We start from the raw sequence: 56772 nt of genomic DNA on the forward strand, positions 1-56772 counted from the left end.
CGGCGCCGTAGTAATCATACCCTGCCCATTGCTCGTCCATGCCCTGTGCGTCAAGCAGGACCACCGTCCCCTCGCCCCGGGCCCTCTCGAAAAGCCGGGCGTAGGCCAAGGTCGGAAGCCCCCCGTAAGGCCCGTCGGCATGGCTCTGAACCGAGAGCGCCAAAGCCGGCACGTCCCCGGGCGACAGGGGACAGGCGATCAAGGAATGCCTGGTGCGCGCCAGCATCTTCTCGACCCAGGAGAGTTCGTCGTAACTCGGGTCTCCCGTGACGAAGGTGAAGGCCTTGACCGCGCCGCCGCCCCCTTGGGCCTCATGGACCAAGGCCAGGAGGAGCGCGGAGTCCAAGCCCGCGCTCAAGTTGACCCCGACCGGGACATCCGAGCGAAAGCGGAGCTTCACGCTCTCCTTCAACAGCCCCCAGTATTCTTCCCGCACCTCCTCCTCGGGCCTTTGGTCGAGCTCCGGCCCCAGACGCTCGGCGATGTCATACCAGCGGAAAATCCTGAGCCGCCCATCCTTCCAAGCGAGGCTTGAGCCGGGAGCCAGCGCTAGGATCCCGTCCCAGAAGGTGCGCTCGCCGTGATCGTAAAGCCCGCCCTTGAGGTACGCGGCCCAGGAGGCTTCGTCGGGCCTCTTGGGCGCCCCGGCCGCGTGGAGGGCCTTGATTTCGCTCGCGGCCAGAAGCTCGCCCCCGGCGCCCAAATGGTAATAAAGAGGCTTGACCCCGAAGCGGTCCCGGGCCGCGAACAGCGACTTTTCGCGGCTGTCCCAGATGAGGAAGGCGAACATCCCGATGAAGCGGTCAAGGCAGGCCGGACCCCAGCGCTCGTAAGCGGCCAAGACCACCTCGGTGTCGCTGCGGCTGCGGTAGGGGTAGCTCGAAAGCTCCCGGCGCAGCTCCAGGTAATTGTAGACCTCCCCGTTGAATGCGATTTGGTAGCGGCCGTCGGCGCTCGAGAGCGGCTGGCGGGCGCAGTCCGAGAGATCGATGACGGCCAGCCTCCCGTGCCCCAGCGCGGCCAGGCCCGCCTCGTCTTGGAACACGCCCTCGGCGTCGGGTCCTCGGTGGGCTTGGGCGCGGACCATGGCCCGGACCCTGTCAAGGCCGGCCGCCGGCCCGAAAATCCCCGAGATCGAGCACATCAGCCCAGCAGCTCCTCGGCCCTGCGCCAGTCATCCAGGTCGTCAAGGTTGACGGACTCCCGCGCCTCCACGGGATAGCCGACCAGGCGCTTGCCGAAAAGAGAATGCCCCTGCATCAGGACGTCGCGCCGCGTCACGTAGACCGAGCCCTCGCGGTGGAAGGCCGGGGGCAGGTCCTGCCGACGCGGGATGGGGGCTTCCTCGCCAGTGGACAGGCGCAGGAGGCCGCTTGCGTCTTGGAAATAGACCCAATGGGGGTTGTGCTCGTGGGGCACGGGAAGGACCGTGATCACGGCGTCGGCCTCGGAACGCGAGAGGGTCTCCACGCAGGCGTCTATGGTCCCGGCCCGCCTTAGGGGATTGGTGGGCTGAAGAAGGCACACCGCGTCGTAGCGCTCCCCCGCGGCCTCGACGAAGGCCACCGCGTGCCGGACCACGGCCAGCATGGGAGTCTCATCCGCGGCCAATTCGGCCGGCCTCGTGAAGGGCACTTCCAGGCCGCAGTCCCGGCAGAGGCCGGCGATCTCGGCGTCGTCGGTGCTGACGATCACGCGGCTGAGAGTCCGCGCCGCCAGCGCCGGACCGGCGGTGTGCGCGACTAGGGGCCTTCCGGCCAAAAGGCGGGCGTTCTTGCGGGGAATCCCCTTCGAGCCTCCCCGGGCGGGAACCACTCCCAGGACTTTCATCAATACGTAAGCCTTTTCTCGATGGTGAGCGGCAACTCGGCCAGGAAGCGGGCAATCCGCTCCCCAGCCTTGCCGTCCCCGTACAGCGGATTGGGAGGACAGCGGCCGTTCTTGATCTGGGCGCCTACGGCTTGGCCGATCTCCCGGCGGTCATAGCCCACCTCGACGACGTTGCTTCCCCTTTCCCGACCCTGCTGGCGGGAGCCGATGTCGACCACGGGGACCCCGAGATAGGAGCTTTCCCGGATGCCCACGCTCGAGTTTCCGACCAGACAGCTGCAGTGGTAAATAAGGCGCAGGAAATCCTGGGGGGCCATGTTCTTGAAGAAATGGATGTTCTCCGGGCGCTCGTTCTCGCGGAAGGAGCGGATCGCGTTGGAGGTCCCATCGGAGCCCGCATCCACGTTGGGCCAGAACCATAGCACCGGCATGCCGCAGCCCCGGGCGGCGTGGAGGGTCTCCTCGACGTGACCGCGGGCCAGGGCGTACTCCGTGGTAACGGGATGCTGGAGCACGACGAGGTAGCCCTTGGACAGGTCCCCCTTTTGCCCGACACCCCCGTATTTGGAGAAAGGATCGAAACCAAGCCCGTCGGAGGGCAATATCTCCGCCGCCAGATCCACCGAGGGGCAGCCGGTCACGAAAACGGATTCGGGCCTTTCGCCCATGCGCCGCACGCGCTCCGCCGCCATTTCCGTCGCCACGAAATGAAGGTCCGCGAGCTTGGTCACGGAGTGGCGCACCTTCTCGTCTATGGACCCGCTCACCTCGCCTCCCTGGACGTGGGCCACCGGTATGTTCATGTAGGAGGCGGCCACGGCCGTGGCCAAGGTCTCGTAGCGGTCGGCGATGGTCACGACCACGTCGGGAGAGAGGTTGTTGAACACCGTGCCCAATTCCAGGATGCCGAGGCCCGTGGTCTTGGCCATGGCTGCCAGGTTCTGCCCCTCCAGGACCATGTAGACCTTGGAGGCGATCGCAAAGCCGTCGCTTTCGATATAGCGCACGGCCGTGCCGTAGCGGTCCAGGAGGGCCGAGGCCGCCACGACGAGCTGGAGCTCGAGATCCGGGCGGGCTTGGATGGCCTTGAGCGCGGTCTTGATGCGGCTGTAGCTGGGCCGGGCCGTCACCACGACGCAGACCTTGCGCTTGCGGCTCACGCGAGGTCCCCGCGCTTGAGGAGCGCGTCGGCGGGCACGTCTTTCTTGAGGCGCCGGCCCAGCAGCCTCTCAAGCTCGGCGGCCGGTATCCCGGTCCCTGGTTTTTTCAAGGCCAGGTGCTCCCGCCGGAGGACCGCGCCCCGAGAGAGGCGTACCCGGGCCGCCACGCTTTTGGTAAACAACGGGCGAAGCCCCGCCGTTTTGCGGCTGAGCTCGTTCTTGGAGGCGCCCGATGCGTTCATAGCCTCGATGAAGCGCACCCCCTTGACAAGCTGGGACAGCTCTTGCGGAGTCAAGGATGCCGGGATGTCGGGGCCGAACATGTCGCGGCTTAAAGCCACGTGCACCTCCAGGGCCGAGCAGCCGAGCGCGGCCGCGGCGAGCCCCGGATAAACGGTGCCGGAGTGGTCGGATAGCCCCGCCTCGCAGCGGTAGCGCCGGCGGAAAAACTCGATGAGGCGCAGGCCCACGCTCTCGGGAGGGCAGGGGTAGAGGGAGGAGCACTGCATGAGGACCAGAGGAACTTTCGCCGCCTGGACTCTTTTGACCGCTTTGTCTATCTCCGCGAGCGCGCTCATCCCCGTGGAGGCCAGAACGGGCTTCTTGGATGCCAAAAGACGGTCTAAAAGCGGGGCGTTGGAAAGCTCCCCCGAGGCCACCTTCCAGGCCGGAACCCCGACGCGAAGGAGGAGCTCGGCGGCTTCCAGGGAAAAGGGGGAGCTCAAGAACAGGAGGTCCTTGTCGCGGGCGTGGCGCGCAAGCCCCCGCCACTGCTCCTCGCTGAATTCCATGCGCTTCCAGTAGTCGTAGCGGCTCTTGTCCTGAAAGCTGAAGCGCGCCCGCCAAGGTTCGGCGGGGGTGCTCTCCGCGGCGGCGATATGGGTCTGGAATTTGACCGCGTCGGCCCCGGCCGAGGCCACTGCGTCTATGAAGGCGTGGGCCATGCCGAGGCTGCCGTCATGGCTCTGGGCCACCTCGCCGATGATCAGGCAGTGCTCCCGAGAGAAGCGCCTGCCGCCTACCTTAAACACAGCGTAAGTATAGGGTGGGCCTCATCATAAGTCAAGCGCCGTCACCGGGGCCTCAGCATCACGGAAAGGCTCGAGGTACAGAGGTCTTCCGGAGCGTAGGCCCGAAACCCGCCGGAGAGGGGAAAGCCCGACGCCAAAACCTCGCGGGCCTGCTCGTCCACCTCGGTCCGCGCCTCGATGACCTGGAAAGAGAGCTCATCGAACAATCTCAGGTAGTCGCTGGCCCTCATGCGGTTGCAGTAGGCGAACTGGTTTCCGGCCAGGCGGGCCCATTCGGCCTCCTCGAAGCGCAGGAAATTGATCTTGCTGATGGACTTGTCCGTGTGTTGGAAGTGATCGGTCGGATCTATGCAATGGATGGCAGCGCCCCCCTCGGCCAGGACCCGGCGAGCCTCAAAGAATAGGGAGCGCAGGGCCGCGGGAGAGATGTGCTCGAGGACGGAGAGGGAAACGTGATAATCCAGGCTTTTGTCGGGGGCGGACAGGCGGGCGGCGTCGACGGGGGCCGCGTATTCTATTCCTGCCTCCTGAAGAAAGGCGGGAGGCTGGCCCCATAGCCGGGAGAGCAAGTCCATGCGGTCCTTCACCATGGCTGGATCGGCCGCCGATGCGCACAGGGGCTCCAGGGACTCCCTGTTTTGAACGATCCTTCCCAAGGCGCGGCGCGTGAGTTCCCAGTTAAGCCTGGGATGAGCATCCACGGTCAAAACCGCCCTCGCCCCCATGATGAAAAATCCGACCGGCATGGTCGGCTTGTGCCCGGTGCCGCACTCGAGGAAGGAGCGCCCCTCGATCGCCAGGCCCCGGGCCCGCATCCAGCGCGCCATCTCCACGGTCCTCAAAAATTGAGGGATCGGATCGGCGTCTAAGCGTCCGAAGCCCCTTTGCAGGGCCTCGTAGAGCGAGGGCCCCAAAGGCAGGGCGTCGCAAAGCCTCATGGCCAGGGCCTTAAGGCGCCAGTTCATGCCCCGCTTGACCTCCCGGTTCGAGAGGTTATACGATGAATGGCCGCGCCATGAACAAACGAATCGCCGACTGCCGTATCCATGAGACCGCCATGGTCATGGACTTCGTGAACCTCTACTCCTGCGAGATCGGCCCGGAGGCCTTCATCGGGCCATTCGTCGAGATCCAGAAAGAGGCCAAGGTCGGGGAGAAGAGCCGCATCAGCTCCCATAGCTTTGTCTGCCAGGGCGTGACCATAGGGAAGAACTGCTTCATCGGCCACGGGGTAATGTTCACCAACGACAAGTACGACTCCCCCTTTCCCAATCAAGGCGACGCCGTCCTGAGGCCCACCCGGGTGGGAGACCACGTGCGCATAGGCTCCAACGCCACCATCCTGCCCGTCTCCATCGGGGACCGCGCCGTCATCGGGGCCGGCGCGGTGGTCACCAAGGACGTGCCCGCCGGAGCCGTCGTGGCCGGCAATCCCGCCCGTCAAATCCGCGAGATCGCCTGATCAAGATCCTCGACTAGGTCCCGGGCGTCCTCGATGCCCACCGACAATCGGATGAGGCCGTCGGAGAGCCCCGAGCGCAGCCTCTCCTCCCGCGGGATGGAGCCGTGGGTCATGCTCGGGGGATGCCCGATCAAGGACTCGACCCCTCCCAGGCTCTCGGCCAAAGAGAAGACCTCGGTAAGGGAGGCCATGCGCATGGATTCCTCCAAGCCGGCCACAAGCTCGAAGGAGATCATGCCGCCGAAGCCCCTCATCTGGGCCTTGGCCAGCTCATGCCCGGGGTGGCCGGCCAGCCCCGGGTAGTGGACCCGGGCCACCTTCGGGTGACGGCTCAAGAACTCCGCCACCTCCTGGGCGTTGCGGCAATGCTTCTCCATGCGCAGGGGCAAGGTCTTGGTGCCGCGAAGGACCAAAAAGCAGTCCATGGGCCCGGGCACCGCCCCGACGGCGTTTTGGAGAAACTTGAGCCTCTCGAAAAGCTCCGGATCGTTGGTCGCGATCGCCCCCCCCACCACGTCGGAATGCCCGCCCAGATACTTCGTGGTGGAATGGACCGCCAAATCGGCCCCGAGCTCCAGGGGCCTCTGGAGAGCAGGAGTGGCGAAGGTGTTGTCTATGGCCACGCGGGCGCCCTTGCGGCGCGCGAGCCCGCAGACCGCGGCGATGTCGGTGATCTTGAGCATGGGATTGGAGGGGGTCTCGATCCATATCCAGCGGGTTTCCGGCCGGATCGCTCCCACCAGGGCCTTCAGGTCGGTCGCGTCCGCGAAGCTGAAGCGTATCCCAAAGCGCTCGAACACCTTGGTGAAGACCCGGTAGGTCCCCCCGTAGAGATCGTGGCAGGAGACCACGTGGTCTCCCGAGCTCAAGAGCTCCATCACCGTGGAGATGGCCGCCATCCCCGATGAAAAGCACAGACCGAAGCGCGCCCCCTCCAAGGCCGCGAGGTTGGCCTCCAGGGCCAGGCGCGTGGGGTTGACCGTGCGCGCGTAATCGAAGCCCTTGTGCTTGCCCGGGGCTTCCTGGGCATAGGTCGAGGTAAGGTACACCGGAGTCATCACGGCACCCGTGGTCGGATCGGGCCGCTGCCCGGCGTGGACCGCCTCGGTCGCGAAGCGATGCTTTTTGGCCGTTGAGCTCACCCTACGATTGCCTTCTCTTCTCGAGCTTGGCGGCCCGCGACTCCGCCTTGCCGCTGGCCTTGGTGCCCGGGAACTTCGAGGAAACCTCGCGGTACACCTCTATGGCCTTGTCCACGTCGTTCAAGTCCCCCTCGTATATCTCGGCCACGGAGTAGAGCTCCTGGGAGGCCTCGCGGTCGGCGGCGAAATCCTCGGCGATCTTGCGCCGGAGCTCGATCTCCATGTTGTAGTCCTTGAGGTCCTTGCGCGCGATGGCCGCCGCGCTCTGCAGGGCCTGGACGCCCTCGTGGGCGCGGAACTGCTCGGCCACGCGCTTGTAGGTCTCGATGGCCTCCAAGGGCCGCCCCAGCCTGTCGCGCTGCAGGCGCGCCATGTCCTGGAACGCCTTTAAGGCCCCCGGGGTCTTGGGGAAGAGCTTGACGATCCTTTGCTCCACCTCGACCGCGAGCTCGTACTGCCGGAGCTTCTCGCTGAAAAGCTGGGCCGTCTGCTCGAGAGCCGGCAGGACGTCGCCGCTCCCGGGGTACTTATCCACCAGCTCCTGGTAGGCCTCGATGGCTTTTTTGTAGTCCCGCAGGCGCTCCGCGTAGAGGCTGCCCATGGCGAACTGAGCCTTGGAGCGGTAGGGGCTGTCCTGATAAACCGACAAAAGCTTGCGGTAGGACAGGAGAGCCGCCGCGTACTTGGCGCTCCTCTCCTGGAGCTGGGCCAGGCTCCACTGCAGCTTGTCTAGCCCCGGATAGTCCTGGAAGCGCATCTGAAAGCGGCGGATCTCCAGGGCCGTGGGCTCGTACAGGGAGTCCTCCATCGAAGTGGAAAGCTTCTCCAGGAGCAGGGCCAGGCGCTCCGCCGCGGACTCGGCCTCGGGAGTCCTCACGAGCTCCCCGGCGGCAGGCTTGAGTTTGCGGTTGAGCCTCTTTTCGGCCAGGTCGAGAAAGGCGGATTTGGCCTGCAGGGACATCTTGGAGCCCGGATACTCGTGCAAGAGCTTCAGGAGGTCCACCATGGCGGGCTTGTAGTCGCCCTTCTTTTGGCGAAGGCTGGCCAGGATGAACAAGGCATCGGCCCGGTTCGGGCTGTCGGGGTGCTGCTCCACGAACACGTCCAGGTCCTCGATGGCCGCGTCGATGACCTCGACGCGCTCCTCGTCGGCGGTCTCCCGCAAAAACTTCCATTCGGCCTCGGCGTTGCGAACCATGGAAGAACCAACGGCGGGAAGCGCCGCGGCCGCCGCCGGAGCGGCGGCGGTCGAGGCCTGAGCTTCGGCGGGAGCCGACTCTTGAGCGTATAAATTAAAGCCGCCGCACAGGGCCAAGGCAAGAATCGCTGTTTTAGTCATATTTCTCTCCTTGAGAGCCGCCATTGCCGGCGAAGCGGGACACGGCGTTGAGGATATCGTACTTGGTAATGATATCATAGCGCCCTTTTGCGGCTTGAACGATGACCGCCGGTCTTTCTGGGCCGATGAGCTCCAGGATAGCTTCGACGCGGGCCTGGGGGCCGATGACGGGCAGGGGCTGGGCCATGACCTCGCGCACGATCATTTTCTTGATCTCACGCCCCTTGAGCATGAGGCTCAAGATGTCGTCCTCGAAAACGGAGCCCACCATCTTTGCGCCCTCGAACACGGGAAGCTGGGAAATGTCCTGCTTGCGCATGCGCCGCAGGGCCTCGAGCAAGGTGTCCCGGGGCTTCCCCATGACCAAGGAGCGCCTGGCTCCGCGCCGGTGCTTGGCGGCGAGAACGTCGCTGGCGTGGATGTGTATCTCTGCCTCGAAGTATTGGTGCTCGCGCATCCATTCCTCGTTGTATATCTTCGAGAGATAGCGCATTCCCGTGTCCGGCAGGAGGATGACCATAAGTTCCGAGGCGGAAAGCTTCTCCGCGTACTTGAGGCCCGCCCAGAGCGCGGCTCCGCTGGATCCCCCGCAGAAAAGCCCCTCGAGGCGGGCCATCCTGCGCGTGGCCAGGAAGCAGTCCCGATCCGTGACCTGCAGGACGTCGTCGAGGATTTTAAGATCCATGGTGGAGGAAAATATGTCCTCGCCGATGCCCTCGACCACGTACGGCCGGGCCTCCCCCACGCGGTTGTAATGGAACTTCTCGTAATAGAGGGATCCGACGGGGTCCGCCCCGATGATCTTGATCTTGGGATTCTTCTCTTTTAAGAATTTCCCCGTCCCGGAAATGGTCCCCCCCGTGCCCATGCCGGCCACGAAATGGGTCACCTTACCCTCGCTGTCCTGCCAAATCTCGGGGCCGGTGGCCAGGTAATGGGCCCGGGGATTCTGGGGATTCTCGTATTGGTTGGGGTAGAAGGCGTTGGGTATCTCCTTGGAGAGCTTGGCCGCCACAGAATAATAGCTGCGCGGATCCTCCGGAGCCACCACCGTGGGGCAGACGATGACCTCGGCCCCCAAGGCCTTGAGGAAATTGATCTTTTCTCGGGACTGCTTGTCCGTGATGGTGAAGATCAGTTTGTAGCCGCGCAGCGCCGCTACCAAAGCGAGCCCGATGCCGGTGTTCCCGGAAGTCCCTTCGATAATGGTGCCTCCGGGCTTAAGCAGCCCCCGCTTCTCGGCGTCGTCGATCATGGTGACCGCGATGCGGTCCTTGACCGAACCGCCTGGATTGAAGAATTCCGCCTTGACATAGACCTTGGGCTTGAGCCCGTGCGTGATGCGGTTTAAGCGGATGAGCGGGGTATTGCCGATGGCGTCTAGGATGTTTTCGTAGCGCATTTTTTTCTCCAGTGATTTGGTGACAGTTACCGAACTTCTAGAAGTTCGGTAACTGTCACCAAATCACCTCTCTTCTGCCGCTCAAGGCATGATGCAAGGTGCGTTCGTCTATATAATCCAAATCGCCTCCCATGGGCACGCCATGAGCGATGCGGCTCATCTTCACGGTGGGATGCGCCCTGAGCAGCTCCGCGATGTACAAGGCCGTGGCCTCGCCTTCCGTATCGGGGTCTGTGGCCAAAATGACCTCACTTGCCTGGGGGGCGCGGCGTCCCAAGCGCTCCAGCAATTCCTTGATGCGCAGGCGCTCCGGCCCTACGCCGTCCAAAGGGGAAAGGGAGCCGTGCAGAACATGGTATAAACCCGAATAACCGCGCGAGCGCTCGATGGCGGCCACGTCCTGGGGCTCCTCGACCACGCAGATGAGGCTCGAATCCCGGCTGGAATCAGAGCAAGTCCGGCAAAGCTCGGCCTCGGCCAGATCATAGCATTCCCGGCAGTAGCGGATAGAGGACTTGGCCTGTCTCAGGGCCGAGATCAAGGTCTCTACCTCCACCTCGGGCGCGCGCAAAAGGAATAAAGCCATGCGCTCGGCCTGCTTGGGCCCGATGCCGGGCAGGCGCTTAAGGCTCGTGATCAGGCGCTGGAAGCTCTTCATTGGGGCTTTTTGACGACGCGAACCTTCCCGCCCAGGATTTCCTGGGCCTTCTGGAGGGGGCCCGCCGCGGGGGCGGCCTGAGCCTCGGTGACGTCTTTCCAAACTTGGCCTGGCGGAGCTGCCGGCTCCGGAGCTCCGGAAGACAGGTTCCCATCCACAACCTCGCTTAGCCCGGCTGTGGACTTGCCTCCCAGTTCAAACTCCAAACGCACGGGATGCCCCAAGATTGTGGCCAATTTGTCCACAATCATGGTCATGCTCCTTTTGGCCTGGTCCAAATCAAAAGAGCGGTCAAAGAAGATTTTGCAGCTCTGCCCCGCGCAGACCAAGCGGGCCTTGCCTAGGGTGGCGGCCAAGGCGGCCTTCTCCTGCATGAGGGCCTCGAGGACTTGCGGCCAAGCATCCTCGGCGGCATGGCGTATCGCGGCCTGGGTCGCGGCCGCAACTCGAGCCTGAGCAGGCGCGGGCTGGGACGGCAGCTCGACCGGGGGGGCCTTAAACGAGGCCCCCCCGGATGACAGCCTGCGCTCCAAGCCCTCCAAGCGCTCCACCCATTGGGAGAGATCCATGGCCGCGTCCAGGCAGCTGAACAGACCCACCTCCAAGGCCAAGCGAGGGGAATCCGACAGCCGCAGCTCCTCCAAAATCCGGTTCACGCGCCTGAGAAGGAAGGCCAGGGCCTCGGCGCTCAAGGCTTGGGCATCCTCCCTCAAGAGAGGGGCCGGCTCCATGGGGATCCCGCGCTTCTCCAAATGGACTTCCTGCAGGGCCCCGCGCAGGTCCCGCAGCAGTTGGGCCGGCTCGAGCCCTTCCTCATAAATCTGGCTCAGGCACTGGCCCAAGGCCTGTGCGTTCTTTTGGAACAGGGCTCGAGCCAGGCCCGCCAGCATCTCCTCGGGAATAAAGCCGAACATCTCGCGCACCATGACCTTGCTGATGCGCCCTTCCTGCGCGCAATGGCATTGGTCGAGCAGGCTCACGGCGTCGCGCAGAGACCCTTCCGCGCTGCGGGCCAAAAGCCCCAGGGCCTCCGGCTCGATGTCTATCTTCTCGCTCTTGGCCAGGGCGCCCAAGTGGACGGACAAGACCTCGGAGGGGACCGGTCGGAAGCGGAACCGCTGACAGCGGGAAACGATGGTGCCCGGAACCTTCGCCGACTCCGTCGTGGCCAGGATGAACACCACGTGGGAGGGGGGCTCCTCGAGCGTCTTCAAAAGCGCGTTGAAGGCCGCCCCAGAGAGCATGTGCGCCTCGTCTATGATGAAGATCTTGAAGCGGTCTCGGCTGGGCGCCAGGCCCACGGTGTCTAGAATGACTTGGCGGACATGATCCACTCCGGTATGCGAGGCCGCGTCCATCTCCAAGACGTCGAGGCAGCTCGAAAGGGCGATTTCCCGGCAGGGGTCGCAGGTCCCGCACGGCTCGGGCGTGGGCCCCTTGGCGCAGTTGAGGGCCTTGGCGAGGATCCGGGCCATGGTGGTCTTGCCCACGCCCCGCGGGCCCGTGAAGAGATATGCGTGGGCCCAGCGCTTGGAGGCCAGGGAGTTCCTGATCGTTTGGGAAACGGCCGGCTGTCCGAGGACTTGCTCGAATCCCTGGGGGCGGTATTTGCGGGCTAAGACCAAATAGGACGGATTCTTCATGGAACGGACCGGCTACAGGATATCACTAGCCGCTCGAACTGTCAAATTGCATCGGCGATGATGGCCGCGACCTTCTCGCAGAGCTGGGCCACCGAGAACTCTCCCTCGACGCGCCGGCGGTTGGCCTGGCCGAGCGTGGCGCGCAGCTCCGGATCTCGGACCAATTCGAGGATCCTATCGGCCAGGGCACGAGCGTCGCCTATGGGAGCCAGATATTTGAAATTCTCCGGCCCCACCGCCTCGCGGATGCCCCAGGCGTCGCTTCCCGCGACCGCCAGCCCTGCGGCCATGGCCTCCAGAATGCCGTTGGGCACGCCCTCCCAATCCTCGTACTTGTTGGTGAGCACCGCCAGGTCCGAGGCCGCGAGAAGGCCGGGCACGTCCGTGACCTGGCCCAGGAACTTGGCATGACCCCGCAGGCCCAAGTCGAAAGCCAAGGCCTTGGCGGCCAGATGGGTTTTCGAAAAGGCCCCGGCCAGGGCCAGCACGGCCTGCCGGCCCTCCTTGCCCAGCTCGTCAACCACGACTCGCCAAGCTCTCAGGAGCGTCGCGTGGTCCTTGCCGCCGTAAAAGTTGGCGATCATGCAGGCGACGAAGCACTCCTTTCCCGCCCCCAAGCGCTCGCGCCATTGGGCGCGGCCCTCCCGGGGCGGCGCGAGCTCGATGCCGTTGCGTACGACGCTGACCTTCTCCGGGGCCACTCCCAGGCCCTTCGATAAGAACTCGGCGGCGTGGCTGGAATTGGAGATGAAGCGCGGGGTCCAGCGCAGGGCCACGGGCTCGAGCCGCGGCCTTTGCCCCTGGTGGGCCCCGTTGCGTTGGTTCCAAATGAAAAGCCGCGCCCCGCTCCAGCGCCAGGCCAGGCCGCAAGCCACGTTGCTTTCGAGGAGATAGGCGAAGATGATGTCCGTCTTGGCCCACCGGATTCGCCAAGCCAGCTTCACGGCGGCCGACAGATAGGAAAAGGTCTGCAGGTACGGCTGGCGGGTGAGCCCTAAATTCACGAAGCGCCAGGGGATGCCCTGCTCCCGGGCCGAGCGAACGGCAAGCCCCTCCTGCAGAATCGGAGGGGACCAGAACTCGACTTGCGCCCCGTAATCCGAGGCCAGGCGCCGGCCCAGGAGCAAAGCCTGCCTCTCCGCCCCCCCGAGCTCCCCGTGGGCCATGACGAACACTATCTTCTTGCCGCGCAAGTCTGCGCTCATGGCACCCTCTTGCGATCGCTGTCAAGCCACGCGTCCAGGAAAAATAGGGCCCAGAGCATGGGGCTCAAATCGTGGGGAGCCCCGTGGCTTGAGATCACGGCCGAGACGGTCTTGGGCTCGAGGTACTCGTAAATCCCCGAGCGCCCAGCCGCGAGCCGCGCCTCGAGCTCCGCGCGCAGAGCCCCGCCGGGCAGAAACCAGCGCGCCACCGGGGCCGTGAAGCCTTGTTTGGGGCGATTGATGAAGGAGTCCGGGAAGTGCCGCGCCAGCGCCCTCTTGAGCGGGAGCTTGCCCTCCCACGCGCCATCGGCGTTCCGGGTCATGACGAACTCGGGGGGGATGGCCGCGGCGAACTCAACAACCCGCAAATCAATCAGGGGGGTGCGCACTTCCAATCCGTGGATCATGCTCGCGACGTCCACCTTGGCCAAGATGTCGTTGGGAAGATAGGTCCGGTAGTCGAGGTAGCGGGCCCGGCTGATCGGGGGATAGCCGCGCGAGCGCTCAAAGGCAGCCTCGAAGGCGTCCCCCGGGCCGCCCGCCGCCCAACGATGTTCGGGCCTCCACAGGTTGCGCCGGACATGGGCGGGCAGGCATGATACCCTCTGCCGCCAACTCTCCAAGGTGGCCGGCCTCTCCTCGGCGTCGGGAGCGTAAACCGAGGAGAGCATTTTCTCGGCCATGGGCCGCAAAAGCCTTTTCCAAAGGGGTCGGCGGGGCTTGTCGGGGTAAACCCATCTCATCCAAGACTTGTAGCTGGGATACCCTCCCAAGGCCTCGTCGCCGCCGTCCCCGGAAAGCACCATGGGGACAAATTGCCGGGCCAGGCGCGAGACGTAAAAGGTCGGAATGGCCGAGCTGTCGGCGAAAGGCTCCCCGTAATGCTCGATGAGCCTGGGCAGGACGCTCAAGGAGTCGGGCTTGACCACTTCCACGTGGTGCTCGGTCTTCCAGCGCCGGGAGGCCTCTTGCGCGTAGGCGAGCTCGTCGCACTCCGACTCCTCAAAACCAATGGAGAAGGTGTGCACCGGTGCCGCAAGCTCCCGGGCCATGAGCCCTACCACGAAAGAGGAGTCGAGGCCCCCCGATAGGAAGGCCCCGAAAGGCACGTCCGAGACCAGGTGAGCCTTCACCGAATCGCGCGCCGCGGCCTCCAGGCCCTCGGCCCATTCATCCAAGGAAAGACCGGAGCGGGGCTTGAACTCCAAGGACCAGTACTCCCTCGGCCCCAAGCTCGAGCCGTCGAAGCCGACGGTCAAGCGATGCGCCGGGGGAAGCTTGGCCACCCCCCGGTAAATGGTCCGCGGGGCCGGAATGTAGCCCACCGACAAATACTGATCCAAGGCCTCGAGGTCGAGCTCCCTTGGAAAATCCTCGAGCAGCCTCAGGGCCTGCAGTTCCGAGGCGAAGGCCAGGCGGCCTTTGTTGATTGTGTAATAGAGGGGCTTGATGCCGAAATGGTCGCGGGCGAGGAAAACCGTCTTGCGCCGCCAATCCGCCAGGGCAAAGGCGAACATGCCCCTAAAACGCTCGACGCAGGCCTCCCCCCATTGCTCCCAGCCGTGCACGATAACCTCGGTGTCGGACTGGGTCCTGAAAACGTGACCTCGGACCTCGAGCTCCGCTCGGAGCTCCTTGAAGTTGTATATCTCTCCGTTGAACGTCACGCCCACCTGGCCGTCCTCGTTGAACATGGGCTGCCTGCCCGTCTCGAGGTCGATGATGGAAAGGCGCCTGTGCCCGAGCCCCACCGGTCCACGCCTCTCCAGGCCCTGCCCGTCCGGGCCGCGGTGGGCCAGGCGCTTGACCATGGGCAGGAGAACCCCCTCGCCCACGGGCCTGCCGTCAAAGTTGATGATGCCGGCTATCCCGCACATATCTGGCGTCACTCCTCTCGGTGCCTGGCACCGCTGTAGCAGGAAATATCTCCGCCATAGGCGGACAGCTCTCTCTCCATCCCGCGGAACTTGAAGCGGTACCATCCGGCCAAAAAATCGTCGAACAATTTCCCCAGCCGCTCCCCGGCGCGGCCCCAGCGCGATATCGCGGCCCGGATTCTTTTGCGCCTCGGACGGGGGAACAGCCCGAGGGAGTCCCGATAGTCCCGGATCACCATGGCGCGGTAATCCCTCTCCCAGCGGGCGACGTGGCCCTCGGGAAAGCGCTCCTTGAACTCCGGGGAGCGCATGAGCCAGGCGGCCCGGGCCCCGATGTCGAGCAAATGCCTGGGATCGCGGCGCGCCGAATGAGCGAGGCTTCCAGGGAGGAGCCTCCAATGCATGAGCACCTGGGGGATATAGCAAGCTCCGTGCTTCAAGGCGATGGCCCTCATCGCGAAGGTGTCCGACCAAGAGCCGAGCTCCGGTCTAAATCCCCCGACCTCGAGCAGGGCCTCGCGCTTGAACACCGCGGCGCAGGCGAGTGAATGGGTGGCGAGCTCTACGTCCAGGCATTCCTTTAAGAATGTCTGGGGATCAGCGAAAATTTCCTGCTGCCAGAGGCGCACCCCCAGTTCGCCCCCTTCGATGATCTTGCCGTTAGGATCCATGGCCTGATATTTCCCGAACACGATCCCGGCCTGCGGATGCCTCGCCGCGGACGCCATCGCCCTCTCGAAAAGGCCGGGGGCGATCCGGTCGTCGCAGGCCGGGCCGTATATGTAGTCCCCCCGAGCCATCTCCAAAAGCCTGTTGCCGTTGACGGTGGTCCCTTGATTGCGCGGGTTCTGGATGAATCGGATCAGCGGATTTCTCGCGGCGAATTCCCGTATGATCCGCGCGCTGTCGTCCTTGGAGGCGTCGTCGATGATGATGATTTCAAGAGGCTGGAAGGATTGCTCCAGCACCGCCCGCAAGGCCTCCGGCAAGTAGCGGGAATGGTTGAAATTGGACATGAGCACCGAGAGAGTCAAAGGCATGTTCAAGCTCTTAGGCTCGCCAGGAACCGAGCGATCTCGGCAGGGCTCGATGAGTCCGGCCCCCAGGAGGCGAACTCCGTTCCCTCCTTGACGTAGGGCCCCTCGAGCACCTCGGTGTAGACGGCTGAATCGGAAAGGGGCTCTATGACGTGCCAATAGTCGCTTAAGAACCGGCAGACGCAGGGCTTGCCGCTGGCGGGGTCCCCCAGCTCGGTTTTCGAGAGCAGCCTTCCGTCCTCGTCAAAAATCGCCCACAAGAGCTCTCCTTCGATCACTTGGTAGAATTTGCTTTTCCCCTTCTGCCGGTGGGGGCCCACGTAGGAGCCCCGAGCCACGGCGATGATCATCACTTGGACCTTGTCGTCGTGGCTTTTATGCAGGCAAAAACGGGCCCGCTTGAGAGCCTCCCGGCCGGCCTCCTGCTTGAGCCGGGACAATTCCTCCGGGGTCACGGCCGCGAATTCGCGGTTGAAGTAGATCGCTTTCGACATGGCTTAGGGCCTTAGTCCGCTCCCTCGAAAAAACGGTCTATCAAGCCGCAGACTCGCGACACATCCGATCGGCTCAATTTTTCATGGGCGGGAAGGCAGAGAAGCCGGCCCGCCAGGCGCTTGGCGTTTGGAAATTCGCCTTTGGCTCCTCTCCGATAGGCCGGCTGCTCTGGCATCAAGTAGGGATCGCGGACCCTGGCCTCGACCCCGCGCGCCTCCAGGAAGGCCTTGAGCCTGTCGCGCTCCGGCGTCCGGATGGTGTAGGTATAATAGCAGTCTTGCTCTTTGGAAGACTGCCTGGGAGTGCCTACCTTGCCTTTCAGTCTCTCATCATACCAGGCCGCGATTTTCCTGCGCTTGGCGATGATCGCGTCCACGTCCCCGAGACGGGCCAGGAGGAGCGCCGCCTGCAAAGTATCCAGGCGTCCGTTGAGGCTGGGCTCCAGGCAAGTCTCGCGGTTGACCATGCCGTTGTAGCGCAGGACCCCCAGGCGCTCAGCTATATCGGCGCGGTCCGTGAGCACTATTCCGGCCTCCCCGCAGGCCGCGAAGACCTTCATGGGATTTAAGCTAAAGCAAGCCGCGTCCCCGAAAGACCCTGCGGGGCGGCCCCCTCGGCGGGCCCCGAAGGCCTGTGAGGCGTCCTCTATGAGCGCGAGCCCCCTGGCCCTGGCGATGCGAGAGAGATCCTCCATGGCGCAGATCTTCCCCGTGTAATGAACCGGCATGAGGACCTTGGTCCTGGGGGTGATCAACCGCTCCGCGCTGGAGGGTGAGATGTTGAGATCATCCCCGATGTCCGCGAAAACGGGGCGGGCTCCGGCCATGGCCACCGCGTTGGCCGTGGCGATCCAGGAAAGGGCGGGAATGATCACCTCGTCGCCGGGGCCGACCCCGAAGGTCTTGAGGGTGAAGAGCAGGGCGTCGGTTCCGGATGAGACCCCGACCGCGAATTTGCGGCCGCAGCGGGCCGCCACGCGCTTTTCCAGCTCCGCGACCTCCGGTCCCAGCAGGAAAACGCCGTGCCGGAACACCCGGGAAACGGCCTCCAGGAGCCGTTTGCGGGCGCGAGGGTCCTGAATCCTTAAATCCATGAAGCGGATGGTCTTGCGCGGCATGGCTAAAGCTTAACCCTGTCCAAATCGCCGTCTCCCTTGGTGATGTACCACCGGCCAAAATCCGCGTCTCTTGCATTGCGGTGAGGCGGGGCGTCGATAGCGGAGACGATTTCATCGGCCCGATGAAGGGGACGGAACAAGTAAGGAATGGGCCTCCCCCGAAAAGAATCCCTTCCCATGAAGCCCAAGTCCTCCAATCGCCCTCCGACCTCCCCTGAAAAGCAAAAAAAATCCAGGATCACGGCATTCTCCCGGCGGCCATCCTCAAGGATAGCCGACAAAGCGTTTTTTCGCCACTCATCCCAGGCCCACCACTCCAGGATACGGATCGCGCTTTCCCGGCGCCCCGTGATCGTCTCGACGCGGTAGACGGCGAACTGCCCGCCCGCTCCGCGAAGCATTCGGTAGGAATGCCTAGGGATGTCCGCGTACCTCCAGTTGAGGAAACGCCCGGTCCGTCTCACCCAGCCGTCCACGGTTTTGAAGCCCCGAGGCAAGAACTCCTCTTCATCGGCGAAGCGCCCGACCCGATCCACCAATCCCCCGGACGCCGACAGGGAGCCCAAGCGCCGGGCGCTCTCCCTCAAGGCTCGTTTGTCCGCGCCGTCGCGGATTTCGAAAAGCTCGGCGGCCTTCTCGGCGTCCAAGACCCCGACCCAGCGTGGGAAGCAGTCCAGGATCGGTATTTTTAAAGCCTCGTAGATCCGCGCGGCCTCTTGGGTGATCCCCAGCATGAAGCGGCAGTCGTGACCCTCCATGACCTTGGATAGAAGGCCCAAAGCCGCGCCGTCTCGGTTCAGGCTGTGCCAATTCATGAGCCAACAGCCCCCATGGACCACGCCGCCGTGGCGCACCTCGAGGGGAACGTAGCCCAGGAAGCTCGAGATGTCCCCGTTCTTCCTCTGGACCCATAGGGTGTAGTCCCCCTCCGCGTTGAAGGGCGAGTTCCGAAATTGCCACTCGAAGTAGTCCCGCTCCTGCAGCCGGGGATTGTGGGCGTAGATCCCCTTGAACAATTCCATCAGGGGGGCGACGTCCCCCTCCCGGCACCTTTCAATGCTCAAGCCTAACCCCGCCCCAGCGCCTTGTACACCGAGACCTCGGTGGTGCCGTATTTCTGAAGGAAGACGACGCCGGGAAACAGCGCTCTCATCTTGTCGAGAGTGGCCTGGGGCATGGCCTCCCCGAGCCCGCCTTCTGCATGAGCTTGTCCGCCTCCCAGAAAAACAGGAACGTCCCGACCACGTTCGTGGCCAGGATTTTCTGGGCCGAGCTCACCGGCGTCAGGACGACATGGTTCATGGACGCGATCCTTAATCAAAGGTGACGAACGAATGATCCCCGCTGTATCCGCATTGCTTGAAAATCCACTCCCATTCGCGGGGAGTGTGAAAGGCCCTGCAAGTCAACTGCCAATAAAGCAGGTTGGCCTTCTGCCTTTCATTCTCGTAGGTTTCCACCACGATGTATTTCTTGTCCTTGCCGACTCTTTCGATCTCCTTGAGGGCCTTGCAGAGCGCGTAATTATACAGGTTATGCAGCGTATTGATGGACAGAACGAGGTCGAAGGATGCGTCCTCGTAGGGTAGTTGGGCCGCGTCGCCCTGGCGCAGGAAGGGCTTGACCTCCTCCTTGGCGTGTTCGATGGCATACGGGGAAACGTCGAGGCCGGCCACCTCCACCCCCGGCGCGGCCTGAGTTAATTCGTAGAGGAGGAAGGCCTTGCCGCAGCCGACGTCCAGGATCCTGTCCCCGCGCTTGAGCCCGTAATGCCGGGCCATCTGCGCTGCAACCGCCCTCCATCGCCCATCGTAGCGGAATCCCCCGTAACCGTAGCGCCGGTCCCCGTCCCAATACTCGTAACCGTAGCGCAGGGCCACCTCGGCGCACTCGGCCTTGTCGCAGGACGTGGCGCGCTCCAGGTAATTGCGCTTGGTCGCCGTATGAATCTTGCCGATGAAATCGATGAGAGCCATCATTCCCCCTTTAGGGCCTTAATCCCACGGCATTCGATCCTTCCTCGAAACGTAGAGGGACCCCTCTTTATATGAATCCGGCATGTCGTCCCGGCGCTTAACGGGCCGCCAATTGGTCTTTTGAGAGAACATATTGACGCGCAGCCGGCTCAAATGCCCGAAAACGGCGCCCGCGTTGGCGGGGCTTTGAACCTCCATGAGGACGTCCGTATTGGCCCAATGCTCCTCCTGGGTCGACAGAATCAGCTCTTTCTCATGCCCCTCCACGTCCATTTTGACGAGATCATGCGACAGCATCAGAGGAAGAAAAGCCTCCAGGCGCACGGCAAAGCGCTCAAGCTCTCCGTAAGGCTTCTCTTTGGAGCCCGCGATATGGCTGCTCGTCGTGTTTCCAAGGACTCGAATGAATTCTCCCGTTCCCTCCCTCGCGGAAACGGCCGCTTGGATGGGCTTGACGCGGCCGCAGGAGTTAAGCCCGAGATTGCGGCGCAACAACTCGAAATGCGCCGGGTCCGGCTCGTAAGCCGAAACCGCGTAGCCGCATTTGTCCATAATGATGGAATGCAGGCCGATATTGGCCCCGAGATCGAGCGCCCTTTTATACCGGCCGCGATTGACCCAGTAGAAGCTGAAGAGAACCCATTCGTCCAGCCCCATGATGTCGACCGAGTCAATGGCTCCCATGCGGCAATAGGGGAGGATCAGGCTGCCAAGGGGAGGCAAAGCCACGGCCTCCCCTTGGGGCCGGGAGAACAGCCTGCGCGCCTCCCGGCGAGCCCATTTCTCCAAAAGGCCGTAAATTCGGCTGTCCTTGGCGTGATGCCGGTGAATCTCGGGCAAGGCCTCCAGAAGACTCCCCAGCAGGGGCTCAGGGTTTATGCTCATGGCCTCCTCCGCGGGACGCAAGCATTCTTGCGGCCAAGGCTTGCGCGACGGTTTGCGCCAAGAGGCGGTTTCCCGCGGCGGTCATATGAGCGTCCAGCAAGAAGTACAGCGGTTCCTTGGTTATTTTCGCCTCCTCTCTAAAACGGCTCAAAGGATCGATGCAGAATAAGCCGTTTTCCCTGCAAAAATCCAGGACGAGATCCGTGACGACCCGGGAGCTCAGCAGTTTCCGATCCATGGCCAGGCCCAGCCGCTCGAAGGAGGCAATTCCCCTTGGATCCGCCTGCATGTATTGGGGGATGACCAGGATCATGAGCTCCGCCCCATTGCGGGCGGCGGCTTTCTTGGTCTCAAGAAGGATTTCCCGGCAAAGCTCCCATTCGCCTTGCATGGCCCGGCGGGTCTCGGGCCTCAAGAAATGGGCGTCCAAAAAACCGTAGGGGGCAAAAATGGCCTCCATCAATCTCCAGGGGTTGACGGTCCAGTGAAGCCCCTTCTCGATCCAGCCGCTCCGCTTGAGAGCCTCGTATCTTCTCAAGGCGTCTTGGGGGTCGTCCGATTCCTTTATGGCTCGGGCCATGGCCTCGGAACGCAGAGGATTGGCCTCCTCGGACAAGAAAGAGGCCGGCTCCTTGCTTGCCCGCCGGAGCCTCTCGCTCATCGGCTGCAGGAGTCGGCGGCTGACGAACCGGGCCAGGAAAAACCGGTGCAGGAAGTGGTGCTCCTTTTCGCGCCAGTAAGCCTTGGCTATGGTGCGCCGCGCCAGCTCCTGGGTTTGCCGGGCGTCGCGCGCCTGGACTCGGCCTGAAATCGGGCAGTCGTTTCCCGGCAGGAATCCCAGGAGCACGATGTCGGGGTTGAGGCTGCCCGCGTGCCACACATGCCGCAGATAGTCTTCCGGAGAAGCCCCCGGCTTGCCCAAGTTCACGATCTCGACATTGGACAAGCCGTATTTTTTTCCTAGAAGGTCCTGCGCCGCGCTCGGCCAGACCCGCTCCCTCTCGACTCCCCAGCCGAAGGTGGTCGAATCCCCCACGGCCGCGACGCGGATCTTCCCGGGATGGGCGGGATCCACGTAGCCCGGCTCGCGCAAGCCCTGGGCATTGGTCCTAAACCACATATCAAATTCCTCGGTCCGCAGCCTCATCTTGGCGTTCCTGGCGTTGAGCTCCCAGGAGTCCTCCGGCTCCCAATGACACCTGGAGCCTGCAATTTCAATAAGGCCCAAAGACAAAACCAGGCTTGCGGCGAACAGAGCCAACTCCCTAGTTTTATTCATTCCTTATGCCGGTAATCCCAGGGCTCGCCTTGGAGCAGACTCCAATGGCTCTCCACCCACCGCACGACCTCGGATACTCCCTCGCCCAAGCCGATCTCGGGAGCCCAGCCGAGCTCCCGGCGGGCCAAGGATGAGTCTATGACGTAGGCCGCGTCCTGCCCCGGCCGCTCCGGGGCAATCTGCGTGGACTCCTCGAAGGAGCGACCCAGGCGCTCGCAGATCTTGCGAACCACGTCTCGCACGGCCACCCCTGAATCCGGGGAGAGATGATAGAGTTGGCCCGTCCGGCCTCTCTCCAAAACGGCCAACTCCCCGCGGGAAACGTCCCGGATGTGGATGTAGGACTTGACCGCAGCTCCCCCCCCGTGAAGCTGGATTTTGCGCCCGGACTTTACGAAGAGCACGGAACGCGGGATGATCTTGAACAATTGCTGGCGTGCCCCGTAGACGTTGGTCGCCCGCACCGAGAGCAGCGGAAAGGAGAACTCCCGGGCGTAGACCTTGAGGAGGAGGTCGGCCGCGGCCTTGGAGGCCGCGTAGGGGGTGCTGGGATTAAGAGGGGCATCCTCCGTCACCCGGCCCCGGCAGGTGCCGTACACCTCCGGCGAGGAGATGTGGACGTAGCGCTTGAGGTACGCCTGGCGGCGCAGATGGTTGACGAGCCTGGCCAGGCTCACGGTGTTGGTGGCAAACCAATGCTCCGGGTGCTCCCAGCTCGGGCCTACCTCGCTCTGGGCCGCGAAATTGACGATGGCCTCGGGCCGGAAGGAGTCAAGCGCCTCTAAAAGGGCCGGCATGTCGCGATTCATGTCGAGCCGGCGGTAGCGGTAGCAAGACAAATCCGCCCGCCCCTTGTAGCGCAGAAAGAAATCCGGCCGCTCCGGAGAGCGGCTGATTCCCAGGACCTCGCGGCCCGGCTCATCGAGGAGGAGATCCACGAAGTCCTGTCCCGAGAAGGAATTGGCCCCCAGCACCGCTATACGCTTCATGCCTTGGCGGCCCCCTCGAGGGCGAGCCGCGCCTTGTCGAGCTGTTCCGCCTTGCGCTCGGCCTCGGCGGCCGCGCCCAAGGCGAAGCGCCGCCTGCGCCCCGCCTGCGGCAGGAAATCGTTGAGGAGGATTCCAACCCATTTGAGGCGGTAGACGCCGGCCAGCCGCTCGAAGCGCTTAAGCTGGAGTCCCGGGTGGGCCGTCAAGGCCGCGACGCGCTCCGAAAAAATCGGCAGGAGCTCCGGAGCCGCCGGAACGGCCGGCTGGCAGAAGAAATCGCAGACTAGTTTGGCGGGATCGTCCCAGCCCGCGTATTCGAAGTCGAAGAAGCGCATCCGCCCCTCGGCCGAAAGCAGAGCGTTGTGGAAGCCGAAATCCGAGGGCGACAAAATCCTGTCCTCCCGGGCCAAGGGCTCGTCCAAGCCGCGGTCGTCCGAGAGGGATTCGGCTTCGGCCCGGCGCCGCTCCTCCTGCCAGCGGGGCCAGATCTCCCCCTGGACGAAAGCCAGGCACCGGCCGTCCAGTTCGCCGGAAGGCGCTAAGCGCCGCAGGCGCTCGAGCCGGCCCTCCACCGCGTCCAAGTGCGCGCGCAAGGTAAAGCACGCCTCCGCCGCCTCGGGCAGATCCAAGTCCTCGCTCCGGTCCCGGTTCAAATCCTCCAGAAAGGCCAGGGCCTCCTCCACCGCCGCCTCCTGGGGCTCCCCGGCCTTAAGCTTGCAGCCCTCGATCCATTCGTAGAGGCCGAGCCCTCGCTCGGAGTCGCAAGCCAAAGGCTTGGGCGCGCGGCGCGCGCCCCGGGACCAGGCGTAGCGGCAAAAGGCGAACTCGGCCCCCAAGCGGTCCCGCCCCTCGGGACCGTCCCTGAAGTAGGCCTTCAAAAGCGCGCTCCCGCCGCAAGCCCGGAGACGGAATACCTGATTGTTGGCTCCTCCCAGCAACGGAGAAAGGGAGAGGAGCTCTCCTAGACCGGCTTCTACCGACAAATAAGCAGGACTCTCTGCTTCGGCGGGCGCAAGCAGGCGCCCGCCGATTTCCGCCCAGGAGCGCGCCGTCCAAAAACTTCCCGCGACGCACTCCTCGCCGGGATCGAAGAGTATTTTCCGCGTTCCCGCGGGGAACTCGGGCTCGGCCAAAAACTCGGGCAGGTCGTCCACAAAGACGTCGCAGGCGAGCCGGCTGATGCGCTCGAGCTTCTCCAACTTGGAAGGCTCGAAATAGACCCGGCTCGACTCGATCCCCCCGCGCTCTGGATTGAGAAAGCCCTTGGCTTTGAGCCACGCGAGGGCCGCGGCGACCAGGTCGCAGGCCTCTCCCCTGGAGGGCTGCCGCGTCTTATGGCTGATAATGAAGAGCTCCAGGCCCCGCTCGCGACAGAGCTTGAAGAACTCGAGCGTCCCGGGAAAAGGAGCGACTTCTCCCATGCGCTTGCCATAGACCAGGCCCTGCAGCTTGGTCCACGAAGGCTCCCGCCCCGCCCGGCGCAGGTAGTCCCGGACGGAGTTTTTGCTCGCGGGCAGGCTTTGCGGAATCAAGCCCTTCTCCAGGGCGGCTTGGTGAAAGACCCCGTCGTAGCAAGCCAAGGTATTGTCAAAATCGACGCCGACCCTCACGCGCTTGCCCGCATCTCGATGAGCGGGCGGGCCGCCCGCCCCTGGCGCAAATCCTGGAAGGCCAGGCCCACCTCTTCCAGGGAATAGGCCCGGCCGAGCAAGGGCGAGAGATCGGCCCGGCCGCCGGCCCAAAGCCGGGCGTAGCGCGGGTAGTCCCGGTCCGGGAAATTGTCGCCGCCCCAGGTGCCCAGGAGCCGCTTGCCCAAGTTGAGCTCCCGCGGGTCCAAGGACAGCGTCTCGCCGTGCCTGGCATTCCCAACCACCACGGCCGCGCCGCCCTGGGGCCTGACCGCGGCCAAGGCGTTCTGCATGGCCTCGGGTCGGCCCGTAGCCTCGACCGCGAAATCCGCGCCCTTCGGGAAAATCTTGCGCAAGGCCTCAAGAACCGGCTCCTTTGCGGCGTCCACGGTCTGGTCGGCCCCCATCTTCTTGGCCAGCTCGAGCTTGGCCGGCACGATGTCCACGGCCACGATCGGAGCGCAGCCGAGGATCCTGGCCGCGGCCACGGCGCAGAGACCCACCCCACCGGCCCCGAACACGACCAAGCTCTGTCCCGGCTGGGGGCGGGCCGCGTTGAACACCGCCCCAAAGCCCGTGGGGATCGCGCAGCCGAGCAAGGCCGCCTCGCGCAGGGAAATCTCCGCGCCCAGGGGGGTCAAACGGTTCTCGCTGATGATGGCATGGCGCATGAAAGTGGCGATGGGGCCGGCGTTGACCTTGCGGCTTCCCCATAGGTGCACCGAGCCCGGAGCGTCCCTGCCCTGCCCCTTCACCCAGGAGAGGATGACGCTCTCCGAGGGCTTGACCTTGGACACGCCCGGCCCGGCCTCCAGCACCACCCCGCTTCCCTCGTGCCCGAGGCAATGCGGCAGGTACGAATCTTGGCCGCGCCAACCCTCGGCCTCCAAAAGCTGGGTGTGGCAGACCCCGCTGTAGCGGACCTCGACCAAAACCTGCCCGGGCTTTAGGGGCGCTAACTCGAGCTCGGCCTGCTCCAGAGGCCGCCCCAGTTCCACCAGGACCGCGGCGGAGGTCTTCATGGCCGCGCCGCCTGCTCGCGGCGGGCCTCTTCGATGCGCCGAGAGACGGCCTCCGGCGTCAACCCGAAGAACTCCCTCGCATGCTCCTGTTCCCCGACTTCGTGGAGAAACTCATCGGGGGTGCCCAGGCGCAAAAGGCGCGCGCCGACATGCGGATGGTCGGCCAGCCACTCCGCCACGGCCCCTCCAAGGCCTCCTATGACGCTGTGCTCCTCCAAGGTCGCCACGAACATTCTCTTGGAGAAGGCCGCGCGCAGCAATTCCTCGTCCAAGGGCTTGACCGTGTGGAGACTCACGACTCTGATGGAAATTCCCTTGGTGCCGAGGATCTCCGCCGACGCAAGGGCCAGCGGCAAAGTATTGCCCGTGCTCAGAAGGCAAACGTCCTTTCCTTCCTTTAAAAGGATCCCTTTCCCTATTTCGAAACGAGGAGGGCTTTGATGCACGACGGGCTCGCCCTTCTTTCCGATGCGGATGTAGGCGGGACCCGAGAGCCCCAAGGCCGCGCGCAGGGCCAGGCGCGTTTCCACCGCGTCCCCGGGGCAGAGCACCGTCATGTTGGGCAGGGCCCGCAGGAAGGCGATGTCCTCGCAGGAGTGATGCGTGGCTCCCAAGGAGGCGTAGGAGAGCCCGCCGCCCACGCCCACCACCACGACCGGGACATTGTGGTAGCAGAGATCCACCCGAATCTGCTCAAGGCACCGGGTCGTGACGAAGGGGGTGATGGTGTAGGCCACGGGCTTGAGCCCGTTCATGGCCAGTCCCGCGGCCACCCCGATCATGTTGGCCTCGGCCACCCCGCAGTTGAAGAAGCGCTCGCGGCAGTGCGCCTTGAAATTGTCGAAGAGCCGGTTGCCGATGTCCCCGGATAGAAGCACCACGCGAGGATCTTCTTCGGCAAGTGTTAGGAGCTCGGCCGCGAAAGCGTTCCTCATGCCAGGCCCAACTCCTTCAAGGCCTCTTTGAGCTGGGCCCGGGAGGGAGACTGATAGTGCCAATTGTTGTCGTCCTCCATGAAAGAGACCCCCTTGCCCTTCACCGTATGCGCGATAATCGCCGTGGGCTTGCCGGGCTCGGGGAGACGCGACAGGGACCGGACCAAAGCGCCGACGTCATGGCCGTCCGCCTCGGACGCGCTCCAGCCGAAGCTTTCCCATTTCTGCCTCAATGGCTTCAAGGCCATGACGGCCTCGCTGCGGTCGGTAGCCTGCCACTTGTTGTAGTCCACCACCACCGTCACGTTCCCAAGGCCCCGCCCCGCGGCGAACATCGCCGCCTCCCAGACCGAGCCCTCGTTGCATTCCCCGTCGCTCATCACCACGAAGACTCGGTACGAACGGCCAAGTATCCGCGCGGCCAGGGCCATCCCCGCGCCCAGGGGCAGGCCGTGCCCCAAGGAACCGGTCGCGGCCTCCAGGCCCGGCACGCAGCCCGGGCTCGGCTGCTCGGGAAGGCCGCTGCCCGGCTGGTTGTAGCGCTCCAGCCTCTCCACCGGGAAAAAGCCCCTGTAGGCCAACACCGCGTAAAGGCTTGAAATCGCGTGTCCCTTGCTCAAGATCAAGCGGTCCCGGTCCGGGCTCCGCGGGTCCTTGGGATCGATGCGCAGTATCCCCCAATAGGCCGCCACCAAAATGTCCACGCATGACAGAGACGAGGCCAAATGCGCGGTCCCGGCCCTGCAGGACATCTCGATGACTTTGCCCCGCACGCGGCGCGCCGCCGCCTCCAGCTCGCGAACGTCCGAAGCGTTCTCAATCATTTAAGCCGGAGGCTCTGAATGGTCTTGATGTTGGAATAGCGAATGTCGGTGAGCGGATTCGGGATCTTGCCCGCGGCATAGGCGGCCGAGAGATCGCGGATCGCATCCTCGATGGATCTCTTCGGGAGGAATCCGAGCTCGCGCCCGATCTTTTCCGAGGAGATGTGATAGGAGCGGTGGTCGTCGGTGGGCACGGTCTCTATCTCCACGTCCGGGCCGACCACCCGACGCACCATCTCGGCGATCTGGCGCACCTTGTGATTATGGTAGCCCGCGTTGTAGATCTTTCCGTCCACCGCCTCGTCCGGCCACTCCAGGGAGCGTACATAGAGATCTGCCATGTCCTCTATGTGGATATTTGGCCTCATCTGCTCACCGCCGAAGACCTTCATCCGGCGCTTGTTGACCGCGTCGTTGGTGAGGATGTTGACCGTCAAATCCAGGCGCAGGCGCGGGGAATAGCCGCACACCGTGGCCGGCCGCAGGATCAACGCCGTAAAGCCCGGCCTCCTTTCCTTCAAAAGGACGTCCTCGCACAAGGCCTTGTACTTTGAGTAGTCGGTGAGGGGCTCCAAAGGCAGCTCCTCGGTCACGTTCTGCTCCTCCTTGACTCCATAAACGCTGGAGGAGGATGCGTAAATGAAGCGCCGGACCCCCGCGCCCCGCGAGGCCTGCACCAAGGGCGGGAAGGCGTCGTAATTGATGGAGCGTCCCAGGGATGGGTTCAGCTCGAAACTGGGATCGTTGGAGATGCAGGCCAGATGTATCACCGCGTCGCAGCCGGCGAGGGATTTCTCAAGGAGCTTCCCATCCCGCAAATCCCCCTTGATTTGGACAAGCCGGGGATTCGCGCCGCATCCGTCGAAGACGCTTTCCCCGAAGATATAGAGGTCGAGCACTTTCACCTCGTAGCCCTTGGCCAGGAGCTTGGGCACCAGCACCGCTCCCACGTAGCCCGCCCCGCCCGTCACCAGCACTGTTTTTATAGCCATATCATTTCATCAAGGATTCGATGTTCTTGAACAGAGCCACGGGCTCGATGGCCGAGCGGTTTCCCACCGTGGCCACGGCCTGGGCTCCGACCGCGTTGCCGATGAACCCCACGACCTCGAGGGGCGCCTTTTGCGCCACGCACGGGGCCGTAACCGACAGGAATGCGTCCCCGGCCCCCATGCGGTCCACGACCTGGCCCGCCAGGGCCGGCACTTCGAAAAATCCGGCCTTCTTGTCGTAGGCCAGGCATCCGAACTTGCCGCGGGTCGCTATGATCCGGTCGCATTTGATGCCCTTGATGGCCTCGAGCACGATCTTCCTCAGGTCTCCCCTGCGGTCGCGGGCCTCGAGGCGGAACTCCTTCTCGGCCATGGCGATGTAATCGGCGCGGGGGTAGCGGCCGATGGTCTGGTAGCCCAGGTTATCGGCGTTGGTCTGGGCGTTGACCGCGAGGAACTTCGACTTGTCGCAGATGATCTTCACCGCCTTATCGGAGAGCATGCCGTGCCCGAAATCCACCACGATCACCACGTCGTAACGGGGGATCTCGGCCTTGAGCACCCGGCAAAGCTCCTTGTCTTCCTCGGGGTCCAAGGCGTTGCTGTTCATCTCGTAGACCTCGATGAGCTTGGTGAAGAAGTATTGCTCTATGTAGCGGCGCTTGACTATGGTCGGGGAGTTCTTCCGCCTCAAAAAATGCCTGCGGATCTTGGCGTTGAGATTGTCGACTATAAAATCCTCCTGGGAGTCCCGGTCGCCGAGGAAGGTGACCAGGCCCGTCTGGGCGCAGAAATTGGCGGCGTGGTTTCCCACGGCCAGTATCCCGCCGTTGAACTTCTCGGCCGTCAAGTGCCTGACCGCGAGCATGGGCTCCTTGGAGGATTTCCCGATGGCCTCGCAGTAGCGGTAGTCGTCTATGATGGCCTCGCCGATCGCCAGGACCTTGAGCTTGCCGGCCCCCTTGAGATAGCCCAGCACCTCGTCCGAGACGTAGCGGCTCGCAAATCCCGCCAGGTACTCGCTCACTTCCTTGGTGAAAACCGGAAGGTAGCGCTTGATGAGGTGCGAGGCGCTGAAGGTGATGTCTTGCGTGAAGGCGATTTTGCCCCCGACGGACTTGATCGCCTCCTCCTCCATGGTAATTCCTTTGGTGTGGTCCTTAGCCGCGTCCTTGTATTCGGCTCCCTTGACGTAATAATGGGGCTTGAGCTTCTTGATGGCTTCGACGGCCATGGGCCACTGGTTGATGGCCACGTGATCCACGCAGTCGAGCGCGGCCACCGCCTCGGCGCGCATCTCTTCGGTGAAGGCGGGCCTCATGGGACCCTTGTTGACGTAGCGGTCCGCGGTGACGGTCACGACCAGGATATCGCCCAGCTTCCTGGCGTTCTCGAAGTAGCGGATGTGCCCGAGGTGCAGGAGGTCGAACACCCCGTGGCAGAGGACGATTCTCTTGTTGCGGGAGCGCGCCCGCGCAAGGACGGGGGCCAGCGCCTCCAGGGTGCGGATCTTCGGGCTGCCCCTCATGGCCTACCCCCGAGATGGGCGAACCACTCCTTGGTCGCGTCGGCGATGCTCTGCTCCTCCCAGACCGGAGCCTCCCGCCAGCACTCGATGTTCTCAAGCATGATGCGCACCCCTTCCTCGAACGATATTTTCGGCCGCCACCCCAAGCGCTCCCGTATCTTGGCGGTGTCGGCGAAAGTGCAGTCGGGCTCTCCCGGCCTCTTGGGGATACGGACAACCTCTCCTCTCAACAGACTCACCAGCCGGTTGACGCTGGTGGTGCTTCCGGAGCCCACGTTGAAGACCTCCCCTGAGATCTCGGACTCGGCGGCCTTGACGAAAGCCGCCGCCACGTCGCTCACAAAGGTGAAATCGCGGGTTTGGCTGCCGTCGCCTACCACCGTGAAGGGCTTGCCGGCCAGCTTCTGGGCGAGGAACACGCCGAAAACCGCGCCGTAGGTCCCGCTCGTGCGAGATCTCGGCCCATAGACGTTGAAGAGGCGCAGGCTGACGCAGGGCAAGCGGTAGACCTGGGCCCAATGAAGAACGTACTGCTCGGCCGCGTACTTGGTGAGGGCGTAGGGGTACATGGGCCGGGCCGGGGCGGTCTCAGACGTGGGAAAGCGGTCGGGGATGCCGTAGCACGAGGAGGAGGCGGCGTAGACGAAGCGCTTGACCCCGCGGCGCCGCGAGGCCTCGAGAACCGCGGCGGTCCCGTCCACGTTGGCCCTGTGATAGGCCAAGGGATCCTGGATCGAGGGCACGATGTCGGCCAAGGCGGCCAGATGGAACACGGCGTCGGCGCCGCGCAGAAGCTCCGAAACCGCCGCCGCGTCCGAGACGTCCGCCCGATGGACCTCGAGGCACGGGTTCTCCCGGAGATGGGCCAAGTTCTCGGGGCGGCCCGTGGAGAAATTGTCCAGGACCGACACGGTCCAGCCGTCGGCCAGAAGTCTCTCGGTCAAATGGCTTCCGATGAACCCCGCTCCCCCGGTCACGACGGCTCGCGATTGCACGATGCCTCCTCAGTAATAAGCGGCAACCTTCAACCCCAGGCTCTTGGCCTTGGTCTCCGGGGGCTCGGCCGGTCCCCATCTCAGAAAACGCGCGAACTGAAACGGAAAACGGAGAACGCCGTAAAGGATAGGACGCCTTCTGATCCGCCCTTTCACGGCCTCGATGAGGGAAACCCGGGCCCGCCGGGGCTTCCCGGCGGGCTTGCGCTGATAAGCCAGTTTCCGGGATTTCCAGGCGCGCTGGTAATAGCCCTGCTGGGGGACCACGTGCCCGGTGGCGCCGGGCACCTTGGTAGCCACGCAAACCACCGCGTAAGCGCTCTCGTCGAGCCCTCCGATCCCCAAATGGTCGAGGCTGCCCGGGAAATAGTCGCAGATCTGCCAGGGATCGTCCTTCCAGTGCCCCGTGGAGCGGCAGACCTGCATGGCGTTGATCTCGAAGCCGTTGGCTTGGTAGTAGTCCCAAAACAAAGTGGGAGAGAACATGTAGAAGCCGTGGTCCATGTGATTGGAGGAAGGGGCGATATGGATCACCCGCCCGCCGGGCTTGAGCATTCGAAATATCCCGCCCAAGGCGTTGGGAATATTGAAAACGTGCTCTATGGTTCCGGCGTCCAGGATCACGTCGAATCGCTCCGCCAGGCCAGCGGGAATCTCCGCGGCGGGCCTGTTCATGTCGAAAACATGCCGGGCCGATTCGAAGTCCGAGAAATCCAAGGTCTCGACCCCGGAGAATCCCAGGGATCCGAAAAGCCAGTCGTCGCCGATGCAGCCTTCCTCGGCCAAGGCCGGATTGTGGGACGGAGCCGCGGGCTCGGTCTGGGCAAGCTTAAAGCCGAACTCCCGGGCAACGACGCGCAGGACCTCCTCGGAAAATAGAACATCCTGCCTCCCCAAGGTCAGAAGGCGGCCCTCGAAGCGCCGCCGGGAGGCTTCCTTCATCAGTATCTTGAGCGCGCTCCGGGAAATGCCCATCAGAGCACTAGGCCCCCACCCGCTCGGTGCGCCAACCCAATTTAGGCCGCACGACCGGCCCGGCCCAGGAGCCTAGATATTCCTTGCGCATCTCGCCCGTGTCCTGAACGTCGAAGCAGACCACGTCTTGCTGGAGGACCAGAGACTGGTTGTGGGAATTCCCAATGATGGCCGTAATGTTGTAGCGCCCCTCATTGAGGAAGTTCCCGGGAATCCGGCAGACCGACCGGAACAAGCCCCTCGGGTAGGGCTTGCCGCTCAAGGGGTCCTCGCCGACGGTCATGGATTTGCCGTTCCCCGATGCCAGGACGAAGGTCCCGAGCTGGTCCTTGAGCCAGATAGCGGGATGGATCATCGCGTTGTCCTGGAAATTCCAGAACGAGATCTCGACCAAGACTTCCTTGGAAATGTCCACGGTGGACAAGGCCCGGTCCGAGCCCTCCTGGAGTATCCTAACGGAGCGCAGGCGCGCCTCCTCGGTGCCGGGAGCCTGGGATGGGTCGCTCCAGGAAGCCTCGCCCTCTCCGCTCTGGACTTTGGAGAGGTAGTGACGAATCACCTCGTGCGAGGGGCCCTCGGCCTCGATCTGGCCGTCATTCAAGAGAATGGCCCGGTGGCAGAGGTTGGCGATGCTCGGCATGCTGTGCGAGACCAGCAAAACGGTGCGGCCTTGCTTGGAAACCTCCTGCATCTTGCCCACGGACTTCTTTTGGAAGGCGGCGTCCCCCACGGCCAAGACCTCGTCCACGAGGAGTATCTCCGGCTCCAGGTGAGCCGCCACGGCAAAGGCCAGGCGCACCCGCATTCCCGAGGAATAATGCTTGACCGGGGTGTCTATGAACCTGACGATCTCGGCGAAGGCCACGATCTCGTCGAACTTGCGGTCGATCTCCTTCTTGCTCATGCCGAGAATGGCGCCATTCAAGTAGACGTTCTCCCGCCCCGTGAGCTCGGGGTGGAATCCCGTCCCAACCTCGAGAAGGCTGGCCACCCGCCCCCGCAGGCGCGCCCGCCCCGCGGTGGGCTCGGTGATGCGCGACAGAATCTTGAGCAAGGTGCTCTTGCCGGCCCCGTTGCGCCCCACGATGCCCAAAACCTCCCCTTCCTCGACCTGGAAGGACAGGCCCCTCAGGGCCCACAGGACGTCCTCGCCGTCGTCACCCTCCTCGAAACGACTCAAGCGCCGCAGGCGACGGTATTGGGACAGGGGGGCCTTCCCCCATGAAAGCAAGGTCTCGACCAAGGTCTTCTTCATCTCCTCCTTGAGCCCAATGCGGTAGCGCTTGAAAAGCCCGTCCACTTGGATGGCGTTCATACGATGTCGGCAAAAATGCCTTCCATCCTCTTGAAATAAAGCGCTCCCGTGGCAAATAGAAGAAAAGCCGAGAGGCTGCCCATGAGAATGAGATCCCAGGGCATGGCGACGGTGCCCAGAAGGGCGGAGCGGAATCCCTCGATGACGCCGGCCATGGGATAGAGGCCGTACCACAGACGGTAGGGGCGCGGGACAAGAGAAAGAGGCCAGGCCACGGGCGTGACGTACATCAGGATCTGGATGATGAAGGAGGTAGCGTAGTTGACGTCCCGGTACTGGACCGCCAGAACCGAGAGCCACATCCCCACTCCCGCGGTGGTGAGGACCATCAAGAACACGAGGTACGGGAGCATGACGATCCCCGCCGTGGGCTGGACCCCGAACCAAAGCATCAGGAACCCGAGGATGACGGAGGTGATGGCCAGGTCTATGAGCTTGACCAGGACCGGGGTCATGGGGATGATGAGGCGCGGGAAGTAGACCTTGGAAAGGGTATTGGCGTTGGAAAGAAGGCTCGCCGTGGAATTGCTCATGGCCGAGGAGAAGTAAAGCCAGGGAAGCAACGCCGTGAACGCGAACACCGGATAGGGCGCGCCGTCGCTCGGCATCTTGGCCAGGCGCCCGAAAATGACCGAGAAAACGACCATGCTGACCAAGGGGCGGATAATGGCCCAGCCGAAGCCCAGGACCGTCTGCTTGTAGCCGACCTTGACATCCCGCCAGACCAGGAAAAAGAAAAGGTCGCGGTACCGCCACAGCTCCTCGCAATCTATCGCCTTCCAGCCGCTTTTCTTCTCGATGATGAGTTCAGGAGTCTCGGGCATGAATGATCGCGGGGGAAGTTTAAGCGAAATCACCCACAATGTCAATATCCTCTAGGCACCTGGCTCCGACGGTGCCCGGCTCCGCGCGTTTCTCTAAAAAGTCGACTATCCGGCGTGAGGCTTGGCCGTCCCCGTAGGGATTGCCGGCCCGCTGCGGCGGGGCCGGCGCAGGGCCTCAAGAGCGGCCGTCTTGATCTCCCGGGAATCGCTTCCCACGAGCCGCGCCAATCCCAAACTCACGCCCTCCGGGCGTTCTGTCTCTCGGCGCAGGACCAGGATCGGCTTTCCCAGACTCGGGGCCTCCTCCTGGATTCCTCCCGAATCGGTCATGATAAGGCTCGCCCTCTCCATGAGCTGGACAAAGCCCGCGTAAGGAAGCGGCCGGCAAAGAAGAATCCTGGGATGGCGGCCAAGGGCCCTGACCACCGGCCTTTGAACCATTGGGTTGGGGTGGACGCAATAGACGAGGCGCAGGTCGCGCCGGGCATCGGCCAAAGCCCTCATCCCGGCGCAGATCCGGCGCAAATCCGGGCCGAAGCTTTCGCGGCGATGGGCCGTGACCAGTATGAGGGTTTTCCCCTCGATAAAGCGCGAAACCCTCCGAGGCGCCAATTCCGCGTCCGGCACGTTTCCCGCCTTCAGGCGCTCCAAGGCGTAATGAAGGGCGTCTATGGCCGTGTTCCCGACTCGGCGGATGCCCGCCGGGGCGACTGCCTCAGCGCGCAGGGCCCGGACCGCCTCGGCCGTGGGAGCCAGGTGGACGCCGGCGATGCGATCTATCATTTGCCGATTGGCCTCCTCCGGATAGGGAGCGGCCAAGTTCCTGGTCCTCAAGCCCGCCTCCACGTGAGCCACTGGTATTTTGCGGCAAAACGCCCAGTACGCGGCCATGAGGGCGGTCGTGGTGTCCCCCTGGACGACCGCATAGTCCGGGTCGAACCGCGGCCCCCGGCGGCCCAAGGCCGCCAGGACACGGGCGCTCAAGGATTCCAGGCTTTGGCCTGGCGCCATGAGGCCCAGGTCTAGGTCGGGCGCTATCCCGAAGAATCGGAGCAAGGGCGCGGCCAATTGGCGGTGCTGGCCGGAGAGGATCACTTGGGCGCGGTGCCCGCGCCGTCGTGCCTCCAGGATGACGGGGGCGAGCTTGATCGCCTCGGGCCGGGTGCCGAGGACAAATGAGAGCCGCAGCATTGGAAGTTACTCTATCCTTTTGCTCCTCTGGCTGTAAAGCGTAAGTGATATAATCATCCTGTGAGGATTTTGCCGGCGGCCGCGGCTTTAGGCCTTTGCCTGGCCGCCCCGGCGCGGGCCGAGCAAAGCCCCCTCCTTTGGCAGGAGCGCTTTTTCTTCGATGCCCTCCTGCAAGCCCGCGACAAGCTTTCCCGCGCCCAAAGCGATCCGGCCATGATCCCGGTGCTCAAGGCCATCGCGGGCCAGGCCGCCCAGCAGTCCGCCAACCTCGACCAGATAGACCAGTACATGAAATCCCAGCATGACAACCTAAGCTACGCCTTCGCCCAGGAGGACCCGGGGCCGAGCCTGGAAACCATCGAGGCCAACTTCGAGACCCTGAGCCGTGGTTCCGACCAGATTCGCAACAACCTCTATTATCTCACGGCGCGCTGCCGCATGGCCTCCTCCCAGGCCCTGCCGGACTCCGAGATGTACCAGGCGGCCCTCCTCATCCTGGGACAGATCCAGCAGCTCCAGCTCAAGCTCAACTCCCTTTACCTAAACGCCGTGGAGGCCCACCGCCTGGTTTCGGAGAACTCCTGGGCCACGAGCAAGAATTTCCGGCACAAGGCTGAGGCCCTGCTGAGGTCCGTCGTCCGCATCCAAGATTCCATCTTCTCGGTGTACAACTCGGGCTACGAGCTGGCCATGCGCTGCCGATGACAAATACGCTTCTTGTCGCCCTCTGGCTCTGCGGCGGGGCTCAAGCGGCCGCCCACCGGCCTCTGCTCTACGGGCCCTACATGGTCTCGGCCTCCTCTACCTCGGCGCGGATCTGCTGGAAGGACGCCTCCCAGGAAGACTGCCGGACATTCGAGGGCCTGACGCCGGGAGCCACTTTCTCCTACTCCCTTCCGGGCTCCACGGCGGCCTGGGTGGGGCGCGCGCTTCCCGATCTCTCCCGGCCTCTTCGCATCGCGGTCTTCGGCGACTCCGGCAAGGGAGGGCCCAACCAACTCCAGGTGGCCAAGGTCCTCGAAACCCGGGACCCCGATATGGCAGTATTGCCGGGAGACATCGTCTATCCCCGCGGGGAGATCGAGAACTATCCCGCCAAATTCTTCACGCCCTACGCGGCCTCCCTGTCCCGTCTCCCCTTCTACCCGGCCCCGGGCAACCACGATTACGGCTTTCGCAGCGCGGAGAAGGGCCGAAAGCGCTTCGAGGAGTCCTATCAGCGCATTCACCGCAAGCCCGCCTACTATTCCTTCGACGCGGGCCCCGCGCATTTCGTCGCTCTGGATGACAACCAGGCCTACGATATAGAGGCCGCCGCCCCCATCGACCCGGGAAGCGCGCAGCTTTCCTGGCTCGAGGAGGATCTCGCGGCCTCCAAGGCCCTCTGGAAAATCGTTTTCCTCCACGTGCCCTTGTATTCCACGATGCTCAACCACGGCAACAACGCTTTCCTGCGCCAGGCCCTGGAGCCGGTGTTTCAAAAGCATAAGGTGGACCTGGTCCTGGCCGGGCACGATCACATCTACGAGCGCAGTAAGTCCCTGGGAGGAGTGGTGTACGTCACCGCGGGGACCGGGGGAGCTTCCCTATACCGCGGGCTGACGGACTTGGATTGGCTTGAGAAGCAGCTCGTGGCCTTCGGCCTGGCCTGGATCGAGATCAACGGACGGCGGCTCACGCTCGAGTTCGTGGACGCCGAGGGCGCGGTCCGAGACCGCTTTGTCCTGGATAAAGGCCGGGCTAAGAAGAGGTCTTCGGCGGCTTCTTCCGCGAGGCGACGACGGCCTCGGCGCGGGCCTTGAATTCCAGGTTCTCGGCCAAGACGTCGCGGAAAGCCTGTTGCGGGATGATAAAAACCAGGGTTTCCGCCGCCAAGGACTTGATGGTGGCGCTGGCGGTCCCCATCTCCATGATGGAGGTTTCACCGAACACCTCTCCCGGCCCCAGCTCCGCGATTTGAGCGATATCCTTGCCCTTGTCGGGCTTGGCGTAAACCCCTACCTTGCCCTGGGCCACCACGTACAGCCCGTCCACCGTGGTCCCCTTGAACAGAACGGTCTGGTTGCCCTTGAAGGTCAACTGCTCGGTCTGCACGGCCAGGCGATGGGCCTGATCCTGGGTCAATCCTTTGAGGAAGGAGACCGAGCTCTGGAAAAATTCCGTGACCGTCATTTTGTGATAGTATACTAATTCATGAACCTTGGCTCTCTTTTCATTTTCGGCGTGCACGGCAAGCGCGCCACGAAGAGGACCGTGGATCTCCTCAAGAAAACCCGGGCCGGCGGGGTACTGCTCCTGGCGCGAAACATCGACACCCCGGAGCAAACCCGGGCGCTTACCCGGGAGCTCGTCCAGCGCGTCGGCCGGCCGCTCCTCTTCTGCGTGGACCACGAGGGAGGCTGGGTGCTGCGCTTCAAGAGCGGAGTCACCGCGCTCCCCGGCAACGCGGCCCTCGGCCGGGCCGGGAGCGCCGATTGGGCCTACGCCGCGGGCCGGCAAATGGCCCTCGAGCTCAAGAGCCTCGGCATCCAACTAAACCTGGCGCCGGTGATGGACGTGCTGACGACCCGCTACAATCCCGGGATCGGGATCCGCTCCTTCGGCTCGGATCCCGCCTTGGTCGGCCGCCTGGGCGCCTCCATGATCCGCGGCCTTCAAGACCACGGAGTGGGCGCCTGCGCCAAGCACTTCCCGGGCAAGGGAGCGGCCTCGGTGGACGCCCACGTGGACCTTCCCGCCATCCGCATCCCCCGCTCGGAATTTGAGCGCGTCCATTTGGCCCCCTTCAAGACGGCCGTGGAGGCGGGTGTGGACTGCGTCATGACCTCACACGTGCGCTACCCGGCCCTGGACTCGGCCGCGGCCACGTTCTCGAAGAAGATCACCGCAGGCGTCCTGCGCCGCAGGCTGGGCTTTAACGGACTCGTGATCTCCGACGACCTCTGCATGGGAGCCGTGACGCGGACCAAACCCGTCCAGCTCGCGGCCGTGGAGGCCTTGGCGGCCGGGCACGACCTTCTCATCATCGCCCACGACTCCCAGGCCCAGGAGGAGTCCGCCGACCTTTTGGGGCAAGCCGCGGCGGACGGGTTGGTGGGAGCCGAAGTGCTCGAACGTTCCTGCGAGCGGCTGAAGAAGTTCCTCAAGCTCCGCGGCGGAGGCGCGGCGCCGGCGAGCGCGTCGAAGCTCGCCCGGGAAGGAGAGCTCTTAAGCGCGAAAATCGCGGCTCGAGCCGTGCGCATCATCCAGCGGGGCGTTATTTCCCTCCCCCTTGGCCCCGATTCCGAGCCGACCGTGGTCCTTTTCCCCGATTTCAAGGAAGTACGGGAGCGCTTCACCTTCGAGGGAGGGCCGAGAGGCCCGGAAAATATGCTCCGAGAAAGCCTAGCCGGCTGGGGCAAGACCCGCCTTCTGCGCGCGCCGATTGAATCCACGGATATGAGGGATCTCCCCCAACACGTCGAACGCGCTTCCCGCGTCATTTTCTTCTGCTTCGAGGCCATGCGCTTCTCCGGACAAAAAGCCGTACTCCAGCTCCTGAGGAGGAAAGCCGCGGACAAAACAGCGGTTTGCCTGATCAGGAATTCCTGGGATTTGACTCTAGCTGGACCCCGCATGACGGTGCTGGACTCGGCAGGCTACCGGCTCTGCCAGCTGAAGGCGGCCCTGAAGGCACTGACGAGGAAAACTTCATGAGATTGAAACGAATACTTCCAGTCATACTGCTCGCCAGTTCGGCGACTCCCGTGATAGCAGGAGTCGCCGAACTACGAGACGCCTTCAGCGAGTCCATCGAGCCAGACAAGAGGGCGAGGCATCTGGCCGAGCTCGCCCAGACCGCCCCGCAATCACCGCGCGATGTCCAGGCCTTGTTCGACCTGTTCTCGCGCTTCGACGAGGCTCCGGTGCGCAACTCCGCTTTAAGCTCGCTGTCCCGGATGAGCCCGCACAGCCCGCTCCTCGAGCCGGTTTTCGCGCGCTACCTGGAGGAACCCGAGCCCGAGGCCCGCATTTTCGCGATCAAGGGAGCCTTGAGGCTCCGGGCCCAGTCGGCCCTGCCCTTGATCAAGAGGCTCGCCCGGGAGAACCTGGCCTTCAAAAGCCCGCAAGACGCGCAGTTGATCTCCGAAAAGAACGCTTGGTGGGTGCAGTACGAGGCCTTGGCGGCTTTGGCCCAATGGGAGCCGGCCCAGGCCTTGCCCCTCATCAAGGCCAAGGCTTCGGATGCTCCCGAAGTAGCCAAGCTCATGGGCCTGTTCCTTTGGAAAGAATCACTTCCCCAAATCATCCAATGGTCCGGCTCCAAAAAGCCCGAGGACCGGGAAAGGGCCAAGCAGGCCCTCACCGTCCCCACCCCGGCCGCGGCCCTGCGCGAGACCCGGACGGAGATGCTGAAAATACTCAGGGACCCTAAGGCCGACCCCGAGCTTAGGCATCAAATCGCCTTGAAGGTGGGACTGAGCTCGAATGAAGAGGAAGTGGGGGCCCTCCTCAAAGAGTACGAAGGCTTGCCCACTGCCGACGCGGCGAAGGACAAGCTCTACTTCTCGGCGGCGCTGTTCGCCTCTCACAGCCCGCAGGCGATTCCCGTCCTTGTCGAGCACGTCAAAACCCACCCCAACCCCGCCACCCGGAGCGGCGCCCTCCTCCAGCTCAAGGACATGCTGCCCGAGGCCGAGTACCGGGCTCTTCTCGACTGGGCCTCGAAGAACGACCCGGACCTCGAGCTGCGCGAGGAAGCCCTGCAGCAGCTCAAGGCCGGCGCCGCTTCAAAGCCGCGCTAAAACACCTTGTCCCAGAGAAACGCCCGTATTTTAGGCGGGCGGCCCGATTTGATGAATTTCATTCCTTTCTTTGCGGGGTCAATCGCCTCGTACATATACGAGTTGAATTTCGTATATTCGTCGTACAGAGCGTCCCTAAGATCAGCATCCCGCAACTGCACGTCATGGGAAATATTGGCTCCTCTCAGGTCGGCCCCGCGCAGATCCGCCCCCGTGAAATCAGCCCCTTGGAAGACGGCCCCGCTGAATACCGCGCCTCGGAAATCGGCGCCTTTCATGCTCCGCAGGAAAGAAAAATCCGTTCCCTGAAAATTGGCGTTCCTCAGGTCGGCTTTTTCAAATACTATAGAGTCGACGGTGGCCCATTGAAAATTGGCGCCCCGAAGAATGGCCCTTGTCATGTCCGGTCCGACAATGTAGGCATGGGCCAGGTTTACGTTGGCCATCTTCGTCCCGACCAGGAGAGTTAGGCTATTCACCCCGACCAGATTCGCGGCCATCAGATTCGCGCCGGTAAGGTCAGCATTGCTCAGGTCCACGTTGTAGTAGAGCAGCAAGCCCTTGAGGACCGCTCCCCGCAAGTCGGCGTTAACCATCGGAGCAGGAGAAACTGCGTCATCAATGTTGACGCCGAGGCACTCTCCATACTTCGTCCGCGCCAGCAGGCCTGCCCGAATCGGGTTCCACCCCGACTTGCCCTTGGAGTCTTCGCAGTAATAGCTGATATTCCCAGATGAATCATTCGCAATCCGCCTCGCTCGCAGCCGATAACCAGTCAAGCTGGGCAGTTTATGCGCTTGGCCCACGATATGCGCCACCTGTATATCGGCTTCTTTCCCGGCAAAGGATTGCGCGTATCCCGCGGGCGACAGAAACGACGAATATAGAGCAACCAACATAGACCGAACAACGATTCGTTTCATGTATATTCCTCCTTAAACTGCGTCCACAGAGTGTGCCTCGCGGCCTCCAACCGCGCAGGGGCCCTTCGGGCAAAAAAAAACGCAAAAAAGTCCTACTTTAATCTAGGCCTTTGGTACTACATCGTTTCTATTCCACCGCCGCCCAAATCCTGATCGACGAGCTGGAACGAGAACGAGTCCCCACCGGAACTCCCTGGCGACCGGGGACAAAGACAGCTCTAAAAAACAGCGCTCGAATTGCTCCTCGCAGAATCAAGCGCGAGATTTGGGCCCGCGACGGAGGACGCGTCGGGACCCGCCGAGGTACGGGCATGAAACACCCGGTGCCCGAGAACTAGCTCGAGGCAGCGGCGCACCACCGAAATCGCCTTGTGTTTTGCTCTCGTGCCGGTCAGCATGGCCTCAATATCCGCGATCGCGCGGTCGATGCGTCGGATCCCGGCTTTGCGCGCCAATCGACGGTCGAACTCCGCAAGGGACCGGCTGATCCAACTCGGGTGGAAAGCCCAAGAGTGTCTGGCCGCATCGTGGCGCGCGGTGTCGAGCGCCTCGTGGCGAAAGATCCGAAGCGCCGTGATCGCCAGGCGGGCAAGATAATGATTATGGCCGTCTCGCGCCAGCGAACGAACGGCCATGATGCAGTTCCTCGCGAAGAAGCCGTCGGCGAGGAGGCTGTGGGTCAAGAGACGAACATGGAAAAGACCGATGTTCTTCAAAATCCCTTCGATGACGGCCGCTTTGACCTCGACATGAGGGGACTCTTGAGCGATATCCTGGAGAGTGCCTGGAACGAGCGAGAGCCAGGGAAGCGGCGGGGGGTTGCCTTGAATCAGCCCTTGGACGATCATCGTCTGGAACTCCGCGTCGGGGAAGCGTCGCGCCAACTGGACGAGGGATTCTGCCGCGCGCTGACTGAGAGCATAATCAGCCGTCGTATTGACCGTGGCGACATAACCGCGCGCCAAAGCCTGATCATCGGGAGAGGAGGAGGAGGCGGCGGCGGAACGAGCGTTTGCCAGCATCCGCGTTCCTGGCGCTGAGACGCCGGCGTCGGATGCTCGCAGCGGCTCGCGCTGCGCCAGGCCAGCCTGCATCGCTGCCAGCGCGACCGGCGTCCCGGCTTCTAGACGCCGATAGAAGTCGTCGACTCGGGGGCCGTCGCTGAGATCGAGCGATGCGATAAATAGCGCGCGCGCCATGTAGTCATTGCTCACGGCGTTCCCATCGTAGCCCGCAAGGGCGGCTGGGGCATTGAGTTGAGCTCCCTGAGCCATGGATTGAACTTGGGAGAAGGACATAGGGAACGATTGGGAGGGGTTGACCTGGAAGGCTTTTTGCAATGCCTTCAGGAGCGCTGGGTGGGGTTCAACGGAAATGTTTGCCGGCATGTTGAAGCGGGTGAAATTGTAATTGCTTAGAAAACACTCCGGCAAAACAACGGTTGGAAGCGGCCTGGTTTCAGGCGCGGAAATCAGATGTGTACGCGCGGCAAAGGCCGGCCCGGAGGATATAAGCTGCAGGCTTGCGGCCAGAGCGCTGACGCGCGGGAAATAGCCGATAATTGCCATGAATACATTTTAGCCGAGCATCTATTCTCCCACATGAGACATTTGGTACCTTAGGGAAGGGACAATAGACCTATAGCGCCAGGGAGCTCTTATTTTGCCCGCTTGAGCCAGGCTTCCCAGGCCTGCTCGCAGAACGAGCTATTCGTTAAGGCGCACCGCCGTCACCGGAGATTAGCCCCACTTCCAAATTTGCTAATCTTGATAAATGCTTTATATTGTCCCGACTCCCCTCGGAAACCTGGAGGATATGCCCCCGCGGGCGGTGAAAGTGCTCAAGGAGGTCGCGGGGGTTTTTTGCGAGGATACCCGGCGCACCCGGAACCTCATGTCCCACTTCGGCATTCCGACGCCGCTTTATCGCTACCACGAACAGGATCCGCGCAGCGTGGAGGGGCTTCTCGGGCGCTTGAGGCAGGGACAGAACTGCGCCTTGGTCTCTGACGCAGGCCTGCCCGGAATCTCCGATCCGGGAGGCAAGGTGGTCTGCCTGGCGCGGCAGGCCGGGCTCCCGGTGACGGCCCTGCCGGGGCCGAGTGCTGTGACGGCGGCTCTGGCGGGCTCGGGCCTTCCGGCCGACTCCTTCGTCTTTCTGGGCTTTTTGCCCCGTTCCGAGACGAGGCAGAAGAGAATCTTAGCCCAAGCCGCAGCCTTGGGGAAGACCTTGGTGATCTACGAGTCCCCCCACAGAGTCGTGAAGCTCCTCGCCCATGCCGAGATGGTGCTCGGGCCCTCGGCCCGGGCCTGTGCGGTGCGCGAGCTCTCCAAAATGCACGAGGAGTGGTTGCACGGAACTGTGGCCGAGGTCCGGCGCATCCTCGAGGAGCGGCCTCAAATTCTCGGGGAGTTCGTCGTCATGACGCACCCGGAGAAGAATCATGCCCGCGACGATCATTCGGCTTAAACCAGGGGAAGAGCTCTCCCCAGAGGCCGTCCATCTCTTGGCCGAGGCGGCCAAGGCCTGCAAAATAATCGCCTTCCCCACGGACACGGTCTACGGCCTGGGTTCGACCGGCCTCGTCAAGGCCGCGGCGCGAAGAATTTACCAGATTAAAGGGAGAAGCTCCTTGAAACCCTTGCCCATCCTCGTCTCCTCGGCCCAAGAAGCCCGGCGCTGGGTCGAGTGGACCCCCGCGGCCGAGGCTCTCTCCCGCAAGTTCTGGCCGGGGGCCCTGACTCTGGCGCTGCGCCCCACCCAGGAAGGCAGGCTCCTGACCTTCGCCGAATACCCGACCGTGGCCATCCGCGTGCCCGGGCACCCGCTTCTGCTCAAGCTCTTGGAAGCCTCGGCAATTCCCTGGGTCTCCACCAGCGCCAATCTCTCTGGCTCGCCCGCCCTCACCGAGGGCGCCGAGGTCGCCCGGCAATTCCAGGGCCTGGCCGATTTCATCATAGACGCGGGACCCGTCCCTGGCCGTGAGTCCACTATGGTGGACGCCGGTAACACGGCCCCGCGAATACTCCGCCAGGGCGTCGTCGCGGCGGAGGAGATTCACAAGGCTTTAAAGGAGAGCTCGACCGCTTGAATAAAAAGAATTTATTATTCATCTGCACGGGCAACAGCTGCCGCAGCGTGATGGCCGAGCTCCTGGCCAAGAAGCTCGCCGCCGAGAGGGGCCTTCCCGTCGAAGCCAAGTCCTGCGGCGTGGCGGCCCATCCCGATTTTCAGATCCCCCCCGGCGTCTTCGCGGCCATGGAGAGGGAGGCAATCCGCCAGTTCGAGCACACCCCCCAGCCCGCGACCAAGGACCTTCTCGATTGGGCCGACCTGGTTCTCGTCATGACCTCGGGGCACCGAGAGACCGTCCTGAAGCGCCACCCCGAGGCGGCGGCAAAGACCTTCCTCCTGCGCGCCTACGCCGGCCTCGGCGACGAGAACATAGAGGACCCCATCGGCTGGCCCGACCCGATTTACGCGCAGTGCTGTGCGAAAATAAAGGAGGCCGTCTCTCGCCTCCTTGACAAAGCGTGCCGTGTTGGCGAGGATTTGAAATGAATGTTTTAAAAGACCAAGACCCCGAGCTCTTCGCGTCCCTGGCCGGCGAGGCCCGCAGGCAGGCCGAAAACCTGGAGCTCATCGCCTCGGAGAACTACGCCTCGGAGGCGGTGCTGGAGGCGCAGGGCTCCCTTCTCACCAACAAATACGCCGAGGGCTACCCCGGCAAGCGCTACTACGGCGGCTGCGAGTTCGTGGACGTGGCGGAGACCTTGGCGATCGAACGGGCCAAGCGGCTTTTCGGGGCCGAGCACGCCAACGTCCAGCCCCATTCCGGGACCCAGGCCAACATATCCATGTACCTCTCCGTGCTCTCTCCAGGCGACACGGTGATGGGCTTGAACCTCGCCCACGGAGGGCACCTCTCCCACGGGCATCCCCTGAACTTCTCCGGAAAGTTCTTCAAGATCGTGCCCATCAACGTGAGCCGCGAGACCGAACTCATAGACTACGACGAAGCCGAGCGCATGGCCCAGGAGCACAAGCCCAAGATGATTTTCGCGGGAGCGTCCAATTACTCCCGGGTCTTCGATTGGGCCCGGCTCAAGAGAATCGCCGACTCCATCGGGGCCTATTTCGCGGCGGACATGGCCCATTACGCGGGCTTGGTCGCGGCGGGAGTCTACCCCTCCCCAGTCCCCTTCACGGATTTTACCACCAGCACCACGCACAAGACCTTGCGAGGCCCCCGGGGCGGGCTCATCCTCTGCCGGGCCAAGCACGCCCAGGCCGTGGACAAGATCAATTTTCCCGGCACCCAAGGGGGACCGCTCATGCACGTGATCGCGGCCAAGGCCGTGTGCTTTGCGGAGGCCTTGCGGCCGGAGTTCAAGCAGTACCAGAGGAACGTCGTCGCCAATGCGCGGCACCTCTCCCAAGCCCTGGCAAGCCAGGGCTTCCGCGTCGTGGCCGGCGGCACGGACTGCCACCTCTTCTCACTCGATCTTCGCCCCAAGAACACCACCGGCAAGGAGGCCGAGGAAGCCCTGGACAAGGCCGGGATCACCGTGAACAAGAACGCCATCCCCTACGACCCCCAGAAGCCCTTTATCGCCTCTGGCGTGCGCATCGGCACCCCGGCCGTCACCACCCGCGGCATGGGCGAGCCCGAGATGGACCTCATCGCCCAGCTCATCGCCGAAGCCGTCGCCGCCCGCCAGGATGACGCAAAGCTCAAGGCCCTGCGCCAAGAGGTGAAGAAACTGTGCGGGCGATTCCCAATCTACCCGAATCTCATGAAGGCCTATCTCCAGGAACAGGCATCATGAAAAACATCGCGAAAAAAGACACGCGCCCCGCCCGCTGCCTCATTGGGGTGATCGGAGGCAGCGGGCTTTATGAAATGGCCAGCTTCTCCAAGGCCCGCTCTTTGAACGTGAAAACCCCCTTCGGCCCGCCCTCCGGCCCGATTCGCGTTGGAGAGCTGCGCGGGGTCCCCTGCGCCTTCCTGCCCCGGCATGGCCCAGGCCATGTCCTACTTCCCTCCGAGCTCAACAGCCGCGCCAACATCTACGCCCTGAAATCCCTGGGGATTGAAAAAATCATCTCGATCGGAGCGGTCGGCTCTCTTAAAGAAGAGCTGCCTCCCCGACATTTTGTTTTCCCGGACCAGCTCGCCGATGAGACCAAGGGCCGCCCCTCCACTTTCTTCGGGGAGGGAATCGTGGCCCATGTCGCCTTTGATAAGCCCTTTTGCCTGGCGCAGTCGCGCCTCCTCCACGGCGTAGCCGAGCGCATCGGGATCACCGCCCACTGGGGCGGGACCTACATCTGCATGGAGGGCCCCGCCTTCTCGACCAAGGCCGAGTCCGAGTTCCACCGCAAAATGGGCTACTCCGTGATCGGAATGACCGCTCTTCCCGAGGCCAAGCTCGCCCGGGAGGCGGAGATTTGCTACTCCACCGTGGCCTTGGTCACGGACTACGACTGCTGGAAGGAGGGCGAGGAGGTCTCCAGCGACAAGGTGGTCGAGAATCTTCTTGCCAACGTGAACAACGCCCGGCGCCTCCTGGAAGAGGCCGTGGGCCAAGCCGCCGAGCGCCCGCGGAACTGCCCCTGCGCCGAGGCTTTGAAGGGCGCTATCTTCACCAATCCCAAGTCCATGAACAAAAAAATATTAAAAAAACTCTCCCTCTTAGTCGGGAAATACATCAAGCCATGAAAGACATCCTGCGACTCCTGCCTAAAACAGACATCCACTGCCACTTGGACGGCTCTCTGCGGCCGGCCACGGTCTTGGAACTCGCCCAACGCTACCGCGTGGAGATGCCGGCCGACAACGTAGCGGAGCTAACACCCTTCGTCCAGGTCCCGGAGAGCTGCCGCTCCCTCAAGGAGTTCATAGACATCTTCGAGCTTCTCCTGCCGGTGCTTTGCCATCCAGAGGCCGCCCAGCGCGCCGCCTACGAGCTCGTGGAGGACTGCGCGGCCGACAACATACGGCACGTAGAGGCGCGCTTTGCGCCGGAGCTTCTGCGCACCGCCTCCTTCTCCACGGACCAGGTGGTCGAGGCCACGCTTAAGGGTCTCAAGGCGGGCTTTAAGGACTTCGGGACCACGAGCTCGGTGATCATTTGTCTTTTTCGTTCGCATGGGCCCAAGGAGAACCGCCGGGCCTTCGAAACCCTCAAGAAATTCTTCGACGCCGACGCCAAGCCAGAGGAGCCCGCCGTGGTGGGCCTCGACGTCGCCGGAGACGAGGCCCGCTACCCCACCTCCCAGTACGCGTCCTTCTACGAGGAAGCTCGGGAGCTCGGGATACACACCACCTGCCACGCGGGCGAGACCGTGGGCACCGCCAACCTCTCCGCGGCTTTGGACCTGCAGGTCGAGCGCATCGGCCACGGCATCCACCTCATGGAGGACGAGTCCCTCCTGCGGGAGGTGGTGCGGCGCAAGATCCCCCTCGAGATCGGGATCAGCTCCAACGTAAGGACCAAGTCCGTGCCCAGCTTCGAGAGCCACCCGGCCCTCTCCTTCCACCGGGCCGGGGTCCCGATCACTTTCAACACCGACGACCGCGGGGTCCTGGGCATAGACCTGACCCACGAGTACGCGGAGGCGCTGAGGCTGGGATTTACCTTGGAGGAGGTCGCCCGGCTCTCCACGGACTCGACCGACCACCTCTTCCTCCCCCGGGCCGAGCGCGAAAAGCTCCGGCACAAGTTCGAGGCGGAGATAAGGACACTCCTTGATGTGCGAAATGGACAAAAGGTTGCCTAAGCGAACTCACCCGCACACCGAACTTATCGAAGCCGCGGTCTCGGCCCGCAAGAATGCCTATTGCCCTTATTCCCGCTACTCAGTGGGAGCCGCGGTGCTCACCGAGGATGGAGAGCTCTTCACCGGCTGCAACATCGAAAACGCCTCCTACGGGCTCAGCCTATGCGCCGAGAGAGTCGCCGTTTTCAACGCCATGAGCCGCAAGCGCGTCCGATTGGCCGCGGTGTGCGTGGCGGCCCGGCTCTCCACCCCCTGCGGGGCCTGCCGGCAGGTGCTGGCGGAGTTCGCCGCACCTGAGCTAGAACTCTACCTGGTGGACATAAACTTGAGAAACGGCCAGCGGCGCGTACGCCATGTTACTCTAAAAGAACTCCTCCCCATTCCTTTTGACCCACTCCAAGCCGGACTGATAAAACTATGAAAACAGACCACCTCAAGGAAATCATCTCCTGGATCAAGACCACGGATCTCATCGAGGTCAGCTTCAAGGACGGGGCCAAGGGCTTCTCCTTCTCCTCCGCGGGCGAGGCCCAAGCCCCGCATTTCCCGATCCCGCCCAGCCGCTACCGCCCGGTCTGCGCCCCCGCGGTGGGGATATTCCAGTGGAGCGAACTCGGCCGGGCCCGCAAGGCCGAGGAAGGAGCGGCCGTGTCAGAAGGAGACGTTTTGGGAGTGATCGAAAAGGGCAAGGGAGCCGTGGCCCAGGTCCTTTCCCCCTGCGCGGGACGAGTGGCGCGCGTCATGGTCGAGGGCGGCGGCCCCGTGGAATACGGGCAGCCTCTCCTGTTCATCGAGACCTGATGATCAAGAAAATACTCATCGCGAACCGCTCCGAGATCGCGGTTCGCGTCATAAGGGCCTGCCGGGAGATGGGGCTGAAATCCGTGGCCGTGTACTCCGAGGCCGACCGCGAATCCCTGCACGTACGCATGGCCGACGAGGCCGTGTGCATAGGGCCGGCACCCTCCACTCTCAGCTACTTGAGCCAAGAGGCGATACTCGCCGCGGCCAAGATCACGGGCGCCGATGCCGTCCATCCCGGCTACGGATTTCTCTCGGAAAACGCCGACTTCGCTGAGGCCTGCGCCGAGGCCGGACTCGTCTTCATCGGCCCGCCCGGGCGGGCCATACGCAGGCTTGGGCATAAGAGCGAGGCCAAGGCCCTGGCGCGGGAGGCCCGGGTGCCCGTGGTCCCCGGCACCAAGGGCCTCGTGGACGATGATTTCATGAGAGAGGCCGCGGCCGTGGGGTTTCCGGTGATGGTCAAGGCCGCGGCCGGCGGCGGGGGCAAGGGCCTGCGCCTGGTGCGAAAACCCGAGGAGCTGGAGGCCCAGCTCAAGCTCGCCCGGAACGAGGCCGAGGCCGCCTTCAAGGACGGCTCGGTCTACATCGAGAAATTCATCGAGCATCCCCGCCACGTGGAGATACAGGTCGCGGCCGATGCTCGCGGCAACGCCGTGGCCTTCCCGGAGAGAGACTGCACGGTCCAGCGCCGCCACCAGAAGCTCCTCGAGGAATCCCCCTCCCCCGCGGTGAGCCCCGAGACCCGCGCCAAGATGCAGGAGGCGGCCTTGAGTCTCGTCGAGGCCAGCGCCTACGTCAACGTCGGCACCGTCGAGTTCCTGCTCGACCGCGATGGAAAGTTCTATTTCATCGAGGTCAACACCCGCCTGCAGGTGGAGCACCCCGTGACCGAGCTCGTGACGGGCCTCGACCTCGTGGTGGCGCAAATCCTGGCCGCCCAAGGCGAAGCGCTGCCCTTCGACCAAAACCGGGCTTCCCAAATACGCGCGCACGCCATCGAGCACCGCATCAACGCCGAGGATCCCGCGCGCAATTTCGCGCCCTGCCCCGGCCGCATCCGCTCCGTCTTCGTCCCTTCCGGCCCCGGGGTGAGGTTCGACTCGCACATCTACCCCGGCTATACGGTCCCGAGCTACTATGACAGCCTCTTGGGAAAGCTCATCGTTTCGGCCGAGAGCCGTCCATCCGCCATCCGCCGGGGGCTGCGGGCGCTCTCAGAACTTCAGATTGAAGGCATTTCCACCACGGCAGAGTTCCACACCCGGGTGCTGGCGCACCCCGATTTCCAGAAAGGCGTTTTCGACACCCATTTCACGGAGACCCTCAATGCCCACCAATCTTAAGCTCAAAATCGCCTCGGAGCTAAAGGAGAGTTCGCGGGTGCTTTCGCGCACGGCGGCTTTGGCGCCGGACTTGGAGCGGGCGGCCCAGGCCCTGATCGCGGCCTACCGCCGCGGCAATAAGATCCTGTCTTTCGGAAACGGAGGCTCGGCCTGCGACGCCCAGAATTTCGCCGACGAGCTGGTGGGGCGCTTTGCGAGAAATCGCCCGCCCCTCCCGGCCCTGGCGCTAACGGTCAACACCTCGGATTTGACCTCGATCGCCAACGACTTCGGCTACGAGCAGATTTTTTCCCGCCAGCTCGAGGCCCACGCCAAACCCGGCGACATCGCCGTCGCCATCTCCACCTCGGGAAATTCCCCCAACGTTCTGCGCGGAGTCGAGACCGCCGCGAAGCTCGGCCTCTTCACTTTGGGGCTCTCGGGGCAAAGCGGGGGCCGCATGAAGCCCTTGGTGGACCTATGCATCTGCGTTCCCTCGACCACGGTCGCGCGCATCCAGGAGGCCCATATCGCCGTGATCCAGGTCTGGTGCGGACTTATCGAGGAAGCGCTGTTTCCAAAGGCCCCCAAGGCCCACGCATGAGGCCGCGGAGCGGCCGATGAAGGTAAAGTCTTTAAAGAAGTTATTGACTTTGCGCCAGCTCTGGGGCTGGGAAGGCAAAAAGGTGGTGTTCACCAACGGGGTCTTCGACATCCTCCACGCCGGACACGTCGAGCTCCTGCAAAAAGCCCGCCGGCTCGGGGACGTCCTGATCGTAGGCCTCAACTCGGACGATTCGGCAAGAAGGCTGGGCAAGGGCCCCGAGCGCCCCATCAACGCATGGGAGGACCGCGCGGCCGTGCTCTCGGCTCTGACGTGCGTGGATGCGGTGGTGGGCTTTGCAGAGGACACCCCGGCCGAGATACTCTCCGAGATCCGCCCCGACGTCCTGGTCAAGGGCGGGGACTACCGCAAGGACCAGATCGCGGGGCGCCAGTTCGCCGGCAAGGTCGCCGTCATCGCTCTCAAGAAGGGCTGCTCCACGACCGGCATCCTCGAGCGCCTCAAGCGGGCTGGATAGCCCAGTTATCCACAAAAACTTCCCGGGAATTTTTGTGGATAACTTCGCGGCCGAAATCCCACCTCTGCGCTACGCCGAAAAAGTCGTCATGCGGAATCAATTCTCTATTTTTGAGACACATTTTTTCCAATTATCACCATAATGCACATCGCCGTTATCAATCTCCACTATTTCAAATGCGCAAGCTGCCTTGACTTCCTCCCCCAATTCCACATAGTGATCCCGGTTCGCGATAACGATTCTCATGCTGTCAGTTTTATCCCCCACTAAGGAAAGTGAGACATATTTGGGATGGCCAAGGTTTCCAACCCAGTTCTTGATATGCAATTCACGCGAATAAGGATTTATTCTTATTCCATACTTACGCATGATGGAAGAGATTTTTTCACTCCGCATTGCCCAATTCGCGCCGTTGTGATCTGTGCAGCGTTTTGAATATCCCGACATAAAGAGGTTGCAATCAACGCTTTTGGCCAATTCTTTTACAAACCGTTTATCCGCCGGAGCCCCGGCATATCCCAAGTCTTCTGGTACGGTTCCAGAAATTTTGTATAGAATTTGCCCATCGTTCTGTTTTTCTGTGCGTATCAAAGTAAAGTCCACGCTGCTGTGGCCTAAACTTTTCCACCACGGGCCGTCATATCTTTCAAATAGCTTGTTACATGCAGCATCATATTTGTCCGGGTGCATGGACTTGCACACGTTCTCAGCATGACTGTTGACCGCCCAAAAATATGAGATGCCTATTAAGATAACTTTTATCATGCCCCAGTATTGATCTACGGTGGTTTTTTGTCAAGTGGTCTGAAATTCTGTGTCAATCGAAAGTTAAAATGTCCGGTCTTCTGTTGCCGTTGTAGTCGTGTTTTAGTCCGTTTTCCTTGTCGTTCCTTGGGCCGTTGCCGGTAGGACTAGACGTTATCCACCAAACTTCTCTGGAAGTTTTGGTGGATAACTTGCGGCCGAAATCCCACCTCTGCGCTGTGCCCTGGGGCACAGCGCCTACTACCGCGCGGCTTTAAGCTCGGCGAGCTTGGCCTCGATCTCCTGGACTTCCTTGGCGAGCAGGGGCTTGGGGTGGGCGGCCTTGAAGGCAGCGAAAGTCTGCTCGGCCTCGGCCGTCTTTCCCTCAAGCGCAAAATCCGCGACCTGGGACAGCTCCCGCATCTCCGCGCGGCACAGGGCGTCCTTCTTGGATTTCTTGCCGGTTTTCCAGGCCGGTTTGTCGGGATTGACGGCCTCTTGGGGGCTGCCCCTCACCGCGGCCACCGCGGTGACCTTGGCCCCCTTCTGGTAGCGGTCCGCCACGGCGGACTCGGACAATCCTTCCTTTAAATGCTGGAACCAGGATTTAAGGGACGCGATCTTCGAGCTTTCCTCGGCATGCGAGATTCCCATCACCCCTGAGATCAGCAACAACATAGCCATAATGATTCTGAGCATAGATTCTCCTTTCAATCGGTCATTCAGTTTATTTCAAGAGAGTGTCCACGGAAGGAGCCAGATTGGCCTCCAAGGCAACCGCCTTTCTGCCGTATTGCTCGGCCTTTTCCCGGTTCTTGAGCTTGAGCGAGGTCTTGGCCAAGTTGAGCCAGATCTCGGGGTCGGAGTCGTCGGCCTGGGCCGCCTTCAGGTAGTAGGGCTCGGCCTTGTCGTATTCGGCCGACAAGAAAGAGAGGTTTCCAAGATTGTTCATCGCCGCGGCGCTATGGGGGTCGCGCGCCAGGGCCTTTTGGAACTCGCCGGCGGCGGCCTCGAGGTTGCCTGCCTGGTACTCGAGAAGCCCCGATTCAACGCAAAGATCGGCGTCGCCCGGATTTTTTTCGAGCTCCGCGGCGTAATATTTCTTTAGAGAACGGTAGCGCTCTTGGAGGATGGCCTGGGCCTCCCGCGAGAATCTTTGTTGGCGGGCCTCCAGCGGCGGGACTTCCGCGCTCCAATCGCTGGAGGGCATGGTGGCGGGCTCGAATTCTCCCCAAGCCTTCTGGATGTCGATGACCCGGGCCTTGCCCTTGGCGCTCTCGGCCTTATAGGCGTAGGCGGCCTTGCGCGCGGACTCAAGGAAATCCTCACCAAGCAAGGTGGGCTCCAGGGCAAGCCAGTAGCTCCCATCATGCCAAACCAGGAACTCCTCCGGAAGTCCCGCCTCCGTCAAATCGGACGCCTCAAGATCGAGCATCAAGGCCATGTGCCCCGGGTAATCCAAGGCCGCGGCGCGGACTTGGCTGGCGAAGAGCATCGAGATGATCATGGCGGCCAGATCGTCGCATTGCCCGCTCTTGCGCTTCAAGGTCTCCCGGGGGAACTGGGTGTAGTCCACGGGAAAGCTCGGGTCCTCTGAAACTTTCTCGTAGGGATTGCCGGGGTTGGCGAGGAATTTGACCCCCGTTTCCGACAGGGCCCCCCACAAACGAAGAGCCGTGGCCAGGCTGGGATTCAAGGCCTCGGCATGAGGGCTTTGCGGCGCCTGGCGCAAGACCTCGCGCGCGAATTCCAGCACCGGAGGGTCCTTGGGGGTCACGAAGTTGGCGATGCGCTCGGGGCGATCCCAGGTTATGGCGTTGCGGGAATAGACCCTCAAGGGCTTGGTCAAGGACAAGGTCTGGGCCTTTCCGTTCTCATAATACATCAGGGAGAGCTCTGCCTGGATCGGGGTGTCCTCGGTCACCTCCAGGACCTTGTTGTTGAGCGTGGCGATGAGAGGAACCTCGACCGTCTGCAAAGGCTCGAGCCTCTTGATCTCCGTGTCGTAGCCGAAGTCCATGAAATCCTTGAGGCGAAAGCTCAGCTTCACGTTCTGGAAAGCCGCGTTGACGTTGTTGGAAACCGAAACGGCTCCCATGGGATTCTTCAAATACCATTTGTAATTGGCCGAGAAGATGTTGCCCACCGCGACCGTGGAGAAAGCGATGGGAGGCTGGTTGAAAGCTCCGGCCACTACAACCTCGACCGGGACGCCCAACGGACCGACGTCTCTGGTCTTGGCCTCGGCCGCGACGCGGTAGAAATAGGAGGAGTAGGCCGTCACCGCCGAATCCGTGAACTTCCCCTCGCGAGCCTCCCCCAGATCCTGGTAGGGCCCTTCGGCCGCCGTGGCGCGGTAGACGCGGTAGCCGGAAAGCCAGCCGTCCTCCGGCACCCGCCAGGAAAGAGTCGCCGTGCCCTCCACCGACGCGGTCGAGACCTGGGCCGGAGCCGCCAAAAAGGGATGGATGTCGAAGGAAAGGATACGCCCCTTTCCTTTGTCGGAAATGAGGAGCCTCGAATCCTGCGCAGCAAGAGCCACGGGAGCGGAAAGCTCTCTTTCGAGACTACCCCCCGTGAAAAGATCGCTCAGCCATTGCCCATCCTTGGAGAACACCGAGACGCGTCGGAGCTTGCCATCCAGGACGTAGAGAAAACCCCGGCCGTCGAAGGCCAGCGCAACCGGATCTAGGAATTGCCCGGGACCCGTTCCGGCCTCCCCCCAAGCCGCGGCCAAGGCGCCGGAGGGCTCGCACTTGAAGACTTTCTTAAGCCCGCGGTCCAAAAAGTAGAGAAAACCGCGCTCGGCGTCCCAAGACACGGCCGCTGGCTCCTGGAGCTCGTAGGATCCGACTGCCGGCCCGATCCCGAACAGGAAGACCCCCTCGGGGCTGAAGGCGTCAATACGCCGGTTGCCCGAGTCCGCGACGTAAACCGTGCCCTCCTCGTTGATGGCAAGCCCGCGGGGGGCGCGCACGCGCCCCTCCTTCTTCTTGCTGTCGAAAAATCCCGTGCTTTGGGCAAAATTGGCCTTCCAAGAGCCGTCAAGGCCGAAAAGCTGGAGCCGGTCGCCGGATCCATCCGCAACGAAAAGCCCGAACTTGGCGCTGGCCGCCAAGCCCGCCGCATCCTTGGTGGCGGAGGACTCTTTACCGGAAAAGCGCGCCTTCTCCTTGCCCTCGCCGTCCAGAAGCACGAATTTGCCGGGTTCGGGCAAATAGGCGTAAAGCTCTCCCCCATAGGGAGCCAGGACCTGCGCCGTGAATTTCCAAGACCGAGAGGGACCGGAAGCCCAGAATTTGGCCGCGGCCCGGGCCGCGATCTTGGCCCCGCGCTGCTTATTGACCACCTCGACCCTTTGAACGCGGTTGTTGCCTGAATCGAGGATGAGAACCTCTCCCCGGGGAGATAGGAACAGGGCCTGGGGGTCCTTGAACTGCCCGGGGCCCGAGCCCCAGCTTCCGAAACGGCCCAAGATGAGGCCCTGGGCGTTCTCCTCCACGATCTTGCCGTTCTTGGCGTCGAGGATGTAAAGCAAGCCGTAGGAATCGAGGACGAAGTCGCTTCCCGGCAGGGAATATTCCTTGACGAAGCGTCCGGACGGGTCGAATTTTTGGACGCGCTCGTTGCCGCGGTCGAGAACGTAGACGAAATCGGCCGCGTCCACCATGACCTTGGCGGGCTGCCGCAGCTGTCCCGGCTCCTTGCCCGAGCGTCCGAAAGAGCCCAGCAGGATTCCCTCCGACGTGAAAATCTGGATGCGGTCGTTGCCGGTGTCGGCCACGTACACCCGGCCGTCCTCTCCCACGGCCACGGACTCCGGACGCTTGAAGCGGCCCGGCTCGGAGCCCTTCTCGCCGAAGGAACCCGCCGGATTACCGTCCTTGTCCAAGATCTTGATCTTTGAATCGCCGGCGTCGGCCACGAATATCCGGCCGCGGGAGTCGAGGGCGGCTCCCCTGGGAGAGGTCAAATAACCCGCGGCCGAGGCCTTGACGAGCTTGCCGGAGTAGTCGCAAATCGCGAGAGAGCCCTTCTTGCCGTCCACAAAATACAGGAGAGAGGAGTCGGCGGCCGCAGCCACGGACGCCCCTGGCAAAGGGATGGGTTCCAGGAACCGCACCGCATCGTAGGCTCGGGCCGGCGCATGGGCCAAGCACAGACAAGCGGCCGCGAAAAAACCGGATTTCATGCCTGGACTTGTTCCTTAATAAGGCGTTGGACCAAGGCGGGATTGGCCTTGCCCTTGGAAAGCTTCATGACCGAGCCCACGATGGCACCGATGGCCTTGTCCTTGCCGCCCTTTAAATCCTCGGCCGCGCGGGGATTGGCCGCCAAGGCCTCGCGGACCCAAGCCCGGATCTGGCCCTCGTCAGTGACTTGGACAAGACTTAGGTCCCGGACGAGATCCTTGGGATCCCTTCCCGTTTCCCACATTTTAAGGAAAACGTCCTTGGCAAGCTTGCTCGACAAGGTCCCGTCGCCGATGAGGCCCGCGAGCTCGCCCAAATGGCCGGCGCTGACCGGGGCTTCCTCGATCGCCTTATTTCCCGCGTTAAGCCTTCCCAAAAGGTCCGTCGTGATGAAATTGGCGATCGTCTTGGCCAGCGCCGGACTTCTTGCCTTGGCCGCGGCCTCGAAATAATCGGAAAGCTCCCGGCTGGAGGTCAGGACCTCGGCGTCATAGGGCGAAAGGCCGTACTCTTTCTCGAGGCGAGAACGCCGCGCGGCGGGCAGCTCCGGCAGCTCGGCCTTGAGCTTCTTAAGCCGCTCCGGCTCGGCCTTGAGAGCAATCAAGTCGGGATCGGGGAAGTAGCGGTAATCGTGGGCCTCCTCCTTGGAGCGCATCGAGACCGTGACCATGTTTACGGAGTCCCATAGCCGCGTCTCCTGGACCACGCGCCCGCCGGCTTCCACGAGCTCCACTTGGCGGCGGAACTCGTATTCCAATGCGTCGCGCACTCCCTTGAAGGAGTTGAGATTCTTGATCTCGGCGCGCGTGCCGAATTTCCCCTCCCCCGCCCGACGCACCGAAATATTGGCGTCGCAGCGCATCTCCCCCTTTTCCATGTCGCAGCGGGAAACCCCGGCGTACTGGATGACCTCCTTGAGGGCGGACAGGTAGGCGTAGGCCTCTTCGGAGCCTCGGATGTCGGGCTCGGAGACAATCTCGACCAGCGGGGTGCCGGCGCGGTTGAAGTCCACCAAAGAATAGTCGAGCTCCTGGGCGCCTATCGAATGGAGGAGCTTGCCCGCGTCCTCCTCCATGTGGATGCGGTGGATGCGGATCACTTTGGCGGTGCCGTCCTTGAGCTTAATCTCGAGGCTTCCGTCCCTGGAGAAAGGTTCCTCGTATTGGGAAATTTGGTAGGCCTTGGGCAGATCGGGGTAGAAGTAGTTCTTCCTCGCGAAGATCGAGCTTTCCGCCAAGCGACAGCCCAAGGCCAGGGCGCCCTGGAAGGCCAGCTCCACCGCCCTGCGGTTGAGCACGGGAAGCACCCCCGGCTGGCCCGTGCACACGGGGCAGACCCGGCTATTGGCCGCGGCCCCGAAGCCGTCGGTCGAGCAGGCGCA

Annotated in this window: 53 protein-coding genes and 1 pseudogene (1 of these 54 only partly in view); 16 read left to right on the top strand and 38 right to left on the bottom strand. The window is 63.2% G+C overall.

Features of this window, described 5'->3' with window-relative positions; all coding sequences use genetic code 11:
• From asnB (HY921_02675) to HY921_02695, 5 genes are all read right to left on the bottom strand, one after another.
• Window positions 1–1144, bottom strand: a 1144-nt coding sequence (gene asnB / locus HY921_02675; protein MBI5629772.1) for an asparagine synthase (glutamine-hydrolyzing), incomplete at its 3' end; no start/stop codon positions are given.
• Window positions 1144–1830 (bottom strand): acylneuraminate cytidylyltransferase family protein, encoded by a 687-nt coding sequence (locus tag HY921_02680; protein ID MBI5629773.1) that lies wholly within the window; start codon window positions 1828–1830, stop codon window positions 1144–1146. The genes asnB (HY921_02675) and HY921_02680, both read right to left, overlap by 1 nt.
• Entirely contained in the window at window positions 1830–2990 is a 1161-nt protein-coding gene (neuC, locus tag HY921_02685) for a UDP-N-acetylglucosamine 2-epimerase (hydrolyzing) (GenBank protein ID MBI5629774.1), read from the bottom strand. Before neuC ends, HY921_02680 begins: the two co-directional genes overlap by 1 nt.
• Window positions 2987–3934 carry an N-acetylneuraminate synthase family protein gene (locus HY921_02690; GenBank protein ID MBI5629775.1) on the bottom strand — a complete coding sequence of 316 codons (948 nt, stop codon included), beginning with the start codon at window positions 3932–3934 and terminating at the stop codon, window positions 2987–2989. The genes neuC and HY921_02690 overlap by 4 nt, the downstream gene beginning before the upstream one ends.
• A gap of 128 nt (window positions 3935–4062) precedes the next feature.
• Window positions 4063–4986 (bottom strand): class I SAM-dependent methyltransferase, encoded by a 924-nt coding sequence (locus tag HY921_02695; GenBank protein ID MBI5629776.1) that lies wholly within the window; start codon window positions 4984–4986, stop codon window positions 4063–4065.
• Between the two features lie 35 nt (window positions 4987–5021).
• On the opposite strand from HY921_02695, the gene HY921_02700 reads away from it, so the two are divergent.
• Entirely contained in the window at window positions 5022–5483 is a 462-nt protein-coding gene (locus tag HY921_02700; protein MBI5629777.1) for an N-acetyltransferase, read from the top strand.
• Here the strand turns inward: HY921_02700 and HY921_02705 are convergent.
• From HY921_02705 to wecB, 26 genes and pseudogenes are all read right to left on the bottom strand, one after another.
• Window positions 5462–6625, bottom strand: a complete 1164-nt coding sequence (locus HY921_02705) for a cystathionine gamma-synthase (GenBank protein ID MBI5629778.1) — start codon at window positions 6623–6625, stop codon at window positions 5462–5464. The two genes, HY921_02700 and HY921_02705, sit on opposite strands and share 22 nt — an antisense overlap.
• A gap of 1 nt (window position 6626) precedes the next feature.
• On the bottom strand, window positions 6627–7964 hold the full coding sequence (locus HY921_02710) for a tetratricopeptide repeat protein (protein ID MBI5629779.1): 1338 nt from the start codon (window positions 7962–7964) through the stop codon (window positions 6627–6629).
• The gene (locus tag HY921_02715) at window positions 7957–9366 is read right to left on the bottom strand and encodes a pyridoxal-phosphate dependent enzyme (GenBank protein MBI5629780.1); all 1410 of its coding nucleotides are present in this window, start codon (window positions 9364–9366) and stop codon (window positions 7957–7959) included. The genes HY921_02710 and HY921_02715 overlap by 8 nt, the downstream gene beginning before the upstream one ends.
• A gap of 55 nt (window positions 9367–9421) precedes the next feature.
• On the bottom strand, window positions 9422–10024 hold the full coding sequence (gene recR / locus HY921_02720; GenBank protein ID MBI5629781.1) for a recombination protein RecR: 603 nt from the start codon (window positions 10022–10024) through the stop codon (window positions 9422–9424).
• Complete coding sequence (dnaX, locus tag HY921_02725; GenBank protein ID MBI5629782.1) at window positions 10021–11667, bottom strand: DNA polymerase III subunit gamma/tau; 1647 nt, start codon at window positions 11665–11667, stop codon at window positions 10021–10023. The genes recR and dnaX overlap by 4 nt, the downstream gene beginning before the upstream one ends.
• 41 nt (window positions 11668–11708) lie before the next feature.
• Window positions 11709–12872, bottom strand: coding sequence for a glycosyltransferase (locus HY921_02730; GenBank protein MBI5629783.1), 1164 nt, complete (start codon window positions 12870–12872; stop codon window positions 11709–11711).
• Window positions 12869–14749, bottom strand: a complete 1881-nt coding sequence (gene asnB / locus HY921_02735) for an asparagine synthase (glutamine-hydrolyzing) (protein ID MBI5629784.1) — start codon at window positions 14747–14749, stop codon at window positions 12869–12871. Before asnB (HY921_02735) ends, HY921_02730 begins: the two co-directional genes overlap by 4 nt.
• A gap of 8 nt (window positions 14750–14757) precedes the next feature.
• Entirely contained in the window at window positions 14758–15795 is a 1038-nt protein-coding gene (locus HY921_02740) for a glycosyltransferase family 2 protein (protein ID MBI5629785.1), read from the bottom strand.
• Window positions 15792–16280 (bottom strand): cupin fold metalloprotein, WbuC family, encoded by a 489-nt coding sequence (locus tag HY921_02745; GenBank protein ID MBI5629786.1) that lies wholly within the window; start codon window positions 16278–16280, stop codon window positions 15792–15794. Before HY921_02745 ends, HY921_02740 begins: the two co-directional genes overlap by 4 nt.
• An 11-nt stretch (window positions 16281–16291) precedes the next feature.
• Window positions 16292–17398 carry a DegT/DnrJ/EryC1/StrS family aminotransferase gene (locus HY921_02750; protein ID MBI5629787.1) on the bottom strand — a complete coding sequence of 369 codons (1107 nt, stop codon included), beginning with the start codon at window positions 17396–17398 and terminating at the stop codon, window positions 16292–16294.
• Between the two features lie 2 nt (window positions 17399–17400).
• The gene (locus HY921_02755; protein MBI5629788.1) at window positions 17401–18462 is read right to left on the bottom strand and encodes a hypothetical protein; all 1062 of its coding nucleotides are present in this window, start codon (window positions 18460–18462) and stop codon (window positions 17401–17403) included.
• A gap of 249 nt (window positions 18463–18711) precedes the next feature.
• A complete protein-coding gene (locus HY921_02760; protein MBI5629789.1) occupies window positions 18712–19374 on the bottom strand; it encodes a class I SAM-dependent methyltransferase in 663 nt (220 codons plus the stop codon).
• A gap of 18 nt (window positions 19375–19392) precedes the next feature.
• Window positions 19393–20259: an FkbM family methyltransferase gene (locus tag HY921_02765; GenBank protein MBI5629790.1), complete on the bottom strand. Its 867-nt coding sequence runs from the start codon at window positions 20257–20259 to the stop codon at window positions 19393–19395.
• The gene (locus HY921_02770) at window positions 20243–21538 is read right to left on the bottom strand and encodes an SGNH/GDSL hydrolase family protein (GenBank protein ID MBI5629791.1); all 1296 of its coding nucleotides are present in this window, start codon (window positions 21536–21538) and stop codon (window positions 20243–20245) included. The genes HY921_02765 and HY921_02770 overlap by 17 nt, the downstream gene beginning before the upstream one ends.
• Window positions 21535–22527 (bottom strand): GDP-mannose 4,6-dehydratase, encoded by a 993-nt coding sequence (locus HY921_02775; GenBank protein MBI5629792.1) that lies wholly within the window; start codon window positions 22525–22527, stop codon window positions 21535–21537. The genes HY921_02770 and HY921_02775 overlap by 4 nt, the downstream gene beginning before the upstream one ends.
• A complete protein-coding gene (locus HY921_02780; protein MBI5629793.1) occupies window positions 22524–24137 on the bottom strand; it encodes an aminoglycoside phosphotransferase family protein in 1614 nt (537 codons plus the stop codon). Before HY921_02780 ends, HY921_02775 begins: the two co-directional genes overlap by 4 nt.
• Window positions 24134–25177, bottom strand: a complete 1044-nt coding sequence (locus HY921_02785) for a zinc-binding dehydrogenase (protein ID MBI5629794.1) — start codon at window positions 25175–25177, stop codon at window positions 24134–24136. Before HY921_02785 ends, HY921_02780 begins: the two co-directional genes overlap by 4 nt.
• Entirely contained in the window at window positions 25174–26112 is a 939-nt protein-coding gene (locus HY921_02790) for a transketolase (GenBank protein ID MBI5629795.1), read from the bottom strand. Before HY921_02790 ends, HY921_02785 begins: the two co-directional genes overlap by 4 nt.
• The gene (locus tag HY921_02795) at window positions 26109–26936 is read right to left on the bottom strand and encodes a transketolase (protein ID MBI5629796.1); all 828 of its coding nucleotides are present in this window, start codon (window positions 26934–26936) and stop codon (window positions 26109–26111) included. Before HY921_02795 ends, HY921_02790 begins: the two co-directional genes overlap by 4 nt.
• Window positions 26933–27928, bottom strand: a complete 996-nt coding sequence (locus tag HY921_02800; GenBank protein MBI5629797.1) for an NAD-dependent epimerase/dehydratase — start codon at window positions 27926–27928, stop codon at window positions 26933–26935. The genes HY921_02795 and HY921_02800 overlap by 4 nt, the downstream gene beginning before the upstream one ends.
• Before the next feature lies 1 nt (window position 27929).
• A complete protein-coding gene (locus HY921_02805) occupies window positions 27930–29456 on the bottom strand; it encodes an adenylyltransferase/cytidyltransferase family protein (GenBank protein MBI5629798.1) in 1527 nt (508 codons plus the stop codon).
• Window positions 29453–30454 carry an SDR family oxidoreductase gene (locus HY921_02810; GenBank protein MBI5629799.1) on the bottom strand — a complete coding sequence of 334 codons (1002 nt, stop codon included), beginning with the start codon at window positions 30452–30454 and terminating at the stop codon, window positions 29453–29455. Before HY921_02810 ends, HY921_02805 begins: the two co-directional genes overlap by 4 nt.
• A gap of 6 nt (window positions 30455–30460) precedes the next feature.
• The gene (locus HY921_02815; GenBank protein MBI5629800.1) at window positions 30461–31426 is read right to left on the bottom strand and encodes a class I SAM-dependent methyltransferase; all 966 of its coding nucleotides are present in this window, start codon (window positions 31424–31426) and stop codon (window positions 30461–30463) included.
• A 7-nt stretch (window positions 31427–31433) separates the two neighbouring features.
• On the bottom strand, window positions 31434–32741 hold the full coding sequence (locus tag HY921_02820; GenBank protein ID MBI5629801.1) for an ABC transporter ATP-binding protein: 1308 nt from the start codon (window positions 32739–32741) through the stop codon (window positions 31434–31436).
• A complete protein-coding gene (locus tag HY921_02825) occupies window positions 32738–33565 on the bottom strand; it encodes an ABC transporter permease (GenBank protein MBI5629802.1) in 828 nt (275 codons plus the stop codon). The genes HY921_02820 and HY921_02825 overlap by 4 nt, the downstream gene beginning before the upstream one ends.
• A gap of 19 nt (window positions 33566–33584) precedes the next feature.
• Window positions 33585–34756, bottom strand: a pseudogene (wecB, locus tag HY921_02830) (UDP-N-acetylglucosamine 2-epimerase (non-hydrolyzing)).
• Between the two features lie 60 nt (window positions 34757–34816).
• Here wecB and HY921_02835 point away from each other — a divergent pair.
• Window positions 34817–35461: a hypothetical protein gene (locus HY921_02835; protein ID MBI5629803.1), complete on the top strand. Its 645-nt coding sequence runs from the start codon at window positions 34817–34819 to the stop codon at window positions 35459–35461.
• Window positions 35458–36558 carry a metallophosphoesterase gene (locus HY921_02840; protein MBI5629804.1) on the top strand — a complete coding sequence of 367 codons (1101 nt, stop codon included), beginning with the start codon at window positions 35458–35460 and terminating at the stop codon, window positions 36556–36558. The genes HY921_02835 and HY921_02840 overlap by 4 nt, the downstream gene beginning before the upstream one ends.
• On the opposite strand, the gene HY921_02845 is transcribed toward HY921_02840, so the two are convergent.
• Complete coding sequence (locus tag HY921_02845) at window positions 36497–36928, bottom strand: cyclic nucleotide-binding domain-containing protein (GenBank protein ID MBI5629805.1); 432 nt, start codon at window positions 36926–36928, stop codon at window positions 36497–36499. The two genes, HY921_02840 and HY921_02845, sit on opposite strands and share 62 nt — an antisense overlap.
• Window positions 36929–36949: 21 nt before the next feature.
• Here HY921_02845 and nagZ point away from each other — a divergent pair, with 21 nt between their 5' ends.
• Both nagZ and HY921_02855 read left to right on the top strand, forming a co-directional pair.
• On the top strand, window positions 36950–38452 hold the full coding sequence (nagZ, locus tag HY921_02850) for a beta-N-acetylhexosaminidase (protein MBI5629806.1): 1503 nt from the start codon (window positions 36950–36952) through the stop codon (window positions 38450–38452).
• Window positions 38449–39540 carry a hypothetical protein gene (locus HY921_02855; protein ID MBI5629807.1) on the top strand — a complete coding sequence of 364 codons (1092 nt, stop codon included), beginning with the start codon at window positions 38449–38451 and terminating at the stop codon, window positions 39538–39540. The genes nagZ and HY921_02855 overlap by 4 nt, the downstream gene beginning before the upstream one ends.
• Here the strand turns inward: HY921_02855 and HY921_02860 are convergent.
• The gene (locus tag HY921_02860; GenBank protein ID MBI5629808.1) at window positions 39537–40463 is read right to left on the bottom strand and encodes a pentapeptide repeat-containing protein; all 927 of its coding nucleotides are present in this window, start codon (window positions 40461–40463) and stop codon (window positions 39537–39539) included. The two genes, HY921_02855 and HY921_02860, sit on opposite strands and share 4 nt — an antisense overlap.
• Before the next feature lie 218 nt (window positions 40464–40681).
• Window positions 40682–42031: a hypothetical protein gene (locus HY921_02865; GenBank protein MBI5629809.1), complete on the bottom strand. Its 1350-nt coding sequence runs from the start codon at window positions 42029–42031 to the stop codon at window positions 40682–40684.
• 205 nt (window positions 42032–42236) lie between these two features.
• Between HY921_02865 and rsmI the strand changes: the two genes are divergently transcribed.
• Genes rsmI through HY921_02920 form a run of 11 tightly spaced genes read left to right on the top strand, consistent with a single transcriptional unit; the run spans window position 42237 to window position 50454 of the window.
• A complete protein-coding gene (gene rsmI / locus HY921_02870) occupies window positions 42237–42932 on the top strand; it encodes a 16S rRNA (cytidine(1402)-2'-O)-methyltransferase (GenBank protein ID MBI5629810.1) in 696 nt (231 codons plus the stop codon).
• Window positions 42907–43554, top strand: coding sequence for a threonylcarbamoyl-AMP synthase (locus tag HY921_02875; protein ID MBI5629811.1), 648 nt, complete (start codon window positions 42907–42909; stop codon window positions 43552–43554). Before rsmI ends, HY921_02875 begins: the two co-directional genes overlap by 26 nt.
• Window positions 43551–44024, top strand: coding sequence for a low molecular weight protein arginine phosphatase (locus tag HY921_02880; GenBank protein ID MBI5629812.1), 474 nt, complete (start codon window positions 43551–43553; stop codon window positions 44022–44024). Before HY921_02875 ends, HY921_02880 begins: the two co-directional genes overlap by 4 nt.
• A complete protein-coding gene (locus tag HY921_02885; GenBank protein MBI5629813.1) occupies window positions 44021–45292 on the top strand; it encodes a serine hydroxymethyltransferase in 1272 nt (423 codons plus the stop codon). The genes HY921_02880 and HY921_02885 overlap by 4 nt, the downstream gene beginning before the upstream one ends.
• Window positions 45289–46185 carry an S-methyl-5'-thioadenosine phosphorylase gene (gene mtnP, locus HY921_02890; GenBank protein MBI5629814.1) on the top strand — a complete coding sequence of 299 codons (897 nt, stop codon included), beginning with the start codon at window positions 45289–45291 and terminating at the stop codon, window positions 46183–46185. Before HY921_02885 ends, mtnP begins: the two co-directional genes overlap by 4 nt.
• On the top strand, window positions 46182–47246 hold the full coding sequence (gene add, locus HY921_02895) for an adenosine deaminase (GenBank protein ID MBI5629815.1): 1065 nt from the start codon (window positions 46182–46184) through the stop codon (window positions 47244–47246). Before mtnP ends, add begins: the two co-directional genes overlap by 4 nt.
• Window positions 47227–47667, top strand: coding sequence for a cytidine deaminase (gene cdd / locus HY921_02900; GenBank protein MBI5629816.1), 441 nt, complete (start codon window positions 47227–47229; stop codon window positions 47665–47667). Before add ends, cdd begins: the two co-directional genes overlap by 20 nt.
• Window positions 47664–48047: a hypothetical protein gene (locus HY921_02905; protein MBI5629817.1), complete on the top strand. Its 384-nt coding sequence runs from the start codon at window positions 47664–47666 to the stop codon at window positions 48045–48047. The genes cdd and HY921_02905 overlap by 4 nt, the downstream gene beginning before the upstream one ends.
• Entirely contained in the window at window positions 48047–49393 is a 1347-nt protein-coding gene (accC, locus tag HY921_02910) for an acetyl-CoA carboxylase biotin carboxylase subunit (protein ID MBI5629818.1), read from the top strand. The genes HY921_02905 and accC overlap by 1 nt, the downstream gene beginning before the upstream one ends.
• On the top strand, window positions 49377–49976 hold the full coding sequence (locus tag HY921_02915; GenBank protein MBI5629819.1) for a D-sedoheptulose 7-phosphate isomerase: 600 nt from the start codon (window positions 49377–49379) through the stop codon (window positions 49974–49976). Before accC ends, HY921_02915 begins: the two co-directional genes overlap by 17 nt.
• A gap of 16 nt (window positions 49977–49992) precedes the next feature.
• Window positions 49993–50454, top strand: coding sequence for an adenylyltransferase/cytidyltransferase family protein (locus HY921_02920; GenBank protein ID MBI5629820.1), 462 nt, complete (start codon window positions 49993–49995; stop codon window positions 50452–50454).
• Between the two features lie 96 nt (window positions 50455–50550).
• Here the strand turns inward: HY921_02920 and HY921_02925 are convergent, their stop codons facing one another.
• The 4 genes from HY921_02925 to gatB all read right to left on the bottom strand — a co-directional run.
• Window positions 50551–51219, bottom strand: coding sequence for a hypothetical protein (locus HY921_02925; protein ID MBI5629821.1), 669 nt, complete (start codon window positions 51217–51219; stop codon window positions 50551–50553).
• A gap of 240 nt (window positions 51220–51459) precedes the next feature.
• Complete coding sequence (locus tag HY921_02930) at window positions 51460–51882, bottom strand: hypothetical protein (GenBank protein MBI5629822.1); 423 nt, start codon at window positions 51880–51882, stop codon at window positions 51460–51462.
• A gap of 43 nt (window positions 51883–51925) precedes the next feature.
• A complete protein-coding gene (locus HY921_02935) occupies window positions 51926–55390 on the bottom strand; it encodes a hypothetical protein (protein ID MBI5629823.1) in 3465 nt (1154 codons plus the stop codon).
• On the bottom strand, window positions 55387–56772 hold the 3' portion of the coding sequence (gatB, locus tag HY921_02940) for an Asp-tRNA(Asn)/Glu-tRNA(Gln) amidotransferase subunit GatB (GenBank protein MBI5629824.1). It continues 72 nt past the right edge of the window; 1386 of the gene's 1458 nt are visible here — the last part of the coding sequence; the start codon falls outside the window, past its right edge; the stop codon is at window positions 55387–55389. Before gatB ends, HY921_02935 begins: the two co-directional genes overlap by 4 nt.

It is taken from the genome of Elusimicrobiota bacterium (assembly GCA_016218575.1).
GTDB lineage: Bacteria > Elusimicrobiota > Elusimicrobia > UBA1565 > UBA9628 > JACRDN01.

Coding starts and splice junctions, on each gene's coding strand:
- HY921_02690 (MBI5629775.1), bottom strand. CDS start 3,934: ATGGCCCACGCCTTCATAGACGCAGTGGCCTCGGCCGGGGCCGACGCG.
- HY921_02795 (MBI5629796.1), bottom strand. CDS start 26,936: ATGATTGAGAACGCTTCGGACGTTCGCGAGCTGGAGGCGGCGGCGCGC.
- HY921_02700 (MBI5629777.1), top strand. CDS start 5,022: ATGAATGGCCGCGCCATGAACAAACGAATCGCCGACTGCCGTATCCAT.
- mtnP (MBI5629814.1), top strand. CDS start 45,289: ATGAAAAACATCGCGAAAAAAGACACGCGCCCCGCCCGCTGCCTCATT.
- HY921_02715 (MBI5629780.1), bottom strand. CDS start 9,366: ATGCGCTACGAAAACATCCTAGACGCCATCGGCAATACCCCGCTCATC.
- nagZ (MBI5629806.1), top strand. CDS start 36,950: ATGAACCTTGGCTCTCTTTTCATTTTCGGCGTGCACGGCAAGCGCGCC.
- recR (MBI5629781.1), bottom strand. CDS start 10,024: ATGAAGAGCTTCCAGCGCCTGATCACGAGCCTTAAGCGCCTGCCCGGC.
- dnaX (MBI5629782.1), bottom strand. CDS start 11,667: ATGAAGAATCCGTCCTATTTGGTCTTAGCCCGCAAATACCGCCCCCAG.
- HY921_02770 (MBI5629791.1), bottom strand. CDS start 21,538: ATGAATAAAACTAGGGAGTTGGCTCTGTTCGCCGCAAGCCTGGTTTTG.
- HY921_02920 (MBI5629820.1), top strand. CDS start 49,993: ATGAAGGTAAAGTCTTTAAAGAAGTTATTGACTTTGCGCCAGCTCTGG.
- cdd (MBI5629816.1), top strand. CDS start 47,227: ATGGACAAAAGGTTGCCTAAGCGAACTCACCCGCACACCGAACTTATC.
- HY921_02860 (MBI5629808.1), bottom strand. CDS start 40,463: ATGAAACGAATCGTTGTTCGGTCTATGTTGGTTGCTCTATATTCGTCG.
- HY921_02745 (MBI5629786.1), bottom strand. CDS start 16,280: ATGTCGAAAGCGATCTACTTCAACCGCGAATTCGCGGCCGTGACCCCG.
- HY921_02875 (MBI5629811.1), top strand. CDS start 42,907: ATGCCCGCGACGATCATTCGGCTTAAACCAGGGGAAGAGCTCTCCCCA.
- HY921_02785 (MBI5629794.1), bottom strand. CDS start 25,177: ATGAAGACCTCCGCCGCGGTCCTGGTGGAACTGGGGCGGCCTCTGGAG.
- HY921_02925 (MBI5629821.1), bottom strand. CDS start 51,219: ATGATAAAAGTTATCTTAATAGGCATCTCATATTTTTGGGCGGTCAAC.
- HY921_02840 (MBI5629804.1), top strand. CDS start 35,458: ATGACAAATACGCTTCTTGTCGCCCTCTGGCTCTGCGGCGGGGCTCAA.
- HY921_02710 (MBI5629779.1), bottom strand. CDS start 7,964: ATGACTAAAACAGCGATTCTTGCCTTGGCCCTGTGCGGCGGCTTTAAT.
- HY921_02845 (MBI5629805.1), bottom strand. CDS start 36,928: ATGACGGTCACGGAATTTTTCCAGAGCTCGGTCTCCTTCCTCAAAGGA.
- HY921_02750 (MBI5629787.1), bottom strand. CDS start 17,398: ATGCCGCGCAAGACCATCCGCTTCATGGATTTAAGGATTCAGGACCCT.
- HY921_02865 (MBI5629809.1), bottom strand. CDS start 42,031: ATGGCAATTATCGGCTATTTCCCGCGCGTCAGCGCTCTGGCCGCAAGC.
- HY921_02790 (MBI5629795.1), bottom strand. CDS start 26,112: ATGAGGAACGCTTTCGCGGCCGAGCTCCTAACACTTGCCGAAGAAGAT.
- accC (MBI5629818.1), top strand. CDS start 48,047: ATGATCAAGAAAATACTCATCGCGAACCGCTCCGAGATCGCGGTTCGC.
- HY921_02855 (MBI5629807.1), top strand. CDS start 38,449: ATGAGATTGAAACGAATACTTCCAGTCATACTGCTCGCCAGTTCGGCG.
- HY921_02730 (MBI5629783.1), bottom strand. CDS start 12,872: ATGAGCGCAGACTTGCGCGGCAAGAAGATAGTGTTCGTCATGGCCCAC.
- HY921_02775 (MBI5629792.1), bottom strand. CDS start 22,527: ATGAAGCGTATAGCGGTGCTGGGGGCCAATTCCTTCTCGGGACAGGAC.
- HY921_02905 (MBI5629817.1), top strand. CDS start 47,664: ATGAAAACAGACCACCTCAAGGAAATCATCTCCTGGATCAAGACCACG.
- HY921_02760 (MBI5629789.1), bottom strand. CDS start 19,374: ATGGCTCTCATCGATTTCATCGGCAAGATTCATACGGCGACCAAGCGC.
- HY921_02695 (MBI5629776.1), bottom strand. CDS start 4,986: ATGAACTGGCGCCTTAAGGCCCTGGCCATGAGGCTTTGCGACGCCCTG.
- HY921_02680 (MBI5629773.1), bottom strand. CDS start 1,830: ATGAAAGTCCTGGGAGTGGTTCCCGCCCGGGGAGGCTCGAAGGGGATT.
- HY921_02825 (MBI5629802.1), bottom strand. CDS start 33,565: ATGCCCGAGACTCCTGAACTCATCATCGAGAAGAAAAGCGGCTGGAAG.
- HY921_02935 (MBI5629823.1), bottom strand. CDS start 55,390: ATGAAATCCGGTTTTTTCGCGGCCGCTTGTCTGTGCTTGGCCCATGCG.
- rsmI (MBI5629810.1), top strand. CDS start 42,237: ATGCTTTATATTGTCCCGACTCCCCTCGGAAACCTGGAGGATATGCCC.
- HY921_02915 (MBI5629819.1), top strand. CDS start 49,377: ATGCCCACCAATCTTAAGCTCAAAATCGCCTCGGAGCTAAAGGAGAGT.
- add (MBI5629815.1), top strand. CDS start 46,182: ATGAAAGACATCCTGCGACTCCTGCCTAAAACAGACATCCACTGCCAC.
- HY921_02820 (MBI5629801.1), bottom strand. CDS start 32,741: ATGAACGCCATCCAAGTGGACGGGCTTTTCAAGCGCTACCGCATTGGG.
- HY921_02805 (MBI5629798.1), bottom strand. CDS start 29,456: ATGAGGGGCAGCCCGAAGATCCGCACCCTGGAGGCGCTGGCCCCCGTC.
- HY921_02885 (MBI5629813.1), top strand. CDS start 44,021: ATGAATGTTTTAAAAGACCAAGACCCCGAGCTCTTCGCGTCCCTGGCC.
- HY921_02930 (MBI5629822.1), bottom strand. CDS start 51,882: ATGGCTATGTTGTTGCTGATCTCAGGGGTGATGGGAATCTCGCATGCC.
- asnB (MBI5629784.1), bottom strand. CDS start 14,749: ATGTGCGGGATAGCCGGCATCATCAACTTTGACGGCAGGCCCGTGGGC.
- HY921_02800 (MBI5629797.1), bottom strand. CDS start 27,928: ATGGCTATAAAAACAGTGCTGGTGACGGGCGGGGCGGGCTACGTGGGA.
- HY921_02815 (MBI5629800.1), bottom strand. CDS start 31,426: ATGGGCATTTCCCGGAGCGCGCTCAAGATACTGATGAAGGAAGCCTCC.
- HY921_02765 (MBI5629790.1), bottom strand. CDS start 20,259: ATGAGCATAAACCCTGAGCCCCTGCTGGGGAGTCTTCTGGAGGCCTTG.